Origin of the sequence: Streptomyces sp. NPDC001848, from assembly GCF_042891915.1 — a bacterium.
GTDB lineage: Bacteria > Actinomycetota > Actinomycetes > Streptomycetales > Streptomycetaceae > Streptomyces.
The window spans coordinates 425,738-483,244 of record NZ_JBIATP010000005.1; the positions used below are offsets into that span (position 1 = coordinate 425,738).

The window sequence follows — 57,507 nt, forward strand, 5'->3', positions numbered from 1 at the left end:
CGAGGTCACCTTCGACCACCATGAACAGCACCCCGACTTCATCCGCCTGGTCAGCATCGAGAACATCCACGGAGCCGAGCACATCGCCGCCTCCGCGGAGCTGGGCACGATCGGTTCGCCGGCTCTTGAGGTCACCGGCCGCATCCTCGAGGCCGGCCGCACGTCGGGGCTGTTCACGGCCGATGTCGACGCCGTCGACCTGCACGCGCTGATCAGCTCGTTCTGCTTCTTCCGGGTCGCCAACCGGCACACCTTCGGCGCCCTGTTCGGCCGGGACCTGGTCGCCGCCGACCAGCGCGAGCACTACCGCCGGATGCTCGGGGACATGGTGATCGCGTATCTGACGGCGGACCGCACGGAGGACTGACCGTCCCGCGGACGGTACGGCGGCACCTCTTGACACCGGGGAAACACGGGCGCAACATCCCACCCACCGCTACTAACTACCCAGTGGGTTAATTAGCCGAATCCGGCGCCTCTCCCCATCCGCTCACTCCGCCGTTCGTCCACGGTGGAGTCCCCCGAAGGAGCCCGTCGTGTCCGTCCCCGCCCAGCCCGACGACGCCGCCCCGCCCGGCCAGCCACGGAAGGCCGCGACGGCCGCCTGGATCGGCAGCGCCCTGGAGTACTACGACTTCTTCGTCTACGGCAGCGCGGCCGCGCTGATCTTCCCGAAGGTCTTCTTCGACGCCTCCGATCCGGCCACCGCGGCCCTGCTGTCGCTCGCCACCTTCGGTGTCGCGTACGCCGCCCGCCCGATCGGCGCCCTGTTCCTCGGCCACTTCGGCGACCGGGTCGGCCGCAAGAAGATCATGGTGTTCACGCTGGTCCTGATGGGCCTGTCCACGTTCCTCATCGGCTGTCTGCCCACGCGCGCCGAGGCCGGCACCCTGGCCCCCGTCCTGCTGGTGCTGTGCCGCGTCCTGCAGGGAATCTCGGCGGCCGGCGAGCAGGCGAGCGCCAGTTCCATGAGCCTGGAGCACGCGCCCCCGCACCGGCGCGGCTTCTTCACCAGTTTCACGCTCAGCGGCACCCAGGGCGGCCAGCTCATCGCCACGCTCGTCTTCCTGCCGGTCGCCGCGCTGCCCGAGGACCAGCTGCTGTCCTGGGGCTGGCGCATCCCGTTCTGGCTGAGCGTCGCGGTCGCCGTCGTCGGCTACGTCATCCGGCGGCGGCTCGAGGAGACCCCGGCCTTCGCCCGGCAGGCGGGCGGCGAGGGCGTCGCCCGCCTGCCGCTGGCCGTACTGCTGCGCGAGCACTGGGCGGACGTGCTGCGGGTCGTCGCGGGCGCCCTCATCGCCTCGGTCAGCACCATCTTCACGGTCTGGGCACTGGCGTACGCGACCAGCGACACGGTGGGCATGTCCCGCTCGTCCATGCTGTGGGTGGGCGCGCTCGCCAACCTCGCCGCCCTGGCCGCGATCCCGCTGTGGGCGGCACTCTCCGACCGTATCGGCCGCCGCCCGGTGTACCTGATCGGTGCCGTCGGCAGCGCGGTGACGATGTTCCTGTACCTGTGGGCGATCTCGACCGGCTCCTACCCCCTCACCCTGCTGCTGGGCATCGTCGCCTTCGGCGTCGCCTACAGCGCCGCGAACGGCGTGTGGCCTTCCTTCTACGGTGAGATGTTCTCCACCCGGGTCCGCATGTCGGGCATGGCGATCGGGACCCAGATCGGCTTCGCGGTCGCCGGGTTCGCGGTGACGTTCGCCGCCGAGATCGCCGGGCCCGACGGCACCGACTGGTCGTCGGTGGCCCTGTTCACCGCGGCCCTGTGCGTGCCGCCGGTCGTCGCCGCGCTCACCGCCCGGGAGACGCACAAGGTGCCGACGGAACGGCTCGGCGTGCGCCCTGCGGGCGAGGCAGCCGACCGGGAGACGGTCACGGCCTGAGCCCCGCTCGAGGTCACGGCCCGAGCCCGCTCCTACGGGTCTCCGACCGCGCCCGGCGGTTCGGGGACCCGGGTGCTCCGCCTCGCGGCTCCCCGGCGAACGCCCGCGCACGCACCGCACCCCCGCGCCCACCCCGCCCCGGGCCGCACACCGTGCGCCCGCCGTCCGAGTGGCCCGCACCGCATGTCACCCGGCTGTGGTCCGTGCGTCATAGGGCCTGTTGCGAAAGTCCGGTCGTCCGCCCGGAGGGCGGGCCCCGCGGCGTCTGGTGCGTGCGATCGCAAGGCGCCGGAGCGCCCTCGATGGGGGTCCCCCCTCGACCGAAGCCGAGAGCTTGGGGGAGGAGCCACGTGGGCGATTCGGCAACGCGGCGAGCGTGCGTGCCGGACGCCGCGGGGCAGGCGGGACTTTCGCAAAAGGCCCTAGCCTTGCGGCATGCCGCATGATCCGTCCCGTCGTCCCGTACGTGCCCTCACCCTGGCCGCCTCCCTCCTCGTCGCCCGGGTCCGCTCGTCGGAGCCGTCGCAGGCACCCGTGCCGGCACCGGCCGGACGACCGATCCGGCCGGTGCCCGGGCGTGTGCTGCATCTGGTCACCGGCGGGCTGCCGCACCAGCGCACGGGCTACGCCTTGCGCACCCAGGCGCTCGCCCGGGCGCAGTGGGAGGCGGGGCTCGATCCGCACGTGGTGACGCGCATCGGATTCCCGGTCACCCACGGTGTGTTCGACGCACGGTCGCTGGATCTGCTGGACGGAGTGCCCCAGCACCGGCTCCTGCCCCGGTGGCTGCCCCACGGCGGCGGACCGCTCCTCGCACGCAACGCCGAACTGGCCGCGCGGCTCGTCGAACGGCTGCGGCCCTCGGTGCTGCACGCGGCCGGCGACCACGGAAACGGCCGCGTGGCGCTCGCCCTGCGCGAGACGTACGGGCTGCCCGTGGTCTACGAGGTGCGCACCCTCCCGGCGGAGCCCTGGCCGGCGCGGCCCCCCGGGCGTTCGGGCGCCGCCGAGCCGTGCCCTGTCCTGCACCCGTCGGAGACGTACTGCCTGCGCGAGGCGGATGCCGTGCTGGCACCGAACGAGGCGGTGAAGACCGAGATCGTCGCGCGCGGGGTGCCCGGGGAGCGGGTGTCGGTCGTCCCGGACGTCGTCGATCCCGTCCTCCTTCAGCCCCCACCCGACGGCAACGCGCTGCGCGCATGGTTCGGCGTCGTCGCCCGTGACCGCACCTGGTCGCAGCTCGCCGCCACGACCCGCGCGACGTACCAGGCACTCGGGTGCCTGTGAGCATCCCGTTCCCGCGCTCCAGGTGCCCGAACCCGCCCCGCCGCTCGGCCTCGGCGCCATGTCCGACGACGCGTACACGGCGGCGACCTTCCCCTTCCACGAGGGGGACAGGATCCTGCTTCACACCGACGGCGTCACCGAGACCCGCGACCGCGAGGGCACCTTCTACCCGCTCGCCGAACGCGTCTTGAGGTGGGCCGACCGGGCCCCCAGGTCGCTCCTGAAGGAGCTCACCACCGACCTCAGGGCATACGCGGGCGGCCCGCTCGACGACGACATGGCCATGATGGTCGTACAGCGGGGTCCCGAAGCCGCCTAGGACTCGTCGGAGGCACCCTTGTCGACGCTCGCGTCCAGCAGCGGTCCGAGTTCCCGTACCACGGTCGTCAGGGCCCGGTCGTCCCGTTCGGCGCGGGCGATCAGCAGGGCGCCCTCCAGGGCGCTGATCATGAGCGTCGCGAGTGCCTGCGCCCGGGCAGCCGGGACTCCCATGTCCGTCAGTGCCTCGGCGACCGGGCGCGTCCAGTGGGCGAACGCCGCCGCGGCCGCGGCGCGCGTGGAGTCGGTGGACTGTGCGCAGTCCACGGCCGCCGCTGCCACGGGGCAGCCGCCCTCGAAGCCGGTTCCGGCGAACTCCTCCGTCCACTGCCGGACCATCGCGGCGAACAGCCCGCTCGGTGTCGGCTCGGCCATGGACGCAAGGAAGCGGGCGATCCGCTTGGCGGCGTACCGGCCGGCCCATTCCACCGCCTCGTTGACGAGCTGTTCCTTGCCGCCCGGGAAGTAGTGCTGGAGCGAGCCGCGCGGCGCCCGCGCGTGCGCGGCGACGTCGCGCATGCCGGTCGCGGTGACACCGTCCCGCCGGATCAGCTGGGCCGCGCTGAAGACCATGCGCTCGCGTGGCCCCCGCTCGGACACCGCCATCGTGACCTCCGTCTCGACACTTCGGCACCCACCCTATGACCGGCGTCATAAGGCCGCTACTATGACCGCTGTCATAATCCACCTGGCGAGGCCTCGCACGGAGGGCGGTCCCCATGGACGTCGGCTTCATCGGTCTCGGGGTCATGGGTCAGCCGATGGCGCTCCGGCTGGCCCGGGCCGGCATCCCGCTCCTGGTCTGGAACCGCACGGCCGCCCGCACCGATCCGCTGCGGGCGGCCGGCGCCGAAGTGGCGGCGGATCCCGCCGAGGTGTTCGCGCGGACGGCCGTCGTGATCCTCATGCTGGCCGACGACCTCGCGATCGACGCCGCCCTGGGCCGCGGCACGCCGGACTTCGCGGCGCGCGTCGCCGGACGCGTCGTGGTCCACATGGGTACGACGTCGCCCGAGTACTCGCGCGCCCTCGACGCCGACGTGCGCGCGGCGGGCGGTCGCTACGTCGAGGCGCCGGTCTCCGGGTCCAGGGTGCCCGCGGAGAACGGGCAGTTGGTGGCGATGCTGGCCGGGGACGACTCGGCCGTCGAGGTCGTACGGCCGCTGCTGGCACCCCTGTGCCGGGAGACGTTCGTCTGCGGTCCCGTGCCGAACGCCCTGCTGATGAAGCTCTCGGTCAACCTGTTCCTGATCACGCTGGTGACCGGCCTGTCGGAGGCGTACCACTTCGCGGACCGGCACGGCCTGGACCGGCGGCTCTTCCTGGACGTCCTGGACGCGGGCCCCATGGCGAGCGGGGTGTCCCGTATGAAGGCGCCGAAGCTGTACGCCCGCGACTTCACGGTGCAGGCGGCGGCGCACGACGTCCTGAAGAACAACCGGCTGATCGCCGAGGCCGCCCGCAAGGCGGGGGTCGCCTCGCCGCTCCTCGACGTCTGCCACGCCCTGTTCGAGGAGACCGTGACGTTGGGCCACGGCCACGAGGACATGGTGGCCGTCCTGCGCGCGATCGAGTCACGGACGCAGGACGACCTCCGGGGTTAGTCCTGGTCGGTTGCCCTGGGGATGCCGTACGCGCGCTCGACGCGCAGGCGCAGCACCAGGCGGCGGTCGCGGACCATGGCGGCACGGTACTCGTCCCAGTCGGGGTGCTCGCCCAGGACGTCGCGGTACAGCCGGATGAGCTCCTCGACCGTCGCGTCGTACGGGTCCTCGGCGACGGGCGAGAGTTCGGCGGTGCCCTCGACGACCGTGTACGCCCACCGGTCGGCGCTCGTGACGTGGTACGAGGTCCTGGGATCGCGGCGGAGATTGCGGGTCTTGGCACGGTCGTCGGTGATCGAGACCCGAATGATCCGCTCATCGGGGTCATAGGCGTGGCTGACGTTCGACAGCTGGGGCCGGCCGTCCCGTTTGAGGGTGACGAGCACCCCACCGTGACCTTCGGAGAGCAGCGCGAGCAGCGCGTTCTGTGTCCCGTCGTGAGTCATACCCGGGTCAACTGACCGGGCCGAGCCGCGCATTCCCGAGTAGACAGTGTCTACCTCACGCTGGTAGACACTGTCTATGAATGATCACGAACCCGGGCTCCGTACCCGGCTGGTCGATGTCGGTGTCGAACTGGTGAACAGCGAAGGCGTGCAGGCCCTGACCTTGCGGGAGATCGCCCGGCGGGCGGGCGTCTCGCACGGGGCACCCCGCCGCTACTTCCCCACCCACCTCGAACTGCTGTCGGCCATCGCGCGCCGCGGCTTCACCGACCTGGCCGCCCGGGCGGCCGAGGCGGCCGGCGACGCGGCGGCGGACCCGCGCACCCGGCTCACAGCGCTGGGGCAGGCCTATCTGGACTTCGCGCTGACCCATGGCGGGATGCACGAGCTGATGTTCCGTCATGACCTGCTGGAGAGCGGCCACCTGGGCCTGCGCAAAGCGAGCCTTCCGTTGTTCTCCCTGCTCGTGGACCTGGTCGGCCGGGTCCGCCCGGACGCCGACGCGGCGCTGCTCGCGGGTTCCCTGCTGGCGAATCTCCACGGCATCGCACAGCTGTGGACCTGGGGCAGCCTCCAACTGGCCACCGGCGCCCGCGATGTCGCGCCCCTGCTGCGCACCGCACTGGACGCGCACCTCGGGCCGGCGACCCGGTGAGGGCGTACCGGGTGGTGACCCTCACGGCCAGTGTGGTGGGCGCGGTGATCGTCGCGCTGGACGGCACGGTGCTGACCGTGGCACAACCCGCACTGCGACGGGATCTGCGCGCCTCACTCATCCAGGTGCAGTGGACGAGCACCGGCTATCTCATCGCGGTGGCGAGTCTGCTGGTGTTCGCGGGCCGACTCGGCGACCACCACGGCCACCGGCGGGTCTTCGCCCTGGGCATGACCGGCTTCGCCGTGGCCTCCGCCGCGATCGGGGTGGCACCCGGCATCGGCTGGGTGATCGGACTGCGGGTGGTCCAGGGCGTGTTCGGGGCACTGCTCCAGCCGGCCACGCTCGGCATGCTGCGCGCCGCGTATCCACCCGAAGAGCTGGGGATGCCGATCGCGCTGCGCACCGGTGCGATCGGGGTGGCGGCGGCGGCCGGTCCGCTGGTGGGCGGTGCGCTGGTCTCCGGGTTCGGCTGGCGGGCCGTCTTCTTCCTGGGTGTCGCGCCCGCGCTGGCCATGGGTGCCCTCGCGGCGTTCGTACCCGAACCCGAGCGCCCGCCCGGCTCCTCGCCCGTCTCCGCACGCCGGCTCGACCTGCCGGGCGCCGGTCTGCTCGCGACGGCCCTGGTGGGCCTGGTGTACGCCCTCGTCGGCATCCCGGACTCCGGCTGGACCGCCCTGTCCACGTCGGCTCTGGTCGCGGCAGCGGCGGCCGGCTGCGCCTTCGTACGCCATGAACGGCGCGCCGCGAGCCCGCTGTTGCCGGCGGACGTGCTGCGCTCACCTGCCGTCGGCCGCGCGCTCGGGCTGCTGGTGGCGGCGTCGGCGGCGATGCTGGGGACGCTCTTCGTGAGCAGTTACGTGCTGCAGGACGTGCTGGGTCTCGACCCGTTGCGGACCGCGCTGCGCGCGCTGCCCGCCCCCGTGGCGATGGTGGCGTCGGCGCCCGCGTCGGCCGTGCTGATGCGCCGGTACGGTGCGCGCCGCACGGCCGCGGTGGCCATGGTGGTCCTCGCACTCGGCGTCCTGTCGCTCTCCCGGCTCGCCGAGGCTTCCGCGGTGGTGTGGGCGGGAATGGGATTCGTGCTGGTGGGTGCCGGTTTCGGCACGGTGATGGTGACGGCGACCGCCGTCGTCGTCCGGCAGGTGCCCGTCGCGTCGGCCGGGGTGGCCGGTGCTCTGCAGCAGACCGCGCTGAACGTCGGGCCCACGGTCGGCGTGGCCGCCACGAGCACGCTGATGACGTGCACGAATGCGGCGCCCGGGCCGACGCTCACGGCACTGGCCGGCGTCGCCCTGCTGGGCGTACCACTCGTGCCACGCCTGCCCGGCCGGTCCGAAGCCCGGACCACCGCCACGGAGGGACCGGCGCCGGTTCCGTAGCGAACCATGAAAGGTTGGGCCCGGAAGCCCGGGACCGCATCGGGAGAGACCGGAGGAGAACGATGGGACACCTGCGGCAGGAGGTCGAGCCGGAGGAGGTCGGCCTCGACCCGAAGGCGCTGGCCCGCCTCGACCAGCACTTCGCACACCAGGTCGACGACGGCCGGCTGCCCGGCTACCTGGTGGCCGTCGCCCGGCACGGCCGCATAGCCCACCTCACCACGTACGGACACCGCGACGTCGCCGAGCGGCTCGCGGTCGAGACCGACACGCTGTACCGGATGTACTCGATGACCAAGCCGGTCACGTCCGTCGCCGCGCTGATCCTCATGGAGGAGGGCCGCTTCGGGCTGGACACGCCCGTCGCCGACTTCCTGCCGGCGTTCGCCGAGCCACAGGTGTACGTCGAGGGCTCCGGCCCGGCCGTCCGCACCCGTCCCGCGCAGCAGCCCATCCTGGTCCGCCATCTGCTCACCCACACGGCCGGCCTGACGTTCGGCTTCTACCACTCCCACCCCGTGGACGCGCTGTACCGGGAGGCGGGCATCGACTCGTCCGTGGTGCCCGGCACGGACCTCGCCCGGACCTGTGAGGTGTACGCGCGGCTACCACTGCAGTTCGAGCCGGGCACGCAGTGGAACTACTCGGTGGCGACCAACGTCCTGGGCCGCCTCGTGGAGGTCGCCTCGGGCCAGGACCTGGATGTCTTCCTCGCCGAACGGGTCTTCGGGCCGCTGGGCATGGACGACGCGGGCCTGCACGTCACCGAGGACCAGGCGCCGCGCCTGGCCGAGCTGTACGGCGAGACGGGGAGTGGCGGCATCACCCCGGTCCCGGGCCTTCCGCTGCACGGACGGCCCCGTCTTCTCTCGGGGAGCGGCGGCATGGTGGCATCCGCGTACGACTACCACCGCTTCATGGAGTTCCTGCGCCGCCGCGGCGAACTGGACGGCACCCGGCTGCTGGCCACCGGCACGGTCACCGCGATGACCTCCAACCGCCTCCCGGGCGACGCCGATCTGCGGTCCTACGGCAGCCGGGTGCACCGTGAGCCCGGCAAGGCGGGCCTCGGTTTCGGCCTGGGCGTCTCCGTCGTCACCGACCCGCGACTCACCCGGTCTCCGGCGGTGCGGGGCGCGTTCGGCTGGAGCGGGGTGGCCAGCACCACGTTCTGGGTGGACCCGCACCACGACCTGACGGTCCAGTTCCTCACCCAGCTGCGTCCCACCGGCTCGCACACGGTGTACCCGGAGTTGAAGCGGCTCGTGCACGAGGCCCTGCCGGGGCGTGTCAGGTCCGCGGCGTGAAGCCCGGCCCGTCCGCCGCCGGTTCTACGAGCCGCTCCGGCCCGGCTGCCCTCTTCGGGCCCCGAGTGCTCGCACCGCCGCGTCGAAGTGTTCCCGGCAGCGGCCCCAGGCGCCGCCCACCTCGAAGTCCAGCAGCAGCGGGGTGAGCGCAGCCGAGAAGTCGGTGCTCGCCTCCAGGGGCAGCAGGGACGGGAGGTTGTCGATGGCGATGAGGTCGAGCACGGGCTCTTCGCGCAGCCGGCGCACCGGGCGCTCCCAGTCGGTCGGGGTGTCGTAGACCGGCAGGAGGTTCAGGGGCGAGCCCACGTCGACCGTCACGTCGCACACGGTGCGCAGCCGACGGCCGGGTTCGTCGAGGTCCTTGTCCGTCAGGAAGGGCGGGACGGGCCGGGTCGTCAGCACGGTGTTGACCATCAGCTCGTGGGCGAGCAGGGCCTCCCGGTCCAGCTTCCGGGTCTCTGCCAGATCCCAGCAGGTGGGGTCGGTGCCGGCGACGCCGAGCGCGACCCGGGCGCCGCGTCCGCTGCGGCCGAGGGCCCCGATCACCAGCGCCCGCACCTCGCCCGAGGCGGCGCGCAGTTGCTCGTCCAACTCCTCCTTGGACGTCGGCCGCAGCGGCGTGGTCAGCCGGCCTCGGTGCTGGAGCAGGGCGAGGGCGGCGCCCAGGTAGCCGGCCCAGTAGCCGAACGCGACGAGCCGCCGCCCGTCCTCGTCCACCAGGTACTCCAGGTCCAGCAGGGCGCCGCCGCCCGCGACGAACCGGCGCAACAGGGCCTCGGCGCCCGGCTGTCCCTTGTAGGCGTGCCCGAAGAACAGGTGGCGGTGGACCAACGCGGCGGGTTCGTCGGGGAGTTCCTTCAGGCCGACGACCACCGTGTCGAGCGGCGCCGTCACCCACGAGCCGGGCTCGGCGACACGGCAGCCCACCTGCTCGTACGCCTCGGCCGGGAACACCCGCTGCGGCGAGTCCTCGACCGTGAGGGTCATGCCGCTGTCCACCAGGCGCCGGGCGTCGGAGGGCACGATCGGTGTGCGCCGTTCGGTGGTACGGGACTCGTGGCGGAGCCACAGGTGGAGTGCGGTCATAGGCGGTTGACCTCCGGGCGCGGGGCGTCGGCCGCGAGGGGGCCGGCGCTCACGGGGCTGACGTGGACGAAGGGTACGCGCCCCGGGCGGAGATCCCCTCCGGCTGCGCCACGCCGACCAGGAGCAGTGTCACGTCGTCGTCATGGGCGGCCGTGTCCGGGATGAGGGTTTTGATGAGCCGGGCTGTGGCCCGGTCGAGGCTCTCCGGGTCCGCCCGGGTGGCCGTCAGGGCGTCGGCGAGCGTGTCGGTGAGGACGTCGATCTGGGTGTCGATGTCGGTGCCGGGCCGCTCGACCAGTCCGTCGGTGTAGAGGGCGAGTGTGCTGCCCGGCGGCAGCCGATGGGTCGCCTGCCGGTACGGCCCGCCGCCGCATGCGTCGTTGACGCCCAGCGGCACGCTGACCGGTGCCTGCAGCCGGCGAGCGGGCCCGTCAGGGGGCAGGGCGATGACCGGCAGGTGTCCCGCGGAGCACAGGGTGACCTCGCAGGCGTGCTGGTCGATCACCAGATAGGCGCAGGTGACGAGCTGGTCCGCCAGGTCGCTGACGAACGCGTCCAGGCCGGTCATGAGCCGGCTGGGCGATACGCCCGTGCGGGCCAGCGCGTGAGAGGCGGCGCGCAGCTGGCCCATGACGGCCGCCGCGTCCAGGCCCCGGCCCATCACGTCGCCGATGACGATGCCGGTACGGTCCCGGCCGAGGGGAATGATGTCGAACCAGTCGCCGCCGACTCCCGGGTCCTGGACGGAGGCGAGGTACCGGTGGGCGCTGGGCAGGTACGGCAGGCTGGGTGGTTCGCCCATGAGGCTGTGCTGGAGGGTGTAGGCGATGCGCCGTTGCTGCTCGTAGCGCTCGGCGCGGGCGGCCTCGGCCTGTTTGCGTTCGGTGATGTCCCGTACGGTCAGGAACAGCACCGTTTCCTGTTCGGCCTGGAGGGTGCTGACGCTCATCTCGACGGGGAACTCGCGGCCGTCGCTGTGCTGCCCGTACAGGTCCCTGTCCAGGACCATCGGCTTCGCCTCGTGCCGTCGCAGGTAGGCGCTCAGCAGCGCGCTGTGCCGCCGGCGCCGCGGGGCGGGCACCAGATCGACGACATGGGTGCCGACGAGGTCGTCGGGCGCATGGCCGAAGAGCCGTCGCACCTGAGCGTTGGCCATGACGATGGTGCCGTCGCCGTCCGTGATCAGGGTGGCGTCGGGTGCGGATTCCAGCAGTGCGCGGAAGCGGCGGTGGGCTCGCTGGACCTCACGCTGGGCCGCGACGCGTTCGGTGATGTCGGTGACCACGCCGCATACGGCGTAGGGCCTGCCGGACGGATCTTTGAGGGGGAACAAGCTGGTGAGGACGTCCTGGGGGCCGCTCGGCAGCTCGATGCGCTCCTCCCGCTGCACGGCGGCGCCCCGGGCCTGCATGTCGAGGTCGGCGGCCCACGCCTGACGCGCGGAGCCGGGCTGCAGGACGTCCCGGTCCCGGCGGCCCAGTACCCGTTCGCGGGACAGCCCGGTGTTCTCCTCGAACCTGGTGTTGACGGCCAGGAAGCGGCCGTCGAGGTCCTTGATGAAGACCACCGCGGGCGTGTGGTCCATGAACGCCTGCAGCAGTTCGTTCTGCCGCACCTGCCATTGCGCACAGGCGTGCGCCACCTCGATACGGCGGCCCACGACCAGGGCGACGAAGACGACAGCGGTGAACACGGTCACCACGCCGCACACCAGCAGCGCGGTGCCCAGACGCCTCCCGTACAGCCCCGCGTCCTCACCGGCCAGGACGACCCGGCCCAGCAGCAGCGGCACGACCAGCGTGGTGGTGAACAGCCGGCGACCCAGCGCACCCGTGGTGCCGGCGTTCGTCAGCAGTCCCGCAGGGCCTTGGTTAGGCCGGGCGAGGAACGCGGCGATGCCCAGCAGCACCAGGGCGAGGGCGGTGTGCAGGGCCATGCCGGTGTAGTCACCGAACCGTTCCAGCTCGGGCACGGCGTAGGCGAAGCCGTACAGCCGCAGCATGCCCAGGGCGAGGACGGCCAGGCCCGGGATCTGACTCGTCCAGGCGGGTAGTCGGGGCGTGCTCGCGCACAGTGACGCCACGCTGCCGAGCGTCAGCGCCGCGGCAGTGTTCGGTGCCATCCGTCCGGGCATGCCGGTCGCCACCCGAGCTGTGTCGTCCGTGAAGAGGAGTTCGTCGATGCCCAGGCCGGCCCCGGTCACGTACTCCAGCACGGTGAGCCCGCCGATCAAGGCGGCCAGGACCGCTGCCGCACGGGCCACGGCGATCACCCGCGGGGTCGCGGATCCGAGAGCCACCACGAACAGGGAGAGGCCCAGCGCCAGCAGGGCCACGGCGGTGTTCGGTTTCATGGACGCGGCAACGCCCGGCAGCACGCTCTTCAGGACGCCGATCCCGAGGATCCAGCCGGTCAGGCCCACCGCGCCCAGCGCAGCGGCCACCAGGGACGCGCTCTGAGCCACGACGCGAGCAGCGGCCGGGGCGGACTCACGGAACGGCAGCCCCCCGGCCTGCTCTGTACGCATCACCCATCATCACCTTGGCCGACATGACCTCATCGGGACAATGGGCTAAGTATGACAAATGCACCCCTGGCGCGGCGGCCGGCGCCGGACGGCCGCCGCGCGAGCCGCTCACGAGGACTGCACCACCGCGTCCAGGTGCGGCAGGTAGTGGTCGAGCCGCTCCCGCTTGGTGCGCAGGTAGGTGATGTTGTTCTCGCACGGCGGTATCAGCAGCGACACCTGCTCGTCGACCTTGATGCCGTGCCGCAGCAGTGCCTCCCGCTTGCGCGGGTTGTTGGAGAGCAGGCGCACGGACCGTACGCCGAGGTCGTGCAGGATCTCCGCGGCCACCCGGTAGTCGCGGGCGTCCACCGGCAGACCGAGGGCGAGATTGGCCTCGACCGTGTCCAGGCCCTCCGACTGGAGCTTCATCGCGCGCAGCTTGGCCAGCAGGCCGATGCCGCGGCCCTCGTGGCCGCGCAGGTAGACGACGATGCCGCGGCCCTCGGCCACGACCTGCCTGAGGGCGGTGGCGAGTTGGGGACCGCACTCGCAGTGCGTGGACCCGAAGGCGTCCCCGGTCAGGCACTCGGAGTGCAGGCGGACGAGCATGCCCTCTTCCTCGATGTCTCCGTACACCAGCGCCACTTGTTCGTCACCGCGGTCGTGGTCGAGGTAGCCGACGGCCTGGAAATCACCGTACTTGGTGGGCAGGGGTGCATTCACGACTCGGGTGACCCCGGTGGGGACGTTCGCGATCCGGGTGACTCCCGAGGGGGCATTCCCGCCGAGCACGCCGTCAACGTCTGTCATGATCTGATTCCTATCTGGTAAGCGCAGGCGGTACGAGACGAAAGGCCGTGAAAAGATGAGCGGTTCGGGAACTACGGATACTGCCGGTGGCCACACCGCGGGTGTGCTGCCGTCGGACACCTCCCGGGACGTACAGGAGCGGGCGAAGGGTCCGCACGGTCAGATCGCGGTCCTTCCCGTGGGCAGTTTCGAACAGCACGGCCCGTACCTGCCGTTGGCGACCGACACCCTGGTCGCCTGCGCGATCGCCCGCGAGCTGGCCGCCGCGTATCCGGTTCACCTCCTTCCCCCGGTGACGATCTCCTGCTCGCACGAGCACGCGGCGTGGCCGGGAACGGTGAGCATCTCCTCCGTCACGCTCCACGCGGTGGTACGCGACATCGCCGCGTCGCTCGAACGCTCGGGCGCCCGGGCCCTGGTCCTGGTCAACGGTCACGGCGGAAATTACGTCCTCGGCAATGTGGTCCAGGAAGGCAATGCCGTCCGGGATTCCTCGGGCAGTGGTGTGCGGATGGCGCTTTTCCCGGCCCCGGAGGACTGGGAGTCGGCCCGGGAGCGGGCCGGGGTGCACACCTCGCTGCTCAGCGACATGCATGCCGGGGAAATCGAGACCTCCATTCTTCTGCACTGTCATCCCGAATTGGTCAGGCCCGGGCACGAGACCACGGATTTCATCGCCGACGACCGACGCCATCTGCTCACCCTCGGTATGTCGGCCTATACGGAGTCCGGTGTCATCGGGCGCCCTTCCATGGCTTCCGCGGAGAAGGGGAAGCAGTTGCTCGCGACGCTCGCGGAGTCCTTCGAGCCGTATTTCTCCCTGGTCGCCTCGGACGGCGGCGACGATGGTGTGACACATCGCCGGTGACCCCGCGTCAGAAAGAACGCGGGGGCCGAGCGGGTGCGGCGGGTGTGCGGACGGGGGGCGCGCAGCGCGTGGGGGATGCGCTCCGCGCCCGGTACGGGGTGCCGGCAGGGTGCCGTGGGGGCTTCGACCTCCTCGGCGGCGTTCTCCGCCACGGTGCGCGGGTGCCGCAGACCCATGTACCAGCGGGCGAGGAGGACGAGGACGCCGGGCAGGCTCGCCACGAAGCTGAGGACGCCGTAGACGACGGCGACCGCCAGTCCGGTGTCCGCGCCGAGGCCCGCCGCGCCGAAGGCCCAGGCGGTGACGCCCTCCCGGGGGCCGAAGCCGCCGATGTTCAGCGGCAGGCCCATCGCGATGAGCGCGAGCAGGGCCAGGGGCAGCAGAGTGACCGGGGAGGCGTGCGATCCGGCGACCCGTGCGGCCACCAGGAACATCAGCAGGTGTCCGGCGAGCACGAGGACGGACGACAGCAGGACGGAGGGCCAACTGCCGCGGGCCAGCAGGGCGGTGCGCGCCTCGGTGCACGCGGCGCCGAGTGCCCGGCGGCGGCGTGACGGGCGGGGGGTGCGGCCCATGCGCACGGCCACCACGATGGCGAGCGCGCCGAGCGTGGCGAGCGCCGTCAGGCCGGCCAGATGACGGGCCTGGACCAGCACCGGCGAGGGCAGGGTGAGCAGGGCAGGGACACCGACCGCCACCAGGGCCACCTGGCCGGCGGTGCGCTCCAGGACGACGGCGCGCACACCCCGGCCCACGTCACCGGCGCTCTGCCCGTGCCGCACCGCGCGGTGCACGTCGCCGAGGACGCCCCCCGGGAGCGCCGCGTTGAGGAACAGGGCGCGGTAGTAGTCCGCGACGGCGGCGCCGAACGGCAGCCGGATGCCGAGCGCATGGGCGACCCGGCACCAGCGCCAGGCGCTGAACACGGTGGTCAGCACCCCGATCCCGAGCCCGGCGAGCAGGGTCGGCACGTCGATCCGCCGCAGCCCGTCGAGGAACACCCCGGTCCCGAGCCGCCACAGCAGCACCCCGAGGATGAGCGCCCCGGCGACGGTCCCGAAGTGGGTGCGCAGGGCGCGCAGGGCCCGGCGGCGCGCGGGTGCCTCGGCGTGGGTGACGGCCGCCACGGGGACGGTTTCCACCACGGGCGCTCCCACCTCCTCCACCGCCGTCGCCGGAGCCGCCGTCCACGTCGTCATCATGCGCCTCCCGTCCGGCGGGGCAGGACCAGTACGTCGCTGTGGTGGACCACGACGCGCAGATCACCCGCCGCGCAGGCGGCCAGGCGGTCCCGCAGATACGTCTCCGCGCGGGGCGCGAGGTCCGGGCGCTGTTCCACGGCCGCGCCGACCCAGCCGCGCAGCCACTCCTGCGTCAACTCCCGTTGGCCTGCGCCGAGTCGCCACGGGCTCGGATGGACCCGTACGCTCGCGCCGAGCCGGTCGAAGGCCGCGCAGGCCGCGCGCACCGCGTCGGGACCGAGGAGGTCCCCTCGCCGCTGGTGGGCGTTGAACGCCTCACCGATGTCCGGGTCCATGGGGTGCGCGGGCGTCAGTTCCACGCGGCCCACGACGGACAGGGTCAGCAGCGCCGGGCAGCCCGCGCCGACGCAGGCCCGGGCGAGCGTGTCGATCTCGTCGGCGGTGAGCACGTCGAGCAGCGCGGACGCGGTCACCAGCGACGCCCCGGTCAGCGCGTCGGCGGTGAGCCGGCCGATGTCGCCGCGCTGGGTGGTCACGGTCACCCGGCCGCCGTCGGCCGCCGCGCGGGGCGCCCCCACCGATGCGAAGTGCAGCAGATAGGGGTCCCGGTCGTGCAGCACCCAGTGCTGGGCGCCGTCGAGCAGCGGGGCGAGCCAGCGGCCCATGGAGCCGGTGCCGCAGCCCAGGTCGTGCACGATCAGCTCGGTGCCGCGCCCCGGCTGGTTCGCCAGCCGGATCCGCAGCGGGTCGAGCAGTTCGTGCGCCCGCGCCGCCGCGTCGGCGGGCTCCCGCAACGTCAGCCACTGCGGGGCGTAGCGGGGCACCTCGGTCTCGCCGCCTCCGGGGGCGGGGATCGCGGGGAGCGCCCCGGGCTCCGGTTCCGTGGACGCCTCGGCCCCCGCCGATGTCGTACCCGTGTTCATACCGCCCTCCGAGGCTCGTGCAGCCGGCCCAGCACACCCGCCAGGCTGCGTGCCGTGGTCGCCCAACCGTCCAGTGCCGCCCGGCGGCCGCGCGCGGCGGCCTTGAGCCGGCGCCGTACGTCCGCCTCGCCGAACCAGCCGCGCAGCTCCGCGGCGATCGCGGCGGGGTCCTCCGGCGGGACGAGGATGCCGGGCACCCCGCCGTCCGGCGCGCGCCCGACCGCCTCCGGAAGGCCTCCGACATCGGTGGCGAGGACCGGGATGCCGCGCGCCAGGGCCTCGGTGACGGCCATGCCGTACGTCTCGGCGTACGAGGTGAGGACCATGAGGTCGGCGGAGGCGTAGCTCGCCTCGAGTTCGGCACCGGACTGCGGCCCGGTCAGGTGCAGCCGGTCGCCGAGACCGTGCTCGTCGATGAGGGCGCGCAGCCGCTCCACGTACTCCGGGTCGTGGCCGAGCCCGCCCACGCACACGCAGGACCACGGCAGGTCCTTCACGGCGGCGAGGGCCTCGATGAGCCGGTGCTGCCCCTTGCGGGGCGTGACGGCGGCGACGCACAGCAGCCGGGAGACGCCGTCGGTGCCGGGGGCGAGGGGGGCGATGTCGGCGCCGGGGGCGGCGACATGGACCCGCTCGGGGGCGAGCCCGTGGTGGGAGACGAGCCGGCGCACCGCCCAGTCGCTGGTGGCGATCACGGCGGGCACGGCCCGCAGGGTGTCGCGCTCCTTGGCGTCGAGTTCGGCCGCGGTCTCGGGGTCGAGCCCGGTCTCGTCGCCGAGCGGCAGGTGCACCAGGACGGCGAGGCGCAGGCGTTCGGCCTCGGGCACGACGATCTCGGGGACGCCGCAGGCGACCAGGCCGTCGAGCAGGACGACCGTGCCGTCGGGCAGGTCGCGCAGCGTACGGGCGAGTTCGGCCCTGGTCTGCGCGCCGGGCCGCGGCCAGGAGCCCTCGACCAGGTGCCTTTCCACCTGCCAGCCGAAGCCGGGCAGGTCCAGGCAGATCCGGCGGTCGTAGGCGTTGCCGCCGCTCGGGCGCGCAGGATCGTCGACGCCGCCCGGCATCACGAAGTGCACGGTACGCAGGGACATGGGGACGATGTCCGCGTTCCTGAGGGCCGTGTTCTGCACGGGCACATAGCCGAGACGGGGCTGGGCCGGCTGCCCGGTGGTGTGCACGGACGCGTGGTCGATGGTCGTGTCCGTCACAGGGCACGCTCGTAACTCGCCCAGGCGATGTGCGACTCGTGCAGCGTGACGGTGATGCCGGCGATGCCCCGGGCGCTCTCCCCGAGCGCGCCCTTGTGGATCCGCTCGGCGAGGCGGTCGGCGATCACCTTGGCCAGGAACTCCGTCGAGGTGTTGATGTTCGCGAAGTCCGGCTCGTTGTCGAGGTTGCGGTAGTTGAGCTCACTCACCACCGCCCCCAGTTCCTGCGTGGCCAGTCCGATGTCGACGACGATGTTGTCGTCGTCCAGCTCGGCGCGGCGGAAGGTGGCGTCCACGAGGAACGTCGCTCCGTGCAGGCGCTGCGCGGGTCCGAAGACCTCGCCGCGGAAGCTGTGGGCGACCATCAGGTGATCGCGGACGGTGATGCTGAACAACGGACGACCCTCCAGGTGCGGTGCGTCTGGTCCCCTTCCGGGGTATGCCGTGTAGTACGGCTGACCCCTCCGCGTTGTTCAGCTGCCCGTTCTCCTTGTTCGGAGGTTCCTTGGGAATTCCTTGGGAGTTTGCCCCAAGGGCGGGCAACTCGGGCGGTTGGGGGGTGCCTTGTGGACCCCCGGGACTCAGTCGGCGGGATACAGGATGCGGTGGCACAACCCCTTGAGCTCACCACGGGTGAGGCGCGGCAGCACGTCGGGGAGGTCTTCGAAGCGGGACTCGCCGGTGATGAGCGCGTCGAACGCGGGGTCGGCGAGCAGGTCGAGGGCGAGGGCGATGCGGTCGGCGTAGGTGCGTCCGGCGCGGGCGCGCGGCGAGACGGTGCCGACCTGGCTGCTGCGGATCGTGAGGCGGCGGGAGTGGAAGGCCTCGCCGAGCGGCAGGGTGACGCGCCGATCGCCGTACCAGCTGAGCTCGACGACGGTGCCCTCGGGCGCGAGGAGTTCCAGGGCGCGGACGAGCCCCTGTGCACTGGCGCTGGCGTGGACGACGAGGTCGCACTCGCCGAGGGCGTCCTCGGGCAGGGCGAAGTCGACGCCGAGCGCGCGGGCGGTCTCGGCGCGCTCCGGGTCGGCGTCGACGAGCTGGACGCGGACGCCGGGGTGGCGGGCGAGGAGGGCGGCGACGGAGCATCCGATCATGCCGCCGCCGACGACCGCGATCCGGTCACCGAGCTGCGGGCCCGCGTCCCACAGGGCGTTCACGGCGGTCTCGACCGTGCCGGCCAGGATGGCGCGGTGGGCGGGCACGGCGTCGGGGACGACGGTGACGGCGGAGGCGGGGACGACGTACCGGCTCTGGTGCGGGTACAGACAGAAGACGGTCCGCCCGACCAACTCCTCCGGCCCCTGCTCCACCTGCCCGACACTCAGGTAGCCGTACTTCACGGGGGCCGGGAAGTCGCCCTCCTGGAACGGGGCCCGCATGGCGGCGTGCTGGCTGACGGGGACACCGCCGCGGAAGACGAGGGTCTCGGTGCCGCGACTGACACCGGAGTACAGCGCGCGCACCAGCACCTCGCCGTCACCGGGCTTCGGCAGCCGCGCCTCCCGCAGCTCCCCGAGGCCCGGCGAACGCAGCCAGAAGGCGCGAGCTGTGAGGTCCATGTGCGTCTCCCTGAACGATCCGGCGTTTCACCACGTACGCAGCTACGAGAAGTCGCGCACAAGGTACGCGCGAAGATCCAATCTGTCACTTGGCCGGAGGGTGAGCGGTGGCCCTGAACCACACATACGAGGCGAGGCTCTTGCAGCAGGAGACGACCGTGGGGGCGGGCGTGCAGGTACTGCTGCTGACCTTGCTGGGCACGGCGATCGGCATGGGGCCGGCGGGCTGGCTGACGGGCCTGGCGTTCGCGCTCGCCACCTGGGCCGTGCTCACCCGCGCCGTGCTCCGCTCCCGGCTGACCTCCTTCGGCCCGGCCAACCGGGTGACGCTGGGCCGGGCGATCCTGGTGGGCGGGGTGACGGCGCTGGTCGCGGACTCGTTCGAGAGCGCGCCGCCGGTGCGGGTGTTCGTGGGGCTGACGGCGGTCGCGCTGGTCCTGGACGGCGTGGACGGCAAGGTGGCCCGCCGCACGGGCACGTCGACGGCGCTGGGCGCGCGCTTCGACATGGAGGTCGACGCGTTCCTGATCCTGGTGCTGAGCGTGTACGTGTCGATGGCGCTGGGCCCGTGGGTGCTGCTCATCGGCGCGATGCGGTACGTGTTCGTGGCCGCGGCCCGCGTGCTTCCGTGGCTGAACGGCGAACTGCCGCCGAGCATGGCCCGCAAGACGGTGGCGGCGGTGCAGGGCGTCGCGCTGCTGGTGGCCGCGTCGGGGCTGCTGCCGTACGCGGCGAACGTGGGGGTCGTCGGGTGCGCGCTGGCGTCGCTGGTGTGGTCGTTCGGGCGGGACGTGCTGTGGCTGTGGAGCGTGCGGGGCGGCATGGCGGTGGAGTCGTCCGCCGCGATGGTGATGGAGCCGGTCGCGGAACTGGTGGCGGGCGGCTGACCGGCGCCATCGCCTCAGGTCGTCAGGAGCCGGCCCGCGTGGCGTCGAGCCGTCCGACGCGGGCCACGTTCTCCCGGTCCTCGGGGTCCTCGCTGGGGCGGGCGGCGAACCAGGCGTCGAGGATCTCCTTCAGGAGCGGCTCCGAGGTCAGGCGCAGGCTGAGCGCGAGCACGTTGGCGTCGTTCCAGCGACGGGCGCCCTCCGCCGTGTACGCGTCGGTGCACAGGGCGGCCCGTACGCCCGGCACCTTGTTCGCGGCGATCGACGCGCCCGTACCGGTCCAGCAGCACACGACCGCCTGCTCGGAACGCCCGTCGGCGACGTCACGGGCCGCGGCCTGGGAGCACGCCGCCCACTGCGGGTCGTCCCCGGGGCTCAGCGCCCCGTGGGTCAGCACCTCGTGGCCGCGGGCGCGCAGTTCCGCCACGAGGCCGCGGGCGACGGGTTCGTCCATGTCCGAGGAGACCGAGATCCGCATGTCTCGGAGGGTACCCGCTCACACCTACCGGGTGGTCCCGGGAACCTGCGGGGTACTCGGGCGCCGGACCGAGTCGGAAGGAGCCGGACGTGAGCGGCAGCGATCGGCTGCGGGAGTACCGCGGCAAGCGTGACTTCGAGCGGACCGCCGAGCCCCGGGGCGAGACGGCGGCTCCGGGCGCGGAGCCCCACTTCGTGGTGCAGATCCACGACGCGAGCACCCTGCACTTCGACTTCCGGCTCCAGGTCGGCGACGTCCTGAAGTCCTGGTCGATCCCCAAGGGCCCGTCCGCCGACCCCGGTGACAAGCGGCTCGCCGTGCCCACCGAGGACCATCCGCTGGAGTACGAGGACTTCGAGGGCGTCATTCCGGCGGGCGAGTACGGCGGCGGCACCGTGATCGTCTGGGACCGCGGCACCTACCGGCCGCTCAGCCACGACCGGCGCGGGCACCCCGTGCCCTTCGAGGAGTCGCTGGAGCGCGGGCACGCCACGTTCCGGCTCGACGGGTCGAAGCTGCACGGCGAGTACGCCCTCACCCGGTTCCGCGGCGGCGAGAGGGGCGGCAGGCAGGAGGCATGGCTGCTGGTGAAGGCGGGCCGTGCCGGCTCCGGCGGCCAGGGGACGCCCGACCCGCGCCGCGCCCGGTCGGTCCGCAGCGGGCGCACGCTCGCGCAGGTGGCCGCGGACGGCGGTGAGGGGTGAGGGGTCATGAGCGGCCTCCTTCAGGCGCTGCCCGCCGAGCAGCGCCGGTTGGTCGGCACGGCGCGTCCCGGCACCGAACTCGCCGCCCGGCCCATGCTCGCCACGCTCAGCGACCGGCGCGACTTCTCCGGCGGCGGAAAGTGGATCTTCGAGCGGAAGCTGGACGGCGTCCGTGTGCTCGCGGTGCGCGAGGACGACCGGGTTGTACTGCTGTCCCGCTCGGGCCACCGCCTCAACGCCACCTACCCGGAGATCGTCGACGCGCTCACCGCCCAGAGTTGCGCGGACTTCACCGTCGACGGCGAGATCGTCGCGTTCGCGCACGGCCGCACCGACTTCTCCCTCCTCCAGCGGCGCATGGGGCTGACACGGCGACGGGACGTCGAGGCGAGCGGGGTCGCCGTCACCTACTACCTCTTCGACCTGCTGCGGCTGGCGGGAGCGGACACCCGGCGGCTGCCGCTGCGCACCCGCAAGTCGCTGCTGCGGCGCGCGCTGACCTACCGGGACCCACTGCGGCTGACCACCCATCGCAACGAGGGCGGCGCCGAGCTGCTGGCCGCGTCGTGTGCCCGGGGCTGGGAGGGGCTGATCGCCAAGCGGGCCGACAGCACCTACCAGTCACGCCGCTCCACGGACTGGCTCAAGCTCAAGTGTTCCCTGGGCCAGGAGTTCGTCATCGGCGGCTTCACCGAACCCGCCGGCAGCCGGGTCGGCCTCGGTGCCCTGCTGCTCGGCCACCACGAGGGCGGCCGCCTGCGCTACGCGGGCAAGGTCGGCACCGGCTTCGACCGCCGCACCCTGCTCGCCCTGCGCACCCGCATCGATGAACTGACCACCGCCGCCTCGCCGTTCACCGATCCGGTGCGCGAGAGGGGTGCCCGGTGGGTACGACCCGAACTGGTCGCCCAGATCGCGTTCACGGAGTGGACGAGGGACGGCATGCTGCGCCATCCACGGTTCCTGGGCCTGCGGGAGGACAAGAGGGCGAGCGAGGTGGTACGGGAGCGCGCGGGGCACGCGTAGCCGCGGGCGGTCTCAGGTAGCTGCGGCGGTCGCGGGTAGCTGCCGGAAGTCTCAGGTAGCTGCGGGCAGTCGTGCCTCCCCCAGAGCCTTGACGGTCCTTGACGGCCTGGGGGGACCCTCAGGGCGGCATGGATGGGCGCAGCGGCGCCCTGCGAGCGTCGGCAAGCGCGACCCACCCCCGGCCCGCCCCCGCGCCGGGCAACCGATAACCGCCGGGCAGCGTCACCAGTGCCGCGGCAGGCAACGTTTGCCCGTCAAGGAGCGGCGTCCGGTGCGTGCTCCGGGGGTACCCCCTGCTCGAAGAGCTTGGGGGAGTTCCGGCCGGAAGCCCTCGTACTGGACGTACCTGGGGTTTCGGCCGGTGCGGCGAGTGGGGGTCCCCTATGCTCGAAGAGCTTGGGGGAGCGTGCCGGGCGTCGCGGCGGGGCGAACGTTGCCTGTCGCGGCACCCGCGCTCAGCTGTTCCAGCTCTCGTCGTACGGGTCGCTCGGGGTCCCGACCGGCTTCGCCCGGATCACGTCGAGGTACGGGATGATCCCGCCGTTGACGGGGTCCTTGGTGCGCTTCGCGGTGTAGGTGCCGGTGACGTCGAGCCAGGAGTCCGGCTGCAGCACGGGCGGCAGCTTGCCGGTCAGGCCGATCTTGACCGGCTGGGCGTCGGCGGCGCAGCAGTTGAGGGCCATGCGGACCAGGTAGGGCGTCCCGGCGTGGTCCACGGCGACGAATCCGGTGATCTCCACCTTCCGGCCGTCGAGGGAGCGGCCGTGGCCGTACGCCGCGCGGCCCGCGTAGTCCACCAGGCCGAGCCTGACCGGGTCGCCGGACGGCAGGGCCGGGTAGGCCAGGGGCGGCTGCAGGGCCGTACCGGAGCGCACGGCGCTGTACGAGCCGAGCGCGGGCGGCGCGACCAGGATGAGCGCGAACAGGGGGAGGACGAGGAGCCAGGAGATCCGCGGCTCGCGGTGGGCGTGGCCATGCCCGTCGTCGTGTTGGTCACGTTTGTCGCGTTCGTCACGTTCATCGTGTGACTCGCCGCCGGGGTGTTGCCGGGCCGCCCGCGCGTGGCGCAGCTCGTACCAGACCGTGGCGGCCGCCGCCGCGAGCAGCACGGCGCCGGCCGCGAGCAGCAGCGGTTGCAGTCCCGCCTTGACGTAGCGCAGGTACAGACCGGTGGTCCCGGCGTGCAGCAGGGCCCCGCCGACCAGGAACAGGACGGCCGCTTGTGCCTGGCGGTTCACAGCAGCACCGCCCCGGTCAGGACGGACACGGTGATCGCCAGCGCTAAGGTGGCGGGCGCGAACCGCACCGCGAAGGCGCGGCCGAAGGTGCCGGCCTGCATCGCGAACAGCTTCAGGTCGATCATCGGCCCGACCACGAGGAACGCCAGCCGCGCGGTCAGCGAGAACTGCGACAGCGAGGCCGCCACGAACGCGTCCGCCTCGGAGCAGATGGACAGCAGCACCGCGAGCACGGAGAGCGCGAGGACCGCCACCACCGGGTTGCCGGCCGCCGTCCGCAGCCAGCTCGCCGGTGCCACGGCCTTGAGGGTCGCCGCGGCCATGGCGCCGACGACCAGGAAGCCCCCGGCGTGCATCACGTCGTGCCGTACGGACCCCCAGAACGCGGCCCCCTTGCTCTGCCCCTCGTATGACGCCCGGGCCGGCGGCCGCAGCCAGTCGGTGCGGCCGAGCCGCTGCCACAGCCAGCCCATCGCGCACGCCACCAGCAGGCTCGCCACGAACCGGGCGAGGACCATCTCCGGGTCACGCGGGAACGCGACGGCCGTGGCGGTCAGCACGATCGGGTTGATCGCGGGCGCGGACAGCAGGAACGCCAGCGCCGCCGCGGGCGTCACCCCCCGGCGCACGAGCGCCCCGGCGACCGGGACCGAGGCGCACTCGCAGCCGGGCAGGACCGCCCCGGCCACCCCGGCGACGGGCACCGCGAGCGCGGGCCGTTTCGGCAGCGCGCGGGCGAAGAACGACGGCGGGACGAACACCGCGAGCGCCGCGGACAGCAGTACGCCGAGGACGAGGAACGGCAGCGCCTGGACGACCACCGCGAGGAACACGGTCATCCAGCTCTGCATCACCGGAGCGCCCAGCGCCCGGCGGATCGGGCCCTGCCCGACGACCAGCAGGAGCAGCAGCAGGGTCAGGCCGAGGGAGGAGTTGAACTGCCAGCCCTGCGAAGGCTCCTCGTCATGGCCCCGGTCGACCGGGGCCGGGGGTGCTTTGACGACGGTCACGGGCGGGGTACCTCCGGGAAGGGGCGGGCGGCGCGGGGGGCTTCCCGCTCCCCACTCGTACGAAGTCCCGGGCGCGGTGTCTCACCGCGGACCCGGGACTTTGCCGATCAATGACCTTCCGCTCGATGACCTGCGGCCGTGGTGCCCGCCGTCACCGGCCGCTTCCGTACGCCAGTTTCGGCTGTCCCTCGGCGGCCGGGGCGTGCCGGCGGCCGAAGAGGGACGGCAGGCTCGGCACGTCCAGGAAGCCCTCGGCCCGTGCGCTGGCGATCCCGATGCGCGGTATGTCGCGGGTGTTCTCGAACAGCAGGAAGCGGGGCTCCCACACCGGCCGGTACTTGGCGTTGGCCCGGTAGAGGGACTCGATCTGCCACCAGCGGGAGAAGAACGTCAGCACCGAGCGCCACAGCCGCAGCACGGGGCCGGCGCCGAGGCGGGAGCCGCGTTCGAAGACGGCGCGGAACATGGCGAAGTTGAGCGAGACGCGCTCGATGCCGAGGTCGCGGGCGCGCAGCAGCAGCTCGATGACCATGAACTCCATCAGGCCGTTCTCGCAGTCGCGGTCGCGGCGCATCAGGTCGAGGGAGAGGCCGTGCTCACCCCAGGGGACGAAGCTGAGCAGGGCCCGCGGCTCGCCCTCGCCGTCGCGGCACTCCAGCATCATGCAGGACCCGTCGGCGGGGTCGCCGAGGCGGCCGAGGGCCATGGAGAAGCCGCGCTCGGTGGCGCCGTCGCGCCAGTGGTCGGCCTTCTCGATCAGCTCGGCCATCTCGGACTCGGGGATGTCCCCGTGGCGGCGGATCGTGACGGTGTACCCGGCACGCCGGACCCGGTTGTGCGCCTGCCGCACGACCCGCATCGCACGCCCCTCGAGGGTGAAGTCGGCGACCTCCACGATCGCCTCGTCGCCCAGTTCCAGGGCGTCCAGGCCGTGCCGGGCGTAGATCGTGCCGGCCTCTTCGCTCGCGCCCATGACGGCGGGCGTCCAGGCGTGCCGGCGAGCCTCCTCCAGCCACTCCTCGATCGCGCCGGGCCAGGCCTCGGGGTCGCCGATCGGGTCGCCGGAGGCGAGGGTGACGCCGCCGACCACCCGGTAGGTGATGGCGGCCTTGCCGCTCGGGGACCAGATCACGGCCTTGTCGCGGCGCAGCGCGAAGTAGCCGAGCGAGTCCCGCTCGCCGTGCTTGGCGAGCAGTTCGCGCAGCCGCCGCTCGTCCTCCTCGCCGAGGAGCTCGCGGCCGCGGGGAGCGCGGAAGCAGGCGTACAGGACGAGGAGGAAGGTAGCCGCGGTGAGGATGTTGATGGTGATGTCCACCCAGCGCGGGGCGTGCACATGCTCGATGTGGTCGGCGAGCGGGCCGACGCTGACGCCGCGCAGCAGCGCGTACACGATCTTGTCGGCCAGCGAGGCCGCGGCGCCGCTGTGCGCCTTGTTGGTGGCGTCCACCAGCCAGGTGCCGATGCCGCCGCTGACGACGATGCCGCAGACGGCGACGATCAGCGCAAGCTTCGGGTTGGAGGGGTCGCCCACGGCCCGGAACTCCTTGCGGCCGAGCAGCAGCGCGGCCACGAACAGGCCGGTGAGCAGGGCGGAGATCCAGTTGAAGACGTGCCGGTTGTAGTCGTGCTGGGTCAGGGCGGCCAGGTAGAGCGCGAGCAGCGGCCCGGCGAGCAGCATGTTGACGATCCACGCCGCCCGCTTGCGTCGCCGCATGACCGCGGCCAGGAACAGGGCGAGGACCGCCGAGACCAGACCGGCCGTGGCCAGGTAGGGGGTGAAGAACTGACCGCCGTTGTGCTCGTGGACCTCCTCACGGAAGGGCAGCGAGACGACGGCCACGATGTTCAGCAGGGCCATCAGCCGCAGGTACCAGACCGTGGCGACGGCCGCGCCGGGGCCCAGGCGCGCGGGCAGGGACGGCCCCTCCCCCGCCGCGCCCTGCGGACGCCGGGGGCGCTGCTGGACGATCACTGCTTGTTGCTGTGGGGGCACCGCGATGACTCACCTTGACGAGTAAGAGGCCGGAGCGACCGGCGTGGACGGAAGCACTCGTATCGACCCTACATTTCGTAGGGGTAACGGTGGCTTTTCCTAGGGTAGGAGTCCGGCAAGGATGCGTCCCAGCCCGCGGTCCCGCCAGGGGCGGCGCGGGACGCACGCCAGGGCGAGACGTTCACCCGTAGGAGAGCCCGGCGAAGTCTACGGGGCTCTCTCCTCGGCGTGCTCGAGACCGGCACGTTCCAGGTCCGCGTGTTCGAGGAGGAACGGCACGATCGCCCCTTCCAACAGGGTACGCTCCCAGACCTCGCGGGCCCGGCGCACCCGGGGATCGCGGTCCGCCGGGTCGTGGCCGTCGCCGCGGCGGGCCCGGGCACGGGCCGCCAGGAGCCAGGCGAGGTCGCCGAGGGCCGCTCCCGCCGTCACGACGGCGGCGATCACCCCGGACATCACCAGCCCGTCGCCGATGTGCGGCCGCACGGCGAAGGCCCGCAGTCCGAAGCCGCACAGCAGGAACACCCCGGTTGCCGCGGCTCCGAGGCTCGGCACCAGCACCGCCAGCGCGGGAAGAAGTCTTCTTTGCATACGATCGTCGCCGTCTGCCTCCGGCCTGTCGCGGTCGGTGGCCGCGGCCCGCAGGGCGAGGTAGTGGTCGTACTCGTCTGCGGCGATCCCGGCGAGGCGGTCGCGCGCCTCCAGCGCCCGGGCGCGCAGCTGCTCGCGCACCGGTCCCGCGCCGGTGGCGGCGATCGCCGCCACGACGCAAGGATGGCCGAGGGCCCGGTCCACCATGCGTTCGAAGATCGGGCCGCCCGCTGGTGACGGCTCCTCGGACTCCCGCACAGATCCCCCGATCGGCGCTCAACGGGCCGGCCGAGATACCGACCGGCGGACGGACGAGCCAAACCCTACAACATGTAGGACATCCGGAAGCGTCAGAGCGTGGACACCGGACACGTGCCGGAACGGTGGCCGGACGAGACATGCGGTCAGTGCTCCTCCGCGGGCTCGGCGTCCAGGCCGGTGCACGCCAGCTTGCCATCCACCTTGGCACAGGCCTCCACATCGTCGGGCGACGTCACGGCGAGCATCGGGCTCGCCGAGCCGCCGGAACCGTCTCCCGGATACGCCGCGGAGAGCACGTCCCGCCCCTTGCGGACGGAGATGACGCGGGCGTCGGAGGCGTCCGCGTCGACCTCGGCCCAGGCGGTGCCGCAGGCCGGGGAGTACTCCAGGCGCACCGCGTAGGAGGCGTCGCGCACCTTGCTCTTGGTCTGCGCGTCCCGGTCGCAGGCGGACACGTCGGGCAGCTGACCCTGGCAGGCGTCGCCCCGGCATCGGGGCGACGCCGCGGCGAGCCGTCCGCCCGGTGCGCCGGAGCGGTCCGCGGCGAGGAGGGCGACGGCCACCGCGGTGACCGTGACGATCAGCGCGACCGCCGACAGCGGCAATCTGCGGAGGCGAGCGGTCCGGGCCGGGGGGCCGTCCTGGGATGGTGTGTGCGCGGGCGGCGGGCGGTCGGCCGTCTCCCACAGGGCCAGCACGGGGGCGGGGTCGGCGCCGGCGAGTGCGGCGAGCGCCTCGACCGCCGAACGAGGGGGCCGCTGGGCGCCGTTGAGATAGCGGTGCCAGGCGGACTTGCTGTACGGGGTGCGCGCGGCGAGGGCCGCGAGGCTGAGACCGGTGCGCTCCTTCAGATCGCGCAGCGTGGTCACGAACGCCTCGTCCGTCTGTGCGGGCGGTGCGGCCGAGGGGCCGCACGGTGCCGCCGTCCGTGCCGCGCCGGCTTTCACGGTCTCGATCCTTGGGGCTGTCGCATGACCTGTCCCTCAACACCTAATCCTATTTGGGTGGTTCGCCCTGGTTGTCGAGATGTGTTCCCGGGGGTGCGGTGCCGCCACACATCAAGACCGGTATGAGAAATGGTCGGTCGCCGGGACGCAGCGCACGACGGCCTGCCCGGTCACGCGCGCCGGGCAGGCCGTCCCTTGGAGGAGGGAGCGATCGCCTTGTCAGCACCAGGGCAGGGCGCCCCGCGTGCGGACGTAGTGGGCGGAGACGTAACCCTGGTTGCCCGAGAGCTTGTACCAGCGCCGGTTGCCGAAGACGTACGATCCGTTCTTCTTGCAGACCAGTACGAGGCGGCCGTTGACGTGCGCGTGGCCGACGACGCGGTAGCGGAAGCCGGGACCGGAGCGGACGTTCAGTCTGGCGTGGCGCGTGGCGACGTATCCCACGAGGCGGACGGGACGCCGGTGGTGGACCACGCGCGTGACGTGCCGGGTGTGGCGGGCGGGGTGGGAGCACCGTGTGGAGCGGTGCGCGCGGTGCCGGGCCGGGGCGGGGAGCGGGATGTGCGGGCGGTGCGGGACCGTCCGGACGACCGGCGCCGGAGTGGGCCGGCCCCCGTCGGCGGCGACGGCGGCCGTGGGCACCAGCGCGAACATCGCGACCGCGGCCACCAGGCCGCTCTGCAGTGTCCGGCGAATCATGGGAACCTCCGTGCTGACGATGCCGATCACGGTCTGCGTGATCTCATGTCGCCCAGCGTTTCCGTGCCGACGGCCGGGGATTCCGTCCCGTTGTGCCAGGGATGCGGGAAACGTCCCGTGGGACGACCGGCGGCTGCGAACCACCGGAGCGCGGGCCGCACGGATTTTGCGGACACCCTACGGACGTACTGACGTTCCGACGAAGGGACGTACGGTTTCGCACCCCAGGCGTGGGGCGGAACCGTCGTCGGGCCACCGGGCCGGTACGCCGCGTGAGGCCGGGGCGTACCCGTTCGGGGACCGATGGGCCGGGGCGTACCCGTCAGGGACCGGTGGGCCTGCGCTGAGCCGTGGGGACCGATCCGCCGGGCGCCGCCGTGGTGCCCCGGACGACCAGGCGCGGGGCGATGACCCTCTCCTGGCCCGGGGCCGACTCACTGTCCCTCTCCCCCTCCAGCCGGGCGATGGCGCGGCCGACGGCGAGTTCCGCCAGGCGGGGAATGTCCTGGGCGACGGTGGTGAGGTCGATGTGGGCGAGGCGGGCGAGGCTGGTGTCGTCGAAGCCGACCACGGACACCTCGTCGGGGACGGTGACACCGGCCCGCAGGAAGGCGTCGAGAACGCCTGTGGCGCAACGGTCGTTGAAGGCGAGGACCGCGGTCGGCCGGGGCGCCTCGACGAGCAGGGCGCGGGCGGCCCGGGCCCCGTCCTCCTCGCCGAGCCCACCGGGCAGGAGGCGGACGTGGTCCGCGAGGCCGTGGCGGTTCATCGCGGTGCGGTAGCCACGGCGGCGATCGGCGGCACCGGGCGCCCTGCCGCCGTCGATGTGCGCGATGGCGCGGTGCCCCAGCGCGACCAGGTGGTCGACCGCCTGGCGGGCGCCCTCGTCGTCGGCGGTGCGCACGACGTCCACGCCGGGCGGGGCCGGCCGCAGCCGGCGGGCCACCGAGACCACGGGGGCCTGGGCCGCGAGGTCCGCCAGCCGGGCAGCGGGCACCTCGGGGCCGAGCAGGACGAGGGCTTCGCACCGGTCGGCGAGCAGCGCCTCCACCGCCTGCCGCTCGCCGCGGGAGGGCGCGACCGCGCTGAGGGCCACCTGATGGCCGGCGGGCTCGGCGGCGGCGTAGATGCCCTCCACGAGGTCGGTGTGGAACGGCTCGCGCAGCCCGAACTGCACGCCGAGCAGGCGCGAACGGCTGCTGCGCAGCAGGCGGGCCCGGGTGTCGGGCCGGTAGCCGATCTCCTCGGCGGCCCTGAGCACGCGCTCGCGGGTGGCGGCGCCCGCGCCCTTGACCCCGCGCATCACGATGGAGACCAGGGCGACGGACACGCCCGCCCGTGCCGCGACGTCCGCGAGGGTCGGCCGTTTCCCCTGCCCGGCCGCGGGGGTCGTCGGCCGCCGGCCTGGTCGAGGCCGCGGCGCGGGCGGGCAAGGCGGTGTACTGCGAGAAGCCGATGGCCGTCACCCTCGCGGAGGCCGATTGTGCCGTCGCGGCCGCCGCCGAGGCGGGCACGGTGCTCCAGGTGGGCTTCAACCGCCGGTACGACGCCGGGTTCCGCGCCGCCCACGAGAAGATCACCGCGGGCGCCATCGGCACCCCGCAGCTGCTGCGCTCGCTCACCCGCGACCCGAAGCTGGTCGATCCGTCCCGTATCGCGCCATGGACGATCTTCCTGGAGACCCTCATCCACGACTTCGACACCCTGCGCTTCCTCAACCCGGGCGCCGAGCGGGTGGAGGTGTTCGCGTGGGCAGACGCCCTGATCCGCCCCGACTTCAAGGAGCGCGGCCTGCTGGACACGGCCGTGGTGACGATCCGCTTCGACAACGGCGCCCTGGCCACCGCGGAGGCGAGCTTCCAGGCCGTCTACGGATACGACGTGCGCGGCGAGGTCCTCGGCTCGGCGGGCATGGTGACGATGGGCGACCTCCGCCGCACCCACCTGACGGCGTACGGACCGGACGGCATCGCCGCCGAGTGCGTCACCTACGACCAGGACCTCTTCCATGACGCGTACGTCGCGGAGCTGGCCGACTTCGCCGACAGCGTCCGCACCGTCCGAACCCCCGCGGTCACGGGTGAGGACGCCCGCGCGGCCTCTGACGATCGCGCTCGCGGCCATACGGTCGGTGGAGACGGGACGGCCCGTGACCATCGCGGACCTGAAGGGTCACGCCGACCTGGCGGACCTTTCCAGCCTCTCGGACCTCTCCAGCCTCTCGGACCAGACCGTGCCCGAAATAGGTAATTCGCCCTTTTTATCAAGATAAGTCCGATAAGTTCTAAAATTACCTACGGCATCCAACCGCTCCCCGAGGGGGGCGGCGGAGCAGTCCAGCGGCGAGCCGGCGAGGGGAGTGGTGCACATGGTCGTGGACACCGGCATCGACCTCGCCTCGGTTCGCGAGCGGTTCCTGCAGGGCGGGACGGTCGAGGGCAGCGTGCGGAGCATGATCCTCAACTCCTGGCAGCGCTCCGTGCGGTTGGGCCTCTCCCCCGACCAGGCCCAGCTCCCCTATCGTCCGGACGTCGACACGGACGTAGCGCTCGTCCGTGCGGCCGACCCCGTGCTCGACTGGCTGCAGAACCGGTTCGCCGGCAGCCGGATGAACATCGGGCTCGCCGACGGGGAGGGGACGGTGCTCGCCCGCCGCTTCGGACAACCGTCGCTGGCCCGCAGTCTGCCCCCGTTCCAGGTGGTCCCCGGGTTCGTGTTCGCCGAGCACGTCGCGGGCACGAACGGCATCGGCCTCGCCCTGGCGGAGCGGCGGCTGTGCCGGCTCTACGGCGCGGAGCACTTCGCCGAGCGGTCGCAGGGCAACGCCTGTTCGGCCGTCCCGATCCGTGACCTGCTCAGCGGACGTATCGAGGGCGTCCTGTCCTTCGGCTGCCCGCGCGTCGACGCGAGCCCGGTCATGGACACCCTGATCACCAAGGCCGCCCATGCGATCGAGCGGAGGCTGCTGGAACAGAGTTCGGCGCGCGAGCGTGCTCTGCTGGAGGCGTACCTCGACGCCCGGCGCGGCGCCACGGTCGGTGCGCAGGTCCTCGACGCCGCGGCGATCGACCTGGACGAGCCGGCCCCCGTCGGGCTGAGCGTGCGCGACCGGGTGAGCGTGAAGGAGAAGGCCGCGGAGCTGATCTCCGCCGCCCAGCGCGGCGCGGTCGAGCTGACCCTCTCCGACGGCCGGCGGCTCATCCTCCTGAGCCACGTGGTGACGGGCCCCGGCGGCGCGGAGGGCGTCGCCGTCGAGGCGGTCCTGCGCGAGGACGGGCCGCAGCCGCGGCTCACCCTGCCCGGCCCCTCCGACGAACCGCGCGCCCTCGCCCCGCCCGGTGCGCCCGCCGTTCCGGTGCCCCGGCAGCTCCTCGGTGTGCCGTCCGGTCAGGTGACCAGGGCCCGGCCCACCGTCCGTGCGCCCGAGCAGCCCCGCGAGCAGCCCGGCGCCACCGCACCCGCCCCCGCGACGGCCGACGGCCGTCTGGTCCTCGTCGGGGAGCCCGGCGTGGGGACGTACGCCGTCGCGGCGCGCCGCCGTCTGGAACTGCTGTCCGAGGCGAGCGCCCGTATCGGCACCACCCTGGACGTCCGCCGCACGGCTCTGGAACTCGCCGAGATGGCCGTACCCCGTCTCGCGGACCACATCGCCATCGACCTGCCCGAGGCCGTTCTGCGCGGCGAGGAGGCGGCCGACCCGAGCACCGGCATGGTGCGGGCGGTGAGTCACGGCACCCGTGACGACCTCCCCTTCTACCCGGTCGGCGCGCGGGTCGACCCCCGCCCCGCGACGCCGCAGTCCCGGTGCCTGGACCGTGAGCAGGCCGTGCTGGTACCCGATCTGAGGGTCTCCACCGGCTGGATCTCCCAGGAGCCCGCGCACACCGAACGCCTCGTCGCCCTGGGCGTCCACTCCCTGATCGCCGTCCCGCTGCTCGCCCGCGGCGTGGTCCTGGGCATCGCGAGCTTCTACCGTTGCGCGACCCCGTCGCCCTTCGACGACGACGACCGCTCCCTGGCCCAGGAACTCGCCACCCGCGCCGCGATCTGCATCGACAACGCCCGCCGCTACACCCGCGAGCACACCATGGTCCTGGCGCTGCAGCGCAGCCTGCTCCAGAGCCGCTTGCCCGAGCAGAGCGCCGTGGAGATCGCCCACCGGTACGAGCCCGCCGAGTACGAGGTCGGCGGTGACTGGTTCGACGTCATCCCCCTCTCCGGCACCCGGGTCGCGCTCGTCGTCGGCGACGTGGTGGGTCACGGCCTGCACGCCGCGGTCACCATGGGCCGGCTGCGCACGGCCGCGCGCAACTACGCCGAACTCGACCTCGCCCCCGACGAGGTCCTCACCCACCTGGACAACCTGGTGGGGCGCATGGACCGGGACGAGACGGCCTGCAGCACCACCGGCATCATCGGCGCGACCTGCCTGTACGCCGTCTACGACCCCACCTCGCAGCGGGCCACGGTGGCGCGTGCGGGCCATCTGCCGCCCGCGCTGGTGCGGCCCGACGGCAGCGTGACGTTCCCCGATCTGCCCGCCGGGCCTCCCCTGGGCCTCGGCGGCCTGCCGTTCGAGTCCGCCGAGATCCCCCTCCCCGAGGGCAGCGAACTCGTCCTGTACACGGACGGGCTCGTCGAGGGCCGCGGGCGGGACCTGGACACCTCCTTCGAGCTGCTGCGCCGGACGCTCGCCCACCCGGACCGCGCACCGGAGGAGACCTGCCGCGCGATCCTCAGCACCGTGGCGCCGGAGCACCCCGACGACGACATCGCGCTCCTGGTGGCCCGCACCCACGCCCTGGACCCCGGCCGGGTCACGGAGTGGTCGCTGCCCGCCGACCCGGCCCGTGTCAAGGACGTCCGCGCCTCCGCCATCCGCCGCCTGGCCGACTGGGGCCTGGACGAGGTGTCGTTCACGGCGGAGCTGCTGCTGAGCGAACTGGTCACCAACGCGGTCCGCTACGGCAGCGGCCCGATCCGCGTACGCCTGATCCACGACCGCACGCTGATCTGCGAGGTCGCCGACACCAGCAGCACGGCTCCGCACCTTCGCCACGCGGCCACCCACGACGAGGGCGGCCGGGGCCTGTTCCTCGTGGCGCAGCTCGCCCAGGCCTGGGGCACCCGCTACACCGCCGAGGGCAAGGTCATCTGGGCGGAGTGCGCCCTTCAGGCGCCGTCCGGCGGTCTGCCGGAGGCGGCGCCGACGGACATGGACTGGGGGGACCTCGCTGGCCTCGCATGACGTCCCGGACTTCGCCGCGAACGACAGCGGTGCGGAGCCCCTCCTGCGCATCCGGGGGCTCGGCAAGCGGTTCGGCGGCACGCTCGCGCTGGACTCGGTCGACCTCGACATCCACCGGGGCAGCGTGCTGGCGCTGCTGGGTCCCAACGGCGCCGGCAAGTCCACGCTCATCAAGGTGCTCGCCCAGGTGCACCGCGCCGACGAGGGAGAAGTGACGGTCGCCGGGCACCCGCTCGGCAGCCACGCCGCCTCCCGGGCGATGTCCTTCATCCACCAGGACCTCGGGCTCGTGGGGTGGATGACGGTCGCGGAGAACATCGCGCTGGGAGCCGGGTATCCCCGACGCCTGGGGATGATTTCGTGGCGGAGGGCGCGCGAGCGCTGCGCGGAGGCCCTGGAGACCGTCGCCGGCCATCTCCGCCCGGACGCCCGGGTCGCCGACCTCGGCCGGGCCGAGCGCTCGCTGGTCGCGATCGCCCGCGCGCTGTGCACCCGGGCCCCGCTGATCGTGCTCGACGAGCCCACGGCCGGCCTGCCCGCGAGCGACTCCGCACGCCTGTTCGACGTACTGCACGCCCTGCGCGACCGCGGCCACGGCATCCTGTACGTCAGCCATCGGCTCGACGAGGTGTACCAGGTCGCCGACCGCTTCGCCGTGCTGCGCGACGGCCGCGTCGTCAGCCGGGGCTGCCTCGCCGACCATCCCCCGGCCCGTCTGGTGCGGGACATCGTCGGACACGGCCCCGCCGCCAACCGCCGTACGACGGCTCCCGCGCAGGGACCGGCCGACCACCCGCCCACAAGGGTCCCCACACGGGGACCGGCCGACCACCCACCCACGACGGCTCCCGCGCACGGTCGGGTCGTGCTCCGCCTGGAGGACGTCCGCACCGAGACCGCGGGGCCGGTCACCCTGCAGCTGCGGTCCGGTGAGCTGCTGGGCATGGTCGGGCTCACCGGCGCCGGTCACATGGCTCTGGGGCGCGCGCTCGCCGGCTCGGGGACCGTCCTCGGCGGACGCGTCCTGCTGGACGGCCGCCCCTACCAGCCACGCACGGTGGCCGCCGCCGTCGACGCCGGGGTCGGTTTCGTGACCGACGACCGACAGGAGGAGGGCTGCCTGCACGACCTGACCGTGCGCGAGAACCTCCTGGCCAACCCGCGGGCGGAGGGCCCGCGCGCGCCCCGCTGGATCGGTCCGCGACATGAGCGCGCCACGGCCCTGTCCCTGCTCGACCGGTACGGGGTGCGGCCCCTCGACACCGAGGCCCGTATCGACACCCTCTCCGGCGGCAACCAGCAGAAGGTCATGGTGGGCCGGTGGCTCCGGCTCGGCCGGCGCCTGCTGGTCCTGCAGGAACCGACCGCCGGCATCGACGTCGGCGCCAAGGCGGCGATCCACCGCCTGCTCGAGGAGGCGTCGGCCGCCGGCGCGGCGGTACTGCTGTGCTCCACGGACTTCGAGGAGGTCGCCGACGTGTGCCACCGCGTCCTGGTGTTCGTCCAGGGGACCGTGGCGGCCGAGCTGACCGGCGCGGCCCTCACGGTCCCGGAACTGACCCGGACGGCGTCGGCCATGCCGGGGATCACCGGGACGGCGACGGACCGATGACCGGCCCCGCCCCACGGTCACCACGCGGCCCGTCCCGCCCGCCCCGGTGGCGGCCGGTCCGTGCGAAGGGCCATGTCATCGGCGCGTACGGCCTGCTGTTCCTGACCGCCCTGCTGTTCCTCGTGTTCTCCCTGGCCCTGCCCGGCACCTTCCCGACGCTGGACAACGTCTCCTCGATCCTGTCCGACCAGTCGGTGTCGGCGGTCCTCGCGCTGGGAGCGACGCTCCCCATCGCCACCGGCCGGTTCGACCTGTCCATCGGGTACGGCCTCGGGCTCGCCCATGTGATGGTCCTGCACCTGATCGTGGCCGACGGCTGGCCCTGGCCGGCGGCCTGCCTCGCCGTCGTCGCCGGCGGCGGGGCCGTCGGCGTCTGCAACGGCCTGCTGGTCGAGTTCGCCCGGATCAACTCCTTCATCGCCACCCTGGGCACCGGCACGGTGATGTACGGCATCACCGGCTGGATCACCGGCGGCGCCCGTATCGTCCCCGGCCCGGCGGGCCTGCCGCCCGCCTTCACCGAGGTCTACGACGCCACGTTCCTCGGCCTCCCCCTCCCCGCCTTCTACGTCCTGGCGCTGGCCGTTCTGCTCTGGCTGCTGCTGGAACGTCTGCCGCTCGGCCGCTACCTCTACGTCATCGGCTCCAATCCGCGCGCCGCCGACCTGGTCGGCATCCCCACCCGTCGCTACGGCGTCTACGCCTTCACCGCCTCCGGACTGGTCGTGGGCTTCGCGGGAGTGCTGCTGGCGACGCAACAACAGCTCGGCAACCCGAGCGTGGGCATGGACCATCTGCTCCCCGCCTTCGTCGGCGCGCTCCTCGGCTCGACCGCCATCAGGCCGGGCCGCGCCAACGCCGCGGGAACCCTCGTCGCCGTCGCGGTGCTGGCGATCGGCCTGGCCGGCATCCAACAACTCGGCGCGAACTTCTGGGTCACCCCGCTGTTCGACGGAGGCACCCTGCTGCTGGCGGTCGGTCTGGCGGGCTATGCGGCGCGCCGCCGGGTGCGCGCGGCCACGGCGGACGGCCGCCGCGCGCCGACGTCCGGCGAAGGCCCTCCGCAGGCCCCTTGACATGGCCGAGAGCGGGAAGATGTGCACGTGAACCGTGCAACCGCCGTAGGGACCGCCGCCCTGGCGGCCGTCGTCGTCCTCGCCACCGGCTGCGGACACGGCTCGCGGCCGGGTACCGGGACCTCCACCGAGCCGTCGACGTCCGGCTGCCCCGCGGCGTTCGCCCGGGCGCAGTCGACCGTACGCCAGGCGGAGCAGCCCCGTACCGCCTGGAACGGCCCCAGGACCGGCCCCAGGGCCGCACACGGCCGGACGATCATCTACGTCGCGCAGACGATGACCAACCCGGGTGTCGCCGGCGCGGCGAACGGCGTGAGGGAGGCCACGCGGGCCATCGGCTGGAAGTTCCAGGTGATCGACGGAGGCGGCACACCGGACGGCATCCAGGCGGCACTGAGCCAGGCGATCGCGCTCAAGCCGTCGGGCATCGTGCTGGGTGGCTTCGACCCGAAGTCCACGGCGCGGCAGGTGTCGCGGGCCACCGCGGAGCGGATCCCACTGATCGGCTGGCACGCGGTCGACGCGCCCGGCCCCAGCAAGGACCCGAAGCTGTTCACGAACGTCACCACCCATGTGGGGGACGTCGCGAGGATCACGGCCGACTGGATCATCGCTCATTCCGGCGGCCGGGCGGGGGCCGTTCTCTTCACGGACGACTCGATCCCGTTCGCGAAGCACAAGGCGGAGTCGATCAGAAGGGAACTGGCCACGTGCGGCGGCGTGCGGCTCCTGTCCTACGAGAACGTCCCACTCCCGGACGCGAGCAGCCGCGTTCCCCAGGACGCCTCCTCCCTCGCGTCCCGCCTGGGCGACCGCTGGACCTACTCGGCGGCCATCAACGACCTCTACTTCGCCGACGCCGCCCCGGCCCTGCGCGCCGCGGGACGCAAGGGCTCGGGTCCCCCCTTCAACATCGGCGCCGGAGACGGGGATCCGTCCGCGTTCGAGCGCGTCAACAGCGGGGGGTACCAGGCGGCGACGGTCCCGGAACCGCTCACGCAGCAGGGCTGGCAGATCGTGGACGAGTTCAACCGGGCGTTCTCGGGGGCTCCGGCGAGTGGGTATGTGGCTCCGGTGCATGTGGCCACGGCGCAGAACAGCCGTGGGGCCACGTCGTGGGATCCGGTGGGGTACCGGGAGGCTTACCGGGCGATCTGGGGGAGGTAGCGCGGTGACAGACCGGGTTCGACGAGGGCTGTAGGTTGTTGGCTTCCGCTACCGAGAGGGTCCTGTGCGCATGCGCGCGGCGGAAGGGTGCCGGTAGGGGCGGGGCATTTCGGGAAGGAATTCGGGATCCTTTTGATCAGCAGCAAGCACACGGAGCTGGCGAACCACGTGTGGTCCGTCGCCGATCTCCTCCGGGGGGACTACAAGCAGTCGGACTACGGCAAGGTCATCCTGCCGTTCACGGTGCTCCGACGGCTGGAGTGCGTGCTGGAGCCGACGCGCGAGAAGGTCTCGGAGCTGGCGGCCCGGTACAAGGACGGTGAGATCGACCCGGACGGGTTCCTGTGCCGGGCCTCGGGCCATTCGTTCTACAACAGGTCCGGCCTCACCCTGAAGAAGATCGCGGCCGACCCGCAGGACGCGGCGAAGAACCTGCAGGTCTACGTGGGGGCGTTCTCCGACAACGCCCGGGGCGTGCTGGACCGTTTCGACTTCGCCCGGCAGGTCAGGCGGCTGGACGACGCCGGCCTGCTGTACAAGGTCATCGGCAGGTTCACGGACCTGGACCTGCACCCCGCGGTCGTGCCCAACCACAACATGGGCTACATCTTCGAGGAGCTGATCCGCCGCTTCGCGGAGCAGTCGAACGAGACGGCCGGTGAGCACTTCACCCCGCGTGAGGTCATCAAGCTGATGGTGGAGCTGCTCATCGCGCCGGACGGCGACGCGCTGCACGTGCCGGGAGTGGTCCGTACGGTGATGGACCCGGCGTGCGGTACGGGCGGCATGCTGTCGGCGACGGACGACCACATCAAGGCGCTCAACCCGGACGCGACGGTGGAGGTGTTCGGGCAGGAGCTCAACCCCGAGTCGTGGGCGATCTGCCGTTCCGACCTCATGATCAAGGGCCAGAACCCGGAGAACATCGTCTTCGGCAACTCCTTCTCCGACGACGGCCACAAGCGCCGGACGTTCGACTACCTGCTGGCCAATCCGCCGTTCGGCGTGGAGTGGAAGAAGGTGAAGGAGGAGGTCGAGCACGAGCACCGGACGCTCGGCGAGGCCGGCCGCTTCGGGGCGGGGCTGCCGCGCATCAATGACGGCTCGCTGCTGTTCCTCCAGCACATGATCTCCAAGATGAAGCCGGTGGACGTGGGCGGCGGGGGCGGCTCCCGCATCGCGATCGTCTTCAACGGCTCGCCGCTGTTCACGGGTGCGGCGGGCTCGGGTGAGTCGGAGATTCGGCGCCGGATTCTGGAGAACGACTGGCTGGAGGGCATCGTGGCCCTGCCGGACCAGCTGTTCTACAACACCGGCATCGCTACGTACTTCTGGCTCCTCACCAACCGCAAGAGCCCGGACCTCAAGGGCAAGGTCATCCTGCTGGACGCGCGCGACCAGTGGCAGAGGATGCGGAAGTCGCTGGGCGACAAGCGCAAGGAGCTGGGCAGCGAGCACATCGCGACGGTGGTGCGGCTGTACGGCGAGGCGCTCGCCGTGGCGGAGGATCCGGAGCACCCGCTGCACGGCAAGGTGAAGGTCTTCTCCAACGAGGACTTCGGGTACCGGCGGATCACGGTGGAGCGGCCGCTGAGGCTTCGGTTCGAGGTGACGGAAGAGACGCCGGCAGCGCTGGCTGCCGCGAAGCCTGTGCAGAAGCTGGAGCGGAGCGAGGAGTTCGTGGCGGCGGTGCGGACGCTGTCGGGGTCCTCCTGGGGGACGAAGTCCGAGGCGTTCGCGGCGCTCGAGGACGCGGTTGTCGCGGCGGGGTTGTTGTGGCCGGCGGGCGCCCCCTTCGCGAAGGCGGTACGCGAAGCCATCGGCGTACGGGATGCCGAGGGCGAGGTGCAGCAGGTCAAGGGCGTCCCGGAGGCGGACCCGGAGCTGCGGGACTACGAGAACGTGCCGCTGGGCGAGGATGTCGAGGAGTACCTGAAGCGGGAGGTGCACCCGCATGTGCCGGACGCGTGGATCGACCACGGCAGGACCAGGACCGGGTACGAAATCCCCTTCACGCGGCATTTCCATGTGTACAAGCCGCCGCGGCCGCTGGCGGAGATCGACGCCGAGTTGAAGGCGCTGGAGGCGGAGATTCGGGGGCTGTTGGGGGAGGTCACGGAATGACCACCGCGGATCAGTGGCTCGACGCGGCACCCGCTCACTGGACCCGTGGGCGCCTCAAGAATCTCATCGCCGCGGCCACGAACGGCACCTGGGGCGCCGACCCCAGCGGGGACGGCAGTGACGTTCGCTGCGTCCGCGCCGCCGATTTCGATCGCGAATGCCGACGCGTTGATCTCTCCAACGCGCCGCTGCGCCACGTGGACCCGGCATCACTCCGGCAGCACCTGCTGCGTCCCGGCGATCTGATTCTCGAAAAGTCGGGGGGCGGTGAGAAACAACCGGTGGGTATGGCCGTCCTGTTCACCGACAGGGACAGAGCGGTCTGCTCGAACTTCTGCGCGCGCATCAAACCGTCCGACGATGTCGACCCCCGGTTTCTGACGTATGTGTTCGCCGCGGCGTACGGACAGGGGCTGACCCAGGCCGCGATCAAGCAGACCACGGGCATTCAGAACCTGGACACCGGCGCGTTCTTCGCCTCTCGCTGGGCCTACCCGGCGCCCGAGGAACAGCGCCGTATCGCCGACTTCCTCGACGCCGAGACGGCCGGGATGGACAGGCTGGTCGAGTCCCAGGTGCGGTTGACGGAACTCCTCGAGGAACGCGAGGAGGCCGCGATCTCGCTGGCCCTGTCCCGGGCGGCGGCGAGCACGATCCGTCTGAAGCACCTGCTTGTGGCCCCTCCTTCCTACGGGGCGAACGAAGCGGCGGAGCACGACCGCCGCGACTGGCCGAGGTACATCCGCACCACGGACATCACGGAGGACGGCACCCTCCGGGACGAGACCTTCGCGTCACTTCCTCCCGAGGTGGCGCAGCGCTACCTGCTGGAGGACGGTGACATCCTCCTGGTGCGCAGTGGCTCAACGACAGGAAAGGCCTTCTTGTACGAAAGCCGGTTGGGCCCGGCCGCCCACGCCGGCTATCTGATTCGTGCACGCGTGGATCACCGGGCGATACTCCCCCGCCTCGTCTGGTATTTCTGCCAGACCCCCGCGTACTGGCAACAGATCAGCGAGGGGGCGGTGAAGTCCACGATTCAGAATGTGAATGCCGAGAAGTACGGCAACATCGTCGTTCCGTTCATCGAACCTGGCCGACAGGTCTCGACCCTTCAGCAGATCGATTCCCTGACCCACACGTCGAAGCGGCTCAAGGAGCGCGCTCTTCGGCTGCTGGATCTGCTGGCCGAGCGTCGTCAAGCCCTCATCACCGCCGCTGTGACCGGCACATTCGACGTGAGCACCGCCAGTGGGCGCAACGTGGCCGAGGGAGTCGGCGTCTGAGCCCAACGCGGTTGGTGTGAGTCGGAACCGGAGGGCCACCGGCCCGGCCTCGACGTCAGCCCCTTGCTGTCGGCCTTCACAGCCCTGTCGTCCGTGCGGGCGAGTCCGGCCTCGGCCTCATGGCCGGTGCCTTCAGTCGTGGGCCCCTTTCATGTAGCCCGCTGTCGCCGCGTACGCCGGGCGGTGAGCGGCCACGGCTGCGCCTCACGCCCGCCCGTGCGCCTCCTGGGAGCGCCGCGACAGCGCGTCGACGACCGCCGCCGCGAACAGCACGCCGCCGGTGATCACGAACTGCAGGGCGATGGGGATGTCCGTGATCGCCATGCCCGAGGAGATCGACTGGATGATCAGCGCGCCGAGCACCGCAGACCAGGTGGTGCCGCGTCCCCCGAACAGGCTGGTGCCGCCGATGACCGCGGCCGCGATGGCGTTCAGCAGCAGGATGCCCGAGCCGGAGGACTGGCTCACCGAGGTGATCCGTGAGGCGAGGAACAGGCCGCCGACGGCGGCCATGGTGCCCGAGAACGCGAGCACCGCGGTCTGCACCCGCACCACGCTGAGGCTGGCGCGACGGGCCGCCTCGACGCCGCCGCCGAGTGCGTAGATCTGTCGTCCGTAGTGGGTACCGCGCAGCAGGACGTCCAGGGCGGCCGTGATGACCAGGAAGACCAGGAGGGCCAGCGGCAGGCCGTGGAACCGGTTGAGTACGTAGGCGGCGGCGAACGAGATCACCGCGAGCGCTCCCGTGCGCACGCCGATCTCCGCGAGCGAGCGGTGCGGCAGGCCAGTGGCGCGACGGCGTCGCCGGTCCCGGTAGGAGATGAGGAAGAGCAGGCCGGCGCCGAACGCCGCCAGACCGTAGGCGACGCCGTCGTTGCCGAAGTAGTAGCTGGTCAGTTTGGCGAGGACGCCGTTCTCGGGGAGGTCGATGGTGCCGCTGGTGCGCAGGATGTAGAGCATGAGGCCGTTCCAGGTCAGCAGCCCCGCGAGCGTGACGACGAAGGCGGGCACGCGGGTTCTTGCGACGGAGAAGCCCTGGATGGTCCCGGCCGCGGTGCCTGTGAGCACCGCGAGGATGATGGCGAGCCATTCCGGCACGCCGTTGTTGACGTTGAGCACGGCGAAGACGGCCGCCGCGAGACCGCTGATCGAGCCGACCGACAGGTCGAGCTCGCCGATCAGCAGCACGAAGACGATGCCGACCGCGATCAGGCCCGTACCCACGATGTCCACGCTGAGATTGGACAGGTTCCGGGGCGAGAGGAAGTTGTGGTTGAGGCACTGGAAGACGATCCATACCGCGGCGAGGACCAGGATGACCGGGACGGAGCCGAGTTCGCCGGCCATGAACCTGCGCCGGGACGCGGCGGCCCAGCCCGCCAGGACACGGACGGTTTTCCGCCCGGGTTGCGGCTGACGGGTGACGGCGGGGTCGGTCCGCGTGTCGTCCGCCCTCTTGCGGCTCTCTTTCACCACTCCACCTCCCGGTGGGCCACCCGGCGCGGAACGTTCTCCGTGGCCCCGGTGATGGAGGAAATGATCTCTTCCTGAGACGCGGTGTTCACGTTGAAGAAGCCGTTGTTGCGGCCCAGCCGCAGCACCGCGGCCCGGTCCGCGAGAGCTTTGACGTCGGCCATGTTGTGGCTGATCAGCAGTACTCCCATGCCGCGGTCACGCAGGTGGTCGACCAGGTCCAGGACCTCGACGGTCTGCTGGATGCCGAGGGAGGCCGTCGGCTCGTCCAGAAGGAGCAGTCGCGGGTCGCCGAGGAGCGAGCGGGCGATGGCGACCATCTGGCGCTGGCCGCTCGACAGGGAGACGACCGGGCAGCGCAGATCGACGAGGCTCGTCGCCAGGCGCTTGAGCAGTTCCCGGGTGTGGCGTTCCATCTCCACCTCGTCCAGGAATCCGAACCTTCGGATCTCGCGCCCGAGGAACAGGTTGCCGACGACGTCGAGGTTCCCGCACAGGGCGAGGTCCTGGTACACGGTGGCGATGCCGAGTACCCGGGCGTCCTGGGGACGCCTGATCTGCACCGGCCGGCCCTCCCACTCGATGACGCCCGTGTCCGCGGGCGTGACGCCCGAGATCACCTTGACCAGAGTGGACTTGCCGGCCCCGTTGTCGCCCAGGAGCGCCACGACCTCGCCGGCTCGAACCTCCAGTTCGATGTCGGTGAGGACCTGGACGACGCCGAAGCGTTTGCAGACGCCGTGCAGTGCCAGCAGGGGTGGAGCCGGCACGGAAACCATCTCCTTCCCGGGCCTGGCCGTGGTGCACCGGCCTGAACCGGCCTACCCGATGAGTCCCAGCTTGTCGCAGGCCGCCCTGAGCCGGGGAACGCAGATCTGCCCGATCGTGTACACACCGCCTTTCACGAGGGTGTCCTTGATGTTGTCGGCGGTCACGGACAGCGGGGTGAGCAGCACGGCCGGAACCGCATTGGCGCCGCGAGTGCTCACCTTGGTGGTGGCGATGCGGTCGAGGCTCTCGCCGCGGGCGGCTGCCACGGCCATCGCGGCCCCTGCGGCGGCCTCCGGCTGGAACGGCTTCCAGACCGTCATGTACTGTTCGCCGCCGACGATGCGCCGCACCGCTCCGAGGTCCGCGTCCTGGCCGGTGACCGGGGGCAGCGGGCTGATCTTGTTTCCCCGGAGCGAGGAGATGATGCCGGAGGCGAGGGCGTCGTTGGCGGAGTAGACACCGGCGACGTTGTCCGCGCCGAGGTCGGCGATGGCTCCTGACATCTCCGCGTTGGCGAGGTCCGACCGCCACATGGGTGTGTCGAACATCTTGCCGATCTTGACCTTGCCCTTGAGTACCGACAGGGCTCCCTTCTTGAACGCGACCGCGTTGGGGTCGGTGGGGTCGCCGTTGATCATGACGATCTCGTCGCCGTGCCCCCTGTGAGCCATGGCCTGCACAAGCGCCCTGCCCTGGAGTCTGCCGACCTCCTGACCGTTGAAGGAGACATAGCCGGAGATCGGGCCCTCGGAGAGGCGGTCGTAGGAGATGACCGGGACGCCCGCCTCATGCGCCTTCTTGACCGCCGTACTGAGGGATCGGGCGTCGACCGCCACGAGCACCACCGCATCGATCCCTCTGGTGATCATGGAGTCGACCTGCTGCTGCTGGGTGGCCACATCGCCCCGGGCGTTGGCGTGCTCGACCGTGCAGTCGCCGCACATCTCCTTGATCTTCTTCTCCAGCAGGGGCCTGTCCTCCGTCTCCCAGCGGGACGTGATGGCGTCCGGCAACAGCAGGGCGATGCTCGGGCCGCTCCCGCCGCCGGCGGCGTTCCCGCCGCCCTGTCCGCAGGCTGCGAGGCCAACCGCCAGCGAGACGGCGGCACCGGTGACGACGGCGTTCCGTATGCAGGTCCTCATGCGGGAGACCTCCCTGGGCCCTCCACCGGGGCGAGGCCGATCACGTCCTCGGGTCAGGGCGGCCGTGGACGGCAGGTCCCGCCGGCCCCGGGCCCGGGCCGGGAGTCACCGCCACGCGCACCGGTAGGCCGGGGCCGGCCGGAAGGCAGACGGCGATGACGCGGGCGCCGGGCGCGGTGCGCCCGGGACGTGCCGACTGGGAGTGACAAGACGGCCACGTCGTCAGTCTGGCATCGGCTGCTGCGACCTGCGAGCGCAGCGGGTCCGTGGTGGTGGGCGGCAGCGGTGGGAGGCACGAGACCGTCGCCGAACCGCTCGTCACCGGGGACGGAATTCTTCGGCTCCCTCCAGCGCTGACGTAGCCGGACGGTATGGGATGCCGACGGTGTGCGAGCCGAGCAGCGCGAGCGACCGCGGCGACAGGTATTGGAGGGGCCGACATGGCAGTGCAGACGCAGAGGGCCGTGCTGGCGGGCGGATGCTTCTGGGGGATGCAGGACCTGATCCGCCGGCTCCCGGGCGTGACGGCGACCCGGGTGGGATACACCGGGGGTGACGTGCCGAACGCGACCTACCGCAACCACGGGACCCACGCGGAGGCCGTCGAGATCCTGTTCGACCCCGCGAAGACCGACTTCCGCACGATCCTGGAGTTCTTCTTCCAGATCCACGACCCGAGCACCAGGAACCGCCAGGGCAACGACATCGGTCTCAGCTACCGCTCGGCGATCTACTACGTGGATGACGAACAGAAGCGGATCGCCGAGGACACCATCGCGGACGTGGACGCCTCCGGACTGTGGCCGGGCAAGGTCGTCACCGAGGTCGAGCCGGTCGGCCCCTTCTGGGAGGCCGAGCCCGAGCACCAGGACTACCTGCAGCGCTACCCCGACGGCTACACCTGCCACTTCCCGCGCCCGGGATGGCGGCTGCCCGCTCGCACGAAGGACTGACCCCACCCGCCGGGCGGCCCGGCGCTCGTCTCCGGTCCACCCCGGTCGGTTCCGGTCCGCCCCGGTCGGTTCCGGTCCGGCGGCTCGTGTCGCCGGCCCCGGCCGGGCTGTGCTGTCAGGCGCTCACCTGGGGTTGGTCCGGGCCGAGGTAGTGCACGGCGGTCTGATCGGCGTGCGGGATGAGCAGGCCCTGCAGTTCGTCCGCCGCGAGCTTGAGGAGGTGGCCGTCACACCTACCGCGGCGCGGGCACCGAGACCTGCCACCTGATCATGACGGTCCACCTGCCACCCGGTCCCCCTTCCACAGCCTGACCGTACGGCGGGGCCGGGGCACGGGGGTCAGCTGATCGAGAGCACCGAGCAGGCCCCGCCCAGCAGCAGTGACCTGGTCGGCGCGCCGGCCGCCCCTCGCCCCGGCGCCCCTCGCCCCGGCGCCCCTCGGCCGGGCGGCGCCGGGTCCGCCGGTCGGCGGCCTTCAGCCCGGCCCGCGCGTTCACCTGTCGATCGGATGTGCCGGGTTCTCCGGAAGCACCTCCGCGCGTCGGTCGCGGCGCACCAGAGATATCGACGCCACACCGATGGCCGCCGCGAGCACGGTGGAGCCGATGGTTATCACGGCGAATCCCTGACGGGACGCGTGCGTGGTGTCGCCGGCGAAACTGGCGAACAGTGAGCCGAACAGCGACACGCCGACGGCCTCGCTGCCGAGGCGGACGGTGTTGATCCAACCGGCCGCCATGCCCGCCTCGTTCTCCGGCAGTTGCGCCAGCGCCTCGCCGTCGACCAGTCCGGCCTGGAGCCCGAAGCCGACGCCGACGACCGCCATGGGCAGCGCCATCCAGGCCAGGCCCCACAGGGCCGCCGCCCCCGTCGCCACCAGACCCGCGATCAACGAGACGATGCTCCAGGCCAGGACCCTGTCCACGGCCGTCCCCCGGGCCACCAGGCGGCCGGCCACCAGAGGGGTGACGAGGACGGGCAGCGTCAGGAACATCAGGAACGCGCCGCTGGCGCCCGCCGAGGAACCGTAGGCTCCCTGGAAGAACACCGGCAGATAGGCGACCGCATTGGTGAAGGTGAACGACGCCACCGCCACCACCAGCGTGGTCCCCGTGAAGCGCCGGTCGCCCAGGGTGTGCAGGCTCAGCAGGGGGTCCGGCGCGGTGGACTCGCGGCGGACGAAGAGCCCGTAGCAGGCGAGACCGGCGGCCGTGCACAGCAGGAACGGCAGTGACAGCCAGCCCGTCGCCGAGCCGAGGGCCAGCCCGCCGAGCAGCAGGGTCGTCGCCCCGCAGAACAGCGCCCCGCCCGCCGCGTCGATGCGGACCGCACGCCGCCGCTCGTGCGCGGTCGCGCCGCGGATCGGCGGCATGCCGACGCAGGCGACGACCAGGCAGCACAGCTGGACCCCGTAGACCAGACGCCAGCCGACGACCTGCGTGAGCAGGCCGCACAGCGACGGTCCGAAGGCCAGGGACAGGCCCGCGACCGAGCCCAGCAGGGCAAAGGCACGCGTCCGGCGCTCCCCGGTGTGGACCGACGACAGCATCGCGGAGCCCACCGAGAAGACCGCGCCGGCCCCCGCCCCCGCCAGCAGCCGGGCCGCGTCCAGCATCGGGTAGTCGACCGCGACCAGGCTGGCGGCCGATCCGGCACCGAACGTCACCAGCCCGGCCATGAGGGACCGCCACCGGCCGATGATGTCCGCGACGGAACCCCACACCAGCGTCGAGCAGGCGAAGGTCAGCGTGAAGCCGTTGAGCGCCCACTGCTCCCCCAGGGACGAGGAACCCAGGTCGCGGGCGATGTCTCCCAGGGACACGGCCGTTCCGGAAACCGACAACGGGACGGTGAAGACAGCGAGGATGATGACCGGCAGCACCAGACCGGCCCCGGGCGGCGCGCCGCCCGGCTGTGTGTCGTCCGAGGTCATCCGAGCCCCCTACTCCCCCGCGGTGGCGGAGCGGGCGAGACGGGGGCGTTCGCCGGTCGAGCGGCACTCGTCGAGGAAGTCCACGATGTGCCCGAACACGTCCAGCGCGGCGCCGCGGCCGATGAACGTGTCGAGATGGCCGTAGCCCGGCACTTCCACATAGCGGACGTCCAGCTGCGGATGCCGGCTCGTGAGGATCTCGTGGCACAGCTTGTTGGAGTCGTACCAGAACCGGTTGTCGTCGCCCGCCACCAGCATCAGCGGGGCGTCGATGCGGTCCGCGTTGTCCAGCGCGTTCTTCGGCAGCACGTCGTAGCGCCCGTCGCCGTCGTTGTACCGCATCATCGTGTGGGCCAGTTCGATGCTCCGCAGGTGCGGCAGAATCCACATCGGCACGGTGCCGTACAGGTCCGCGAGGCGGTCATGGGTGCGCTCGTCGAGGTTGTCGTGCACGAAGAGCGAACCGCCCACGCCCCACGAGTCGTTGTGCAGGATCTGGCAGTTGGGATCCTTGCACTCGGCGCCCAGGGAGACCTCCGCGAACAGCAGGGAGTACTTCGACCACAGCCCCACCTTCCTGATGTCGGTGGGGATGTTGACGAAGCGGGAGCGCAGCAGCTCCCCGCCGAAGTGCAGGCGGGCCCGCGTCTTCCAGGACATCTTCGGGGTGAGGAACACCCCCTGCGCGACCACGCCGGCCAACCCCGGCACCAGCCCGGCCGCCATGCTCAGCGACAGGCACAGGGCGCCGATGCAGTGCGCGACGACCAGCAGCGGGCGGCCGTCGGTGCGCTGCCGGACCAGGGACACGGCCTCGGGGATGTCGTAGAGGGCCACGTCGTCGAAGGTGTAGCGCACCCGGCCCTCGTTGTACGGCAGCCGGCAGCTGCCCCGCCAGTCGAGCAGCCAGGGCTCGTAGCCGGCGTCCAGCAGCACGTCGACCAGGTTGCGGGTCTCGGGCAGGACGAACATGTCGGAGGAGGCGGTCAGGCCGTGCAGGACGAGCACCGGCGGGCGGTCGGCGCCGTCTTCGGCCGCGACGCGGGTCAGTCCGAGCCGGGTGCCGTCGGAGGCGGTGAACGGGACGTCCTCGACCCGGGCGCGGAGAGCATGGTGAAGGGGCCTCAGCGTCATCGGATCTGCTCCTTGTGGATCATCAGCTTCCTGAACTTGCGCCGCAGCTTGTCCTTGTCCCGGTCGATGGCGTCCCGCCGCAGGTCGAGCAGCTCGGCGGCGGCCCGCATCGACGGCTCCGCCAGCCCCATGCCGACCTGCACGAAGAACCACGACAGCCAAGTGAGCTTGGCCAGCCGCTGCTCCTGCGACGACAGGCGCGGATCGACCCGGATGCCGTCGATCTGGTCGGGCACATAGCTCTTGCCCGGCACCGTGACCACGCCGGCGAAGCCCGCCGCCTCGCCCTCGCGGCCCACGGTGATCTCCAGCGTGCGGGTCTGCTTCCAGAAGTCGTGCCGGGCCCGAGCCGTCTTCCAGCCCTCCAGCCACCACCGGCCGCCGTCCCGGTCCTGGAGGGACAGGCGGTAGCGCAGCAGCGGATGGTCGTTGCCGTGCCGGTGCGGGATCCCCTCGTCGGGGCGCACCCAGATCTCGCCGTCCAGCACGGTCAGCGGCTCCGGGTGCAGCCGCTCGCAGAAGACCTGGCCGCGGACGTCGACCCGGCGGTGCCGTACGACCTGGTACATGCTGGCGATGGACAGCGTGAACGCCATGCGGCACTTGGTGTCGGGCTCCTCCCCGACCGGGCCGACATGGCCCTTCATCCGCTCCCGGAACGACAGGTACGGCGGATCCTCGCGGCTGGGCAGCCGGGCCACCCCGTCGCGCGCCATGCGTTCGAACGCCTTCAACTGGGCTTCGGAGCCGTAGCGTTCGGGTAGCGGAAGCCGGTGGCGGGCCAGGAACTCCTCGGTGCGCTCCGCGCCGGCGGCGGGCCCGAACATCAGGGCCTCGAAGAGCTTGACGGCGGTCGGGCTGCTGAGGATGCGCACCAGGAAGTCGAGTTCGGGCACCGGGTCCGTTTCGTGCCGCCGCAGGAGGTCCTCGCGCCACTGCTGCCATCCGGTGGCCCGGACGTTCATGCCGGCCAGCTTCAGGTCCTTCACCAGTTCCGGCAGGGTCTCCGCGCGGCCGGTGAGGTTGTAGTTGCGGCCCCAGGCCTGCGGGTCGAACACGATCGCGGCGGCGACCTTGCTGATCCAGTCCACCGGCGCCAGGTTCATGAACCGGAACGCCGGCACGGTGCGGAATCGGGAGATCGCCCCGATCAGTCCCGTGCTCAGGTCGCGCGGGTTGTACACGCCCGTACGGGTGTGACCGCCGATCGCGCCCGGACGCAGGAACGTCACGGTCAGCCCGTGCTCGCGGGCCCGCCGCAGGACGGCCTCCGCGGCCCACTTCGACTTGTCGTAGCCCGCGAACAGCCGGTCCACGTGGGCGACCGGGTCGTCCTCGCCCATCGTGGCGATGCCGACCTCGTTGAAGACGGCGACCGACGAGATGTGGTGCAGCGGCTTGGGCCGTCCGGTCATCGCCAGCTCCGCCAGTTGCAGCGGGCCGAGCACGTTGGTCTGCCGCAGGGAGGGATAGCCGCGCAGGAAGTCCACGGCGGCGGCCACGTTGACGATCGAGTCGACGTCGTGGGCGAGGCTCTCCCAGCGCTCCTGAGACAGGCCGAGGCGCGGTTGCCGGATGTCCGCCGCGAGCACGGTGACCCGGCGCCGCACCTCGAAGGACCACGGCTGGTCGAAGCTCGCCAGCGCCTCGCCGAGGCGCTTCTCGGCGGCCGTGTCGTCGGTCGCGCGCACCACACACACCACCTCCGCGTCGCTCTGGCGCAGCAGGTCCAGCAGCAGGTGGCTGCCGAGGAATCCGGTGGCGCCGGTGAGCAGGATCCGGCGCGGCTGCACCCGCTCGGCCTGCCGGCTGAACGGCAGCCGGTCGGCCAGCGCGAGGTCGGCGAGGATCATCTCCACGTCCTCGTCCACCGCCGCCCCGGCCTGCGTCCCACGACCGGCGGGCGGGGCCTTCGGGAGGACCGCGGGCACGGTGTCGGCCGCGCCGGTGGCCGACGCGGCCGAACCGGCGGCCCCGGCCCCGCGCTGCGCCAGGCGCCGGGGCCGCGCGTCCGCGAAGACGTCGTCCAGGCTCATCGGGACGTCCAGCTCGCGGGCCATGAGGGCGACGAGTTCGACCGCGTCCACGGAGGACAGACCGGCGTCGAACAGGTCGGTGTCGACGTCGGCCGTGCCGTCCGGCAGGAAGCGGGCGGCCAGGCCGGCGATGGCCGTGGCGAGCTGGTCGGGGTCAGTGGGGCGCCGGCCGCTGCCGGTGGCGCGGGCCCCGTCCGGCTCCGTTCGCACCGCGGGGCCGGCGGAGGCCGTCTGCGGGGCGGGGCCGGCCGCCGACTTGCGGAAGCGGGCCAGCAGGTCGGCCGCCTGGCCGCGGGCGGGTCCGCGCCGCTCGATCACCTCCTCGTCGGGCCGACGGCTGACACTGCGGTTGCGGCTGGTGCCGCTGCCCGCCTCAGGCATTGCTGACCTCCGCTGCGGTTTCCGATCCGAGGTCCCAGGAACGGAACTCCCGGAGTTGCGCCGGTGCCACCTCCGTCTCCAGCCGCGGCGCGTCGACCTCGCCGCCGCCCAGGCGGGAGACCAGACGCCGCGCCGGAATGTTGCGTGGCGTGTTGTCGGCCACGAGCCGCACCCTCGCGCACCCGAGGGCGTCCGCGCGGTCGGCCAGCCAGGTGAGCAGCCGGTCCTCCACCCCCCGGCCGAGGACCCGGCAGCTCATCATCCAGGCGACGACCTCCAGCACGTCGCCGTCCGGCCGTACGGCGAGGACGCCGATCTGCCCGTACGCTCCGAACCGGTCGCGCGCGGTCGCCGTCCACACCTCGCCCTCCTGCTGCAGCCGCTCCAGCCGATCGGTGTCGAGCGGCAGGGGCCGGAGGTTGAACTGGTTGGTGCGGCGGCTCAGTTGGACGGTGCGTTCGGCCGTGTCGGCGGAGACCGGTTCGATGTCCAGTTCCAGCCGCAGGTTCTCCAGGAACTCCACGAAGCCCATCTGCGCGCGGGCCGCGTCGCGCACCCGTTCCTGCTGGTAGAACTCGGCCCGGCCGGCGTCCTCGGTGGTCGCCGCGCGCGGCACCATCGGCCACAACCGGGTCACGAAGTCCTCGAGTTCAGCGGCGGGCGGGCAGGTCAGGCTGAGCACCTCGGGCAGCTGGGCGCGCACGCCGGCGATCTCCACCGGGTTGTCGTCGAGGAACAGGAAGCTGTCCAGGCCGAGACCGAGCTGCTCGGCGATCCGCACGATGCGGGTCCACTTCGGCTCCCACGCGGCGGAGATCGCCGCGAAGTGCTCCCGGTGCAGCAGGCTGTCCGGCCGGTCGAGTATGCCGTGCACGGTTTCCTCGTCGTTGTTGGAGACCATCGCGAGCAGCACGCCTGCGGCCCGCCACTGCAGCAGCCGTCGCGCGAGCAGCGCGCGGGGACCGGTCAGGTCGACGTTCTCCGGCCCGATCTCGCCGGCGATGCCGCTCCACAGCGTCTCGTCGCCGTCGACGACGATGACCTTCGGTGCGCGCCGGCGGATCTTCCACACGACGTCGGCGAGTCGCAGCGCCACCACCGCCTGGAACTCCTCCTGGAACGGCAGATGCGCCAGCTCGTCGGTATGCGGGTCGAAGATGTCGTCGACTCCGCCGGGCGCGGCCTCGCCGTCGGCGGCCAGGTCGCCGGCCCAGGAGTCGGCGGACAGCACGGCGATGCCCGGCTGGTCGGCCAGCTGCTCCGTCACCTGCCGTTCCCAGGCGCGCAGCCGCTCGTCCTGCGTCCGCTCCGGCAGGAAGGCCACGACGAGCGCGGTGCGGGTACGGTCGGCCAGGGCGCGCAGCGCGGCCGGGTACTCCTCGGCGAGCTGATCGAGCAGGCCGGTGTCCTCCGGGGCGAAGCGGATCAGGTCGCCGGGGCGGAGCAGGACCAGCGCGGCGGCGGTCGCCGACTGAGCGAGAACGCCGTCGGGGTCGTGCAGGGCGGCCAGGACCTGGTGGTAGGGCGCCTCGACGACATCGAAGGGCCCGCCCTCGACATCGGCCTCCTCCAGGGCGACCCCGAGCAGGGCCGGGAGGTTACCGAGGGCGAAGGTGGCCGCCACCGCGATCTGGCCGCCCGGCCGGACTCCATGGGCCGCGGTGTCGCCCTGCTCGGTCCGCGCCATCGCCGGGGCGCCGTGCGGGGCCGGAGCGTCGTGCCCGGCGGGGGCGTCCGGTCCGGGCGTGGTGTCCGGGGCGTGCCTGGGCCCGGGCACCGGCACGGTACCGGAGGCCGCCGCGTCCGAAGGGGCGGGAGTCGCGGCCACGCCGGCGTCGGTGCTGTCGGTGCGCCCGGCCGCTACGGCGACGGTGGCATCCGGGTCGTCGGCGAGCTCGGCCGCCACGGCGAGAACGGCGCTCGCGAGGGCCGCGCAGCTCGGCTCGTCGAGGATGTCGGCGTTGTACTCCAGCCCCACCTTGCCCAGGCCCGGCATCACCGTGATCATCAGGTCCAGGTCGGAGTAGCCGGTGCCCGCGGGCAGGACCCGCAGTCCCTCGGCCGCCCCTGCCTGCGGCGGCATGTAGTTGAAGTACACCTCGACCAGCGGGGCGTCCTTGCGGTACAGCCCCTCCTCGACCAGCGCGGGCATGGCGTCGAAGAAGCTGACGCCGCGTTCGAGGACCCGGCTCAGCCGCCCGTCGGTGCGCCGCAGCAGGTCGGTGCCGGTGTCGCCCGGCTCGACCTGTGCGGCGTACGGGATGGGCAGGCCGAAGTACCCGACCGCGTCGAGCGCGCCGACGTGCATGCGGGTGTCCACCGGCACGGCGAGCACGAACCGGTCGCTCCCGCGGAGTCGGGAGAGGTGCAGCGTCAGTGCGCCGAGCCAGAACGCGGCGGGCGTGACGCCGAGTCCGGTCGCCCGGGCGGCCACCCGCCGCGCCAGCTCCGGCGGCAGTTCCGCCAGGTACATGGCCGAGCGGTAGGACCGCTGCGCGGGGCGCGGGCGGGCCAGTTCCAGATCGAGCCGCCGGACCCCGGCGAAGTCGTCCCGCCAGTCCGCCGTGGCTTCCCGCTCGCCGGTCGGGGAGCCGGGGGCCTGGTCGGCCGGGGCCTGGGCGTGCAGCAGCAGGTCGATGTCGCGGTTGGTGACCACGGCGGGCGGCACCTGACCGCCGAGTTCGGCCCCGAGTTCGTGCGCGACCAGCATGAGCGAGGCAAGGTCGGAGACCGCGTGGTGCGCGCCGTAGACGAGCACCTGGTCGCCGGACGGGTAGGCGAGCAGTTCGAACCGCCACAGCGGGGAGCGGCCGAGGTCGAAGGGCGGCTCCATCAGCGCGCACAGCCGCTCGTCCACGTCCGTGCCGTCCTCGACCGCGGACCAGCGCACCAGTTCGTCCGTCGGGGCGCGCCGGACCTCCAGCAGCTGCCCGCCGCCGGTGTCCGCGACGATCGCGGTACGCAGCGCCGCGTGCCGGCCGGCGAGCCGGGAGACCGCTTCGGTGAGGCGGTCGGGCGTGGTCGGCGCGTCGAGGCGTACGGCCAGCCCGATGTGGTGGGTGACGCTCGGGGTGCCGTGCTGTTCGGCGCGCAGCAGCCGTACGACGTCCCGGGTGGCCGGGTGACGCTCGACGTCCGCGACGACGGTGTCGGCGGTTGTCGCGTTGTCCGCGGGCGCCGTGCCTGCGGTACCGGCGGAGCCTGCCGCACCGGCGAGCAGGTGGTCGGCGATGCTCTCGACGGTCGCGCCGTTGAACATCGTCGCGACCGGCAGAGTCTGGCCGAAGTCCGCCTCGACGAGGCTGCGGATCTGCATGGCCATCACGGAGTCCAGGCCCTGTCCGACCAGGGAGGCGGCGGGGTCGAGTTCCTCGGTGCCGAAGCCCATCGTGCGGGCGAACCGGTACCGCAGCCGCTGCACCACCGCCTCCCGGTTGGCCGGCACCACCGGCCCGGCCGCGCCGGCTCGCGCCCCGGACCGCGGTACGGCGGCACGGCGGCGCGCCGGGACCAGCGCGGCCAGCAGCGGGGGCAGCAGCGCGGGCTCGGTGGTGCGCAGGACCGGCAGGTTGAGGGCGGCCGCCACCAGGACGGCGTGGCCGGTGGCGCCGGTGGACGCGTGCCGGGTCAGCGCGGCGTCCAGGAGGGCCAGCCCCTGCTCGGTGCCGAGCGGGGTGATGCCGCCGCGGTTGATCCGTTCCAGGTGCGTCTCGCCGAGGTGCCCGGTCATTCCGGTGGCCTCGGCCCACAGGCCCCAGGCCAGCGACAGGCCGGGGCGGCCGGCGCGCCTGCGGTGCTGCATCAGGGCGTCGAGGAACGCGTTCGCGGCGGCGTAGCTGCCCTGTCCGGACCCGCCGAGGACGCCCGCGACGGACGAGAAGACCACGAAGGCGGACAGTTCCTCACCGGCCGTCAGCTCGTGCAGGTGCCAGGCCGCGTCGGTCTTCGGCCGGAGCACCGTGTCCAGGCCGTCGGCGTCGACCGACTCGATCACACCGTCGTGCAGGACGCCCGCGGAGTGGATGACGGCGGTCAGCGGGTACTGCTCCGGCACCTCCCGCAGCGCCTGTGCCAGCTGGTCCCGGTCGGCGACGTCGCAGGCCCGGACGGTGACCCGGGCGCCGGCGGCGGTGAGTTCCTCCCGCAGGGCCTCGGCTCCCTCGGCCTCGGGGCCGCGCCGGGACAGCAGCAGCAGGTGGCGGGCGCCGAGGCGGGCGGCGTGCCGGGCCACCCGGGCGCCCAGCCCGCTCGTCCCGCCGGTGATCAGGACGGTGCCCGTGCCGAGGGCGTCGAGGGCGTCACCGGCCGGGTCGTTCGCCTGACGGCGCAGGACGGGCACATAGCTGCGGCCGGACCGGATCGCCGACTCGGGCAGGCCTGAGCGGGCGGCGTCCCGGACGTCGCACGTGCCGTCGGTGTCGACGTCGACCAGGACGACGCGGCCGGGATTCTCCGCGCGGGCCGCCCGGACCAGGCCCCACACCGCGGCGTGGGCGAGGTCCGGCTGCGTGCCCTCCTCCTCGGCGCCGGTCAGCACGGCTCCGCGGGTCACGACCACCAGCCGCTCCCCGGCGGGCCGGTCCTGCGCCAGCCACTCCTGCAGCCGGCGCAAGGTCTCGTGCAGCACCCGGCGGACCCGGGTGGGCGCGTCCTCGGCGTCCGGTCCGGCGGGTCCGGCGTCGGTGACCTTCAGCAGCGTCGGCTGCGGCGCGGTGGTGTCGCCGTCGGCGGCCCGGGCCAGTTCGGTCTCGGTCCACTCGACGGACAGCAGCGCCTGTGTGCTGCTGTCCGGGAGGGTGAGGTCGTCCGCGGTCACGGCCCGCACGAGGAGCGAGTCGATACGGGCGACCGGCGCTCCGGTCGGATCGGCCGCCTCCACGGTGAAGGTGTCCGGTCCGGTCGGCGTGAGGCGCACCCGCACCTCGCTCGCGCCCCGGCCGTACAGGGTGACCTCGCCGAAGGAGAACGGCAGCGGGGTGCGGCCGTCCCTGCCCTCCATGCCGTGCACCGCGGCCGCCTGGAGCGCCGCGTCCAGCAGGGCCGGGTGCAGGGCGAACCGCGCCGCGTCCTCCGCCTGCCGGCCGGGCAGGGTGACCTGCGCGAGCACCTCGTCGCCGGAGCGCCACACGTCGGACAGCCCCTGGAACGCAGGGCCGTACTCCAGTCCGGCCTCGGCGAGCGTGTCGTAGTGCGCGGCCGGGTCGAGCCGCGGTGCCTCGGCGGGCGGCCATGCCGTGCCGTGAAGCGGTCCGGTGTGCTCGGGCGGCGCGGCGGGCTCCTCGACGAGGACGCCGCTCGCATGGTGGGTCCACTCCCGTGTGCCGTGCTGCCGGGAGTAGACGTCCACCGGGCGGCCCGTGGCGTCGGCCGTGCCCACCTGCACCTGTACGTCGATCTCGCCGTGCTCGGGCAGGGACAGCGGCGCGTGCAGGGTCAGGTCCCGTACGCCGGAGCAATCGGCCTCGTCGGCCGCCCGCAGGGCCATCTCCACGAAGGCGGTGCCGGGGAGGATGACCGTTCCGAAGACGGCGTGGTCCGCCAGCCACGGGTGCGTGCCGAGGGAGATACGGCCCGTGAGTACGAGGTCGTCGCTGTCGGCGAGTCGTACGGCGGCGCCCAGGAAGGGGTGCCGCACGGTGTCCAGCCCCACGGTGCCGACGTCGGCACCCGTGGTGGCGGGCTGCCAGTAGCGCCGGTGCTGGAAGGCGTACGTCGGCAGGTCGACGAGCCGTCCGCCCTGCACCCAGGCCGACCAGTCGACGTCGACTCCGGCGACGAACACCTCCGCCGCGTGCTGCAACAGCCGCGCCTGGCCTCCTTCGTTGCGACGCAGGGTGCCTACGGCGGTTACGCCCTGCACGCCCTTGTGGTCGGCGTTCTGCGTCACCGCGCCGAGCAGGACCGGATGCGGAGACGCCTCGACGAACACCCGATGGCCCGCGTCCAGGAGAGTCTGCAGCGCCTGATCGAAACGCACCGTCTGACGCAGGTTGGTGAACCAGTACTCCGCATCCATCACCGCGGTGTCGATCACCTCACCCGACACCGTCGACACCAACGGCACCTCACCCGAACGCGGCCGAATACCGGAAAGAACCTCCAACAGCTCCGCCCGCAACTCCTCCACCTGCGGCGAATGCGACGCATAATCCACCGCAACCCGCCGCACCTGCACACCCTCAGCCTCACAACGAGCCACAAACACATCCAGCTCATCCAGCCCGCCGGAAACCACCACCTGCTCCGGCCCATTGACCACCGCCACCTGCAAACCCGCA

44 protein-coding genes and 2 pseudogenes (1 of these 46 running past the window's edge) are annotated in these 57,507 nt (G+C 72.6%); 21 read left to right on the plus strand and 25 right to left on the minus strand.

Annotated elements, in window-relative coordinates:
* The 4 genes from ACFYZJ_RS13255 to ACFYZJ_RS13270 all read left to right on the plus strand — a co-directional run.
* Nucleotides 1–367, plus strand: partial view of a TetR/AcrR family transcriptional regulator gene (locus tag ACFYZJ_RS13255; protein WP_388566517.1) — the 3' portion only. It extends 299 nt beyond the left edge of the window; 367 of the gene's 666 nt are visible here — the last part of the coding sequence; its start codon lies beyond the left edge, outside the window; the stop codon is at nucleotides 365–367.
* Nucleotides 368–536: 169 nt separating this feature from the next.
* A complete protein-coding gene (locus ACFYZJ_RS13260; RefSeq protein WP_388566520.1) occupies nucleotides 537–1,892 on the plus strand; it encodes an MFS transporter in 1,356 nt (451 codons plus the stop codon).
* Nucleotides 1,893–2,327: 435 nt separating this feature from the next.
* A complete protein-coding gene (locus ACFYZJ_RS13265) occupies nucleotides 2,328–3,179 on the plus strand; it encodes a glycosyltransferase (RefSeq protein WP_388566522.1) in 852 nt (283 codons plus the stop codon).
* A gap of 22 nt (nucleotides 3,180–3,201) precedes the next feature.
* Nucleotides 3,202–3,498: a SpoIIE family protein phosphatase gene (locus ACFYZJ_RS13270; protein ID WP_388566525.1), complete on the plus strand. Its 297-nt coding sequence runs from the start codon at nucleotides 3,202–3,204 to the stop codon at nucleotides 3,496–3,498.
* On the opposite strand, the gene ACFYZJ_RS13275 is transcribed toward ACFYZJ_RS13270, so the two are convergent.
* Nucleotides 3,495–4,103: a TetR/AcrR family transcriptional regulator gene (locus tag ACFYZJ_RS13275; RefSeq protein ID WP_388566527.1), complete on the minus strand. Its 609-nt coding sequence runs from the start codon at nucleotides 4,101–4,103 to the stop codon at nucleotides 3,495–3,497. The genes ACFYZJ_RS13270 and ACFYZJ_RS13275 overlap by 4 nt on opposite strands.
* Before the next feature lie 113 nt (nucleotides 4,104–4,216).
* On the opposite strand from ACFYZJ_RS13275, the gene ACFYZJ_RS13280 reads away from it, so the two are divergent.
* Nucleotides 4,217–5,101: an NAD(P)-dependent oxidoreductase gene (locus ACFYZJ_RS13280; protein WP_388566530.1), complete on the plus strand. Its 885-nt coding sequence runs from the start codon at nucleotides 4,217–4,219 to the stop codon at nucleotides 5,099–5,101.
* On the opposite strand, the gene ACFYZJ_RS13285 is transcribed toward ACFYZJ_RS13280, so the two are convergent.
* Nucleotides 5,098–5,547 carry a PPOX class F420-dependent oxidoreductase gene (locus ACFYZJ_RS13285; protein ID WP_388566532.1) on the minus strand — a complete coding sequence of 150 codons (450 nt, stop codon included), beginning with the start codon at nucleotides 5,545–5,547 and terminating at the stop codon, nucleotides 5,098–5,100. The genes ACFYZJ_RS13280 and ACFYZJ_RS13285 overlap by 4 nt on opposite strands.
* 76 nt (nucleotides 5,548–5,623) lie before the next feature.
* Between ACFYZJ_RS13285 and ACFYZJ_RS13290 the strand changes: the two genes are divergently transcribed.
* The 3 genes from ACFYZJ_RS13290 to ACFYZJ_RS13300 all read left to right on the plus strand — a co-directional run bounded on the left by ACFYZJ_RS13290 (nucleotide 5,624) and on the right by ACFYZJ_RS13300 (nucleotide 8,891).
* A complete protein-coding gene (locus ACFYZJ_RS13290; protein ID WP_388566535.1) occupies nucleotides 5,624–6,202 on the plus strand; it encodes a TetR/AcrR family transcriptional regulator in 579 nt (192 codons plus the stop codon).
* 11 nt (nucleotides 6,203–6,213) lie between these two features.
* Complete coding sequence (locus ACFYZJ_RS13295) at nucleotides 6,214–7,584, plus strand: MFS transporter (protein WP_388566538.1); 1,371 nt, start codon at nucleotides 6,214–6,216, stop codon at nucleotides 7,582–7,584.
* A gap of 62 nt (nucleotides 7,585–7,646) precedes the next feature.
* A complete protein-coding gene (locus ACFYZJ_RS13300) occupies nucleotides 7,647–8,891 on the plus strand; it encodes a serine hydrolase domain-containing protein (RefSeq protein WP_388566540.1) in 1,245 nt (414 codons plus the stop codon).
* Nucleotides 8,892–8,915: 24 nt separating this feature from the next.
* Here the strand turns inward: ACFYZJ_RS13300 and ACFYZJ_RS13305 are convergent, their stop codons facing one another.
* From ACFYZJ_RS13305 to ribA, 3 genes are all read right to left on the minus strand, one after another.
* Complete coding sequence (locus tag ACFYZJ_RS13305; protein WP_388566542.1) at nucleotides 8,916–9,977, minus strand: saccharopine dehydrogenase; 1,062 nt, start codon at nucleotides 9,975–9,977, stop codon at nucleotides 8,916–8,918.
* A 49-nt stretch (nucleotides 9,978–10,026) separates the two neighbouring features.
* Complete coding sequence (locus ACFYZJ_RS13310) at nucleotides 10,027–12,504, minus strand: PAS domain S-box protein (RefSeq protein ID WP_388566545.1); 2,478 nt, start codon at nucleotides 12,502–12,504, stop codon at nucleotides 10,027–10,029.
* Nucleotides 12,505–12,612: 108 nt separating this feature from the next.
* The gene (gene ribA / locus ACFYZJ_RS13315) at nucleotides 12,613–13,296 is read right to left on the minus strand and encodes a GTP cyclohydrolase II (RefSeq protein ID WP_388566548.1); all 684 of its coding nucleotides are present in this window, start codon (nucleotides 13,294–13,296) and stop codon (nucleotides 12,613–12,615) included.
* Nucleotides 13,297–13,351: 55 nt separating this feature from the next.
* Here ribA and ACFYZJ_RS13320 point away from each other — a divergent pair, with 55 nt between their 5' ends.
* Nucleotides 13,352–14,164 carry a creatininase family protein gene (locus ACFYZJ_RS13320; RefSeq protein WP_388566551.1) on the plus strand — a complete coding sequence of 271 codons (813 nt, stop codon included), beginning with the start codon at nucleotides 13,352–13,354 and terminating at the stop codon, nucleotides 14,162–14,164.
* Between the two features lie 215 nt (nucleotides 14,165–14,379).
* Here ACFYZJ_RS13320 and ACFYZJ_RS13325 read toward each other — a convergent pair.
* From ACFYZJ_RS13325 to ACFYZJ_RS13345, 5 genes and pseudogenes are all read right to left on the minus strand, one after another.
* Nucleotides 14,380–15,366: pseudogene (locus ACFYZJ_RS13325) on the minus strand (YbhN family protein); the annotation flags it as partial.
* Nucleotides 15,363–16,289, minus strand: coding sequence for a class I SAM-dependent methyltransferase (locus tag ACFYZJ_RS13330; RefSeq protein WP_388566553.1), 927 nt, complete (start codon nucleotides 16,287–16,289; stop codon nucleotides 15,363–15,365). The pseudogene ACFYZJ_RS13325 and the gene ACFYZJ_RS13330, both read right to left, overlap by 4 nt.
* Nucleotides 16,286–17,497 carry a glycosyltransferase family 4 protein gene (locus ACFYZJ_RS13335; RefSeq protein WP_388566556.1) on the minus strand — a complete coding sequence of 404 codons (1,212 nt, stop codon included), beginning with the start codon at nucleotides 17,495–17,497 and terminating at the stop codon, nucleotides 16,286–16,288. The genes ACFYZJ_RS13330 and ACFYZJ_RS13335 overlap by 4 nt, the downstream gene beginning before the upstream one ends.
* Nucleotides 17,494–17,892 carry a 6-pyruvoyl tetrahydropterin synthase family protein gene (locus ACFYZJ_RS13340; protein ID WP_388566558.1) on the minus strand — a complete coding sequence of 133 codons (399 nt, stop codon included), beginning with the start codon at nucleotides 17,890–17,892 and terminating at the stop codon, nucleotides 17,494–17,496. Before ACFYZJ_RS13340 ends, ACFYZJ_RS13335 begins: the two co-directional genes overlap by 4 nt.
* A gap of 186 nt (nucleotides 17,893–18,078) precedes the next feature.
* Nucleotides 18,079–19,059 carry an FAD-dependent oxidoreductase gene (locus ACFYZJ_RS13345; protein WP_388566560.1) on the minus strand — a complete coding sequence of 327 codons (981 nt, stop codon included), beginning with the start codon at nucleotides 19,057–19,059 and terminating at the stop codon, nucleotides 18,079–18,081.
* Nucleotides 19,060–19,166: 107 nt separating this feature from the next.
* On the opposite strand from ACFYZJ_RS13345, the gene ACFYZJ_RS13350 reads away from it, so the two are divergent.
* Nucleotides 19,167–19,946 carry a CDP-alcohol phosphatidyltransferase family protein gene (locus tag ACFYZJ_RS13350; RefSeq protein WP_388566563.1) on the plus strand — a complete coding sequence of 260 codons (780 nt, stop codon included), beginning with the start codon at nucleotides 19,167–19,169 and terminating at the stop codon, nucleotides 19,944–19,946.
* A gap of 22 nt (nucleotides 19,947–19,968) precedes the next feature.
* Here ACFYZJ_RS13350 and ACFYZJ_RS13355 read toward each other — a convergent pair whose 3' ends face one another.
* A complete protein-coding gene (locus ACFYZJ_RS13355) occupies nucleotides 19,969–20,424 on the minus strand; it encodes an RpiB/LacA/LacB family sugar-phosphate isomerase (RefSeq protein ID WP_388566565.1) in 456 nt (151 codons plus the stop codon).
* A gap of 89 nt (nucleotides 20,425–20,513) precedes the next feature.
* Here ACFYZJ_RS13355 and ACFYZJ_RS13360 point away from each other — a divergent pair, with 89 nt between their 5' ends.
* Both ACFYZJ_RS13360 and ligD read left to right on the plus strand, forming a co-directional pair.
* Nucleotides 20,514–21,128 carry a DNA polymerase ligase N-terminal domain-containing protein gene (locus ACFYZJ_RS13360; RefSeq protein WP_388566567.1) on the plus strand — a complete coding sequence of 205 codons (615 nt, stop codon included), beginning with the start codon at nucleotides 20,514–20,516 and terminating at the stop codon, nucleotides 21,126–21,128.
* A 6-nt stretch (nucleotides 21,129–21,134) separates the two neighbouring features.
* Entirely contained in the window at nucleotides 21,135–22,154 is a 1,020-nt protein-coding gene (ligD, locus tag ACFYZJ_RS13365; protein WP_388566569.1) for a non-homologous end-joining DNA ligase, read from the plus strand.
* A gap of 455 nt (nucleotides 22,155–22,609) precedes the next feature.
* Here ligD and ACFYZJ_RS13370 read toward each other — a convergent pair whose 3' ends face one another.
* The 7 genes from ACFYZJ_RS13370 to ACFYZJ_RS13400 form a co-directional block, all read right to left on the minus strand.
* Nucleotides 22,610–23,392 (minus strand): TIGR03943 family putative permease subunit, encoded by a 783-nt coding sequence (locus ACFYZJ_RS13370; protein WP_388566571.1) that lies wholly within the window; start codon nucleotides 23,390–23,392, stop codon nucleotides 22,610–22,612.
* A complete protein-coding gene (locus ACFYZJ_RS13375) occupies nucleotides 23,389–24,402 on the minus strand; it encodes a permease (protein WP_388566573.1) in 1,014 nt (337 codons plus the stop codon). The genes ACFYZJ_RS13370 and ACFYZJ_RS13375 overlap by 4 nt, the downstream gene beginning before the upstream one ends.
* Nucleotides 24,403–24,553: 151 nt before the next feature.
* Nucleotides 24,554–26,395, minus strand: coding sequence for a phosphatidylglycerol lysyltransferase domain-containing protein (locus tag ACFYZJ_RS13380; protein ID WP_388566575.1), 1,842 nt, complete (start codon nucleotides 26,393–26,395; stop codon nucleotides 24,554–24,556).
* A 207-nt stretch (nucleotides 26,396–26,602) separates the two neighbouring features.
* A complete protein-coding gene (locus ACFYZJ_RS13385) occupies nucleotides 26,603–27,160 on the minus strand; it encodes a hypothetical protein (protein ID WP_388566577.1) in 558 nt (185 codons plus the stop codon).
* Between the two features lie 230 nt (nucleotides 27,161–27,390).
* Nucleotides 27,391–28,194, minus strand: a complete 804-nt coding sequence (locus ACFYZJ_RS13390) for a DUF2690 domain-containing protein (RefSeq protein WP_388566580.1) — start codon at nucleotides 28,192–28,194, stop codon at nucleotides 27,391–27,393.
* 219 nt (nucleotides 28,195–28,413) lie between these two features.
* The gene (locus ACFYZJ_RS13395) at nucleotides 28,414–28,893 is read right to left on the minus strand and encodes an SH3 domain-containing protein (protein ID WP_388566583.1); all 480 of its coding nucleotides are present in this window, start codon (nucleotides 28,891–28,893) and stop codon (nucleotides 28,414–28,416) included.
* A 322-nt stretch (nucleotides 28,894–29,215) separates the two neighbouring features.
* Nucleotides 29,216–30,223, minus strand: coding sequence for a LacI family DNA-binding transcriptional regulator (locus ACFYZJ_RS13400; protein ID WP_388566585.1), 1,008 nt, complete (start codon nucleotides 30,221–30,223; stop codon nucleotides 29,216–29,218).
* A gap of 8 nt (nucleotides 30,224–30,231) precedes the next feature.
* Between ACFYZJ_RS13400 and ACFYZJ_RS13405 the strand changes: the two genes are divergently transcribed.
* The 7 genes from ACFYZJ_RS13405 to ACFYZJ_RS13435 all read left to right on the plus strand — a co-directional run bounded on the left by ACFYZJ_RS13405 (nucleotide 30,232) and on the right by ACFYZJ_RS13435 (nucleotide 41,406).
* Nucleotides 30,232–31,143, plus strand: coding sequence for a Gfo/Idh/MocA family oxidoreductase (locus ACFYZJ_RS13405; RefSeq protein WP_388566587.1), 912 nt, complete (start codon nucleotides 30,232–30,234; stop codon nucleotides 31,141–31,143).
* A gap of 118 nt (nucleotides 31,144–31,261) precedes the next feature.
* Nucleotides 31,262–34,141, plus strand: coding sequence for a SpoIIE family protein phosphatase (locus tag ACFYZJ_RS13410; protein WP_388566590.1), 2,880 nt, complete (start codon nucleotides 31,262–31,264; stop codon nucleotides 34,139–34,141).
* Entirely contained in the window at nucleotides 34,128–35,753 is a 1,626-nt protein-coding gene (locus tag ACFYZJ_RS13415; protein WP_388566677.1) for a sugar ABC transporter ATP-binding protein, read from the plus strand. The genes ACFYZJ_RS13410 and ACFYZJ_RS13415 overlap by 14 nt, the downstream gene beginning before the upstream one ends.
* Nucleotides 35,750–36,829 (plus strand): ABC transporter permease, encoded by a 1,080-nt coding sequence (locus tag ACFYZJ_RS13420; RefSeq protein ID WP_388566593.1) that lies wholly within the window; start codon nucleotides 35,750–35,752, stop codon nucleotides 36,827–36,829. Before ACFYZJ_RS13415 ends, ACFYZJ_RS13420 begins: the two co-directional genes overlap by 4 nt.
* A 21-nt stretch (nucleotides 36,830–36,850) precedes the next feature.
* A complete protein-coding gene (locus ACFYZJ_RS13425) occupies nucleotides 36,851–37,996 on the plus strand; it encodes a substrate-binding domain-containing protein (protein ID WP_388566596.1) in 1,146 nt (381 codons plus the stop codon).
* Between the two features lie 132 nt (nucleotides 37,997–38,128).
* On the plus strand, nucleotides 38,129–40,120 hold the full coding sequence (locus tag ACFYZJ_RS13430) for an N-6 DNA methylase (protein WP_388566598.1): 1,992 nt from the start codon (nucleotides 38,129–38,131) through the stop codon (nucleotides 40,118–40,120).
* Nucleotides 40,117–41,406 (plus strand): hypothetical protein, encoded by a 1,290-nt coding sequence (locus ACFYZJ_RS13435; protein ID WP_388566600.1) that lies wholly within the window; start codon nucleotides 40,117–40,119, stop codon nucleotides 41,404–41,406. The genes ACFYZJ_RS13430 and ACFYZJ_RS13435 overlap by 4 nt, the downstream gene beginning before the upstream one ends.
* A gap of 204 nt (nucleotides 41,407–41,610) precedes the next feature.
* Here ACFYZJ_RS13435 and ACFYZJ_RS13440 read toward each other — a convergent pair whose 3' ends face one another.
* The 3 genes from ACFYZJ_RS13440 to ACFYZJ_RS13450 are packed head-to-tail and all read right to left on the minus strand — an operon-like array spanning nucleotide 41,611 to nucleotide 44,792.
* Nucleotides 41,611–42,879: a sugar ABC transporter permease gene (locus ACFYZJ_RS13440; protein WP_388566602.1), complete on the minus strand. Its 1,269-nt coding sequence runs from the start codon at nucleotides 42,877–42,879 to the stop codon at nucleotides 41,611–41,613.
* Nucleotides 42,876–43,658 carry an ATP-binding cassette domain-containing protein gene (locus ACFYZJ_RS13445; RefSeq protein ID WP_388566605.1) on the minus strand — a complete coding sequence of 261 codons (783 nt, stop codon included), beginning with the start codon at nucleotides 43,656–43,658 and terminating at the stop codon, nucleotides 42,876–42,878. Before ACFYZJ_RS13445 ends, ACFYZJ_RS13440 begins: the two co-directional genes overlap by 4 nt.
* Before the next feature lie 42 nt (nucleotides 43,659–43,700).
* Complete coding sequence (locus tag ACFYZJ_RS13450) at nucleotides 43,701–44,792, minus strand: substrate-binding domain-containing protein (protein WP_388566607.1); 1,092 nt, start codon at nucleotides 44,790–44,792, stop codon at nucleotides 43,701–43,703.
* A gap of 440 nt (nucleotides 44,793–45,232) precedes the next feature.
* On the opposite strand from ACFYZJ_RS13450, the gene msrA reads away from it, so the two are divergent.
* Nucleotides 45,233–45,745 carry a peptide-methionine (S)-S-oxide reductase MsrA gene (gene msrA, locus ACFYZJ_RS13455; RefSeq protein ID WP_388566610.1) on the plus strand — a complete coding sequence of 171 codons (513 nt, stop codon included), beginning with the start codon at nucleotides 45,233–45,235 and terminating at the stop codon, nucleotides 45,743–45,745.
* 216 nt (nucleotides 45,746–45,961) lie between these two features.
* Nucleotides 45,962–46,057: pseudogene (locus ACFYZJ_RS13460) on the plus strand (XRE family transcriptional regulator); the annotation flags it as partial.
* A gap of 181 nt (nucleotides 46,058–46,238) precedes the next feature.
* Here ACFYZJ_RS13460 and ACFYZJ_RS13465 read toward each other — a convergent pair.
* The 4 genes from ACFYZJ_RS13465 to ACFYZJ_RS13480 are packed head-to-tail and all read right to left on the minus strand — an operon-like array spanning nucleotide 46,239 to nucleotide 57,494.
* Complete coding sequence (locus tag ACFYZJ_RS13465) at nucleotides 46,239–47,678, minus strand: MFS transporter (RefSeq protein ID WP_388566612.1); 1,440 nt, start codon at nucleotides 47,676–47,678, stop codon at nucleotides 46,239–46,241.
* A gap of 9 nt (nucleotides 47,679–47,687) precedes the next feature.
* Nucleotides 47,688–48,812, minus strand: a complete 1,125-nt coding sequence (locus tag ACFYZJ_RS13470) for an alpha/beta fold hydrolase (RefSeq protein WP_388566614.1) — start codon at nucleotides 48,810–48,812, stop codon at nucleotides 47,688–47,690.
* Complete coding sequence (locus ACFYZJ_RS13475) at nucleotides 48,809–51,229, minus strand: thioester reductase domain-containing protein (RefSeq protein WP_388566617.1); 2,421 nt, start codon at nucleotides 51,227–51,229, stop codon at nucleotides 48,809–48,811. Before ACFYZJ_RS13475 ends, ACFYZJ_RS13470 begins: the two co-directional genes overlap by 4 nt.
* Nucleotides 51,222–57,494 carry an HAD-IIIC family phosphatase gene (locus ACFYZJ_RS13480; RefSeq protein ID WP_388566619.1) on the minus strand — a complete coding sequence of 2,091 codons (6,273 nt, stop codon included), beginning with the start codon at nucleotides 57,492–57,494 and terminating at the stop codon, nucleotides 51,222–51,224. Before ACFYZJ_RS13480 ends, ACFYZJ_RS13475 begins: the two co-directional genes overlap by 8 nt.
* Between the last annotated feature and the right edge of the window lie 13 nt (nucleotides 57,495–57,507).

What these genes read in the sequence shown, in the direction of transcription:
- ACFYZJ_RS13265 (WP_388566522.1), top strand. Translation starts at nt 2,328, where the DNA reads ATGCCGCATGATCCGTCCCGTCGTCCCGTACGTGCCCTCACCCTGGCC.
- ACFYZJ_RS13275 (WP_388566527.1), bottom strand. Translation starts at nt 4,103, where the DNA reads ATGGCGGTGTCCGAGCGGGGGCCACGCGAGCGCATGGTCTTCAGCGCG.
- ACFYZJ_RS13280 (WP_388566530.1), top strand. Translation starts at nt 4,217, where the DNA reads ATGGACGTCGGCTTCATCGGTCTCGGGGTCATGGGTCAGCCGATGGCG.
- ACFYZJ_RS13285 (WP_388566532.1), bottom strand. Translation starts at nt 5,547, where the DNA reads ATGACTCACGACGGGACACAGAACGCGCTGCTCGCGCTGCTCTCCGAA.
- ACFYZJ_RS13290 (WP_388566535.1), top strand. Translation starts at nt 5,624, where the DNA reads ATGAATGATCACGAACCCGGGCTCCGTACCCGGCTGGTCGATGTCGGT.
- ACFYZJ_RS13300 (WP_388566540.1), top strand. Translation starts at nt 7,647, where the DNA reads ATGGGACACCTGCGGCAGGAGGTCGAGCCGGAGGAGGTCGGCCTCGAC.
- ACFYZJ_RS13305 (WP_388566542.1), bottom strand. Translation starts at nt 9,977, where the DNA reads ATGACCGCACTCCACCTGTGGCTCCGCCACGAGTCCCGTACCACCGAA.
- ACFYZJ_RS13310 (WP_388566545.1), bottom strand. Translation starts at nt 12,504, where the DNA reads ATGCGTACAGAGCAGGCCGGGGGGCTGCCGTTCCGTGAGTCCGCCCCG.
- ribA (WP_388566548.1), bottom strand. Translation starts at nt 13,296, where the DNA reads ATGACAGACGTTGACGGCGTGCTCGGCGGGAATGCCCCCTCGGGAGTC.
- ACFYZJ_RS13320 (WP_388566551.1), top strand. Translation starts at nt 13,352, where the DNA reads ATGAGCGGTTCGGGAACTACGGATACTGCCGGTGGCCACACCGCGGGT.
- ACFYZJ_RS13330 (WP_388566553.1), bottom strand. Translation starts at nt 16,289, where the DNA reads ATGAACACGGGTACGACATCGGCGGGGGCCGAGGCGTCCACGGAACCG.
- ACFYZJ_RS13345 (WP_388566560.1), bottom strand. Translation starts at nt 19,059, where the DNA reads ATGGACCTCACAGCTCGCGCCTTCTGGCTGCGTTCGCCGGGCCTCGGG.
- ACFYZJ_RS13355 (WP_388566565.1), bottom strand. Translation starts at nt 20,424, where the DNA reads ATGCGGATCTCGGTCTCCTCGGACATGGACGAACCCGTCGCCCGCGGC.
- ligD (WP_388566569.1), top strand. Translation starts at nt 21,135, where the DNA reads ATGAGCGGCCTCCTTCAGGCGCTGCCCGCCGAGCAGCGCCGGTTGGTC.
- ACFYZJ_RS13395 (WP_388566583.1), bottom strand. Translation starts at nt 28,893, where the DNA reads ATGATTCGCCGGACACTGCAGAGCGGCCTGGTGGCCGCGGTCGCGATG.
- ACFYZJ_RS13410 (WP_388566590.1), top strand. Translation starts at nt 31,262, where the DNA reads ATGGTCGTGGACACCGGCATCGACCTCGCCTCGGTTCGCGAGCGGTTC.
- ACFYZJ_RS13420 (WP_388566593.1), top strand. Translation starts at nt 35,750, where the DNA reads ATGACCGGCCCCGCCCCACGGTCACCACGCGGCCCGTCCCGCCCGCCC.
- ACFYZJ_RS13435 (WP_388566600.1), top strand. Translation starts at nt 40,117, where the DNA reads ATGACCACCGCGGATCAGTGGCTCGACGCGGCACCCGCTCACTGGACC.
- ACFYZJ_RS13445 (WP_388566605.1), bottom strand. Translation starts at nt 43,658, where the DNA reads ATGGTTTCCGTGCCGGCTCCACCCCTGCTGGCACTGCACGGCGTCTGC.
- ACFYZJ_RS13450 (WP_388566607.1), bottom strand. Translation starts at nt 44,792, where the DNA reads ATGAGGACCTGCATACGGAACGCCGTCGTCACCGGTGCCGCCGTCTCG.
- msrA (WP_388566610.1), top strand. Translation starts at nt 45,233, where the DNA reads ATGGCAGTGCAGACGCAGAGGGCCGTGCTGGCGGGCGGATGCTTCTGG.
- ACFYZJ_RS13465 (WP_388566612.1), bottom strand. Translation starts at nt 47,678, where the DNA reads ATGACCTCGGACGACACACAGCCGGGCGGCGCGCCGCCCGGGGCCGGT.
- ACFYZJ_RS13470 (WP_388566614.1), bottom strand. Translation starts at nt 48,812, where the DNA reads ATGACGCTGAGGCCCCTTCACCATGCTCTCCGCGCCCGGGTCGAGGAC.
- ACFYZJ_RS13475 (WP_388566617.1), bottom strand. Translation starts at nt 51,229, where the DNA reads ATGCCTGAGGCGGGCAGCGGCACCAGCCGCAACCGCAGTGTCAGCCGT.